This is a genomic window from Indolivaga capnocytophagoides DSM 22835, assembly GCF_000426485.1.
In the GTDB taxonomy this organism is placed as follows: Bacteria; Bacteroidota; Bacteroidia; order Bacteroidales; family Dysgonomonadaceae; genus Dysgonomonas_A; species Dysgonomonas_A capnocytophagoides.
Window position 1 is genome coordinate 288,357 of record NZ_AUFL01000005.1, and the last position, 57,671, is coordinate 346,027.

Here is a 57,671-nt window from a genome sequence, read left to right on the forward strand (position 1 = left end):
GTACTGATCATTTTTGGATAAAAGCTTGTTTAGACAAAAAAGTTTTTCGATATTCCGATTACTTTATAGGTACAACGGCTACAAATATACAGATGGCCGGAATGCTGGCTGAAGAATGGAAAAGAAAAGAAAAAATATATCTAAATCAATATATTGCGGAAACATGCGATGGAATTATATCATGCTTGTATGAATATTATGAATCATACCGTCCTTTTTATTCTGAAAAATTATCCTATATACCTATCCCTATAGACACTGCATCACTAACATTCAAACAAAAAGGGACGAAAGATGACAAAGTTCGTTTCTTTATCGGTATCCAATCAGACAGAGACCAATTGAAAGGCACCGACGTCTTATTGAAAAGTGCTAAACTTATTGAGAAGAAGTATTCGGATAAAGTAGAAATTAACAAAGCAGAGAATATTCCAAACACCGAATATCTAAAACTTATGGCTCAATCGGATGTATTGTTGGATCAGATATATTCGTACACGCCGGGAATGAACGCTTTAACAGCTATGGCTCAGGGATTGATTGCTGTTAGCGGTGCAGAACCTGAGATGTACTCACTTCTGGAGGAAGAGGAACTTAAACCAATTGTAAATATACTTCCTGATGAAACAGATATTTCTCAAAAACTCGAAAATATTGTTCGGAAAAGGGTGGAACTTCCTATATTATCCAATATGAGCCGTAAATTTGTAGAGAAATACCATAATACAGATATCGTAGCGCAACGTTATATAGATTTTTGGACAAAAAGATAAATTTCTATTATTTTGTAAACAATGGCACAGCATAACAAACTAGGCAAGCAAGGAGAAGACCTTGCATCCGATTTCCTTTCCGATAATGGGTACACTATTATCGAACGTAATTGGATAGGGGAAAGGCACGAGATTGACATTGTGGCATCGTGTGAGGATTTTCTTCTTTTTGTCGAAGTGAAGACCCGTTCTTCGGAACGTTGGGGAAATCCCGAAACTGCTGTTTCGGAAGCCAAGATCAAGCGAATGGTAGCTGCTGCCGATCATTACCTGAAAACCAAAGAAACAAACCTGCAAATAAGATTTGATGTTATATCAATCATTTTCAACAAAAAGCAAACAGAGATTATTCACATCGAGGATGCGTTTTTTCCTCCGTTAAACGGATAAAATTATGGATATAGAAGAAGTTCGGGAGTTTTGCCTGTCGGTCAAAGGAGCGGAAGAGTGCTTTCCTTTTGATGATACGGTATTAGTGTTCAAAGTAATGGATAAAATGTTCGCTTTTATGGCTCTTGATCGCAAAGAGCGGGGATTTATGATAAACCTGAAGTGCGACTCCGAATATGCCATAGAATTGAGAGAACACCATGAATGCGTAATCCCCGGATACCATAGTAATAAGAAATACTGGAACTCGGTCTATATTGAAGAAGTCAAAAAAGACACTGACCTGAAAGGCTGGATATTGCACTCGGTTGATGAAGTAATAAAAAAACTTCCAAAAAAGAAACAAACAGAATACAACGATCTCAGAAACGAATAACAGATGTTCGAATCACCCATCATATATATAGAAGAATTGGATTCGACTAGTTCCTATTTAAGAAATATAGGTACCGATACCCTATCCGACGGAACGACCGTTTATACAGGATTCCAAACAGCAGGGAGAGGCCAGCGAGGCAATTCATGGGAGTCTGAAAAAGGAGAAAATCTGACATTCAGTACGGTGCTTTTCCCTAAAAACATTAAACCGGAGGATCAGTTTTTAATCTCCCAGATCACATCATTGGCTATAAGAGATGTGTTAAGCGAATATACTGACCATATTACAATAAAATGGCCTAACGACATCTATTGGAAAGATAAAAAAATTACAGGAATGCTTATCGAAAATGACATTATGGGTTATAATATCACTCAATCCATTTTAGGCATCGGAATCAATATCAACCAAACCAAGTTTAAAAGCAATGCCCCTAATCCGGTTTCATTGAAACAAATAACCGGGATCAATTACGATATAGCCGCCATACTCAAAAAAATCTTGCAAAACCTGTATGATTATTATACCGGGCTAAACACCCCGATCAATAGAGAAGAAATCAAAACTCGATATAAAAAATCCCTCTACCGAAGAGAGGGATTCTATAATTTTGCTGATAAAGACGGTACTTTCTCTGCCTGTATAGCCGATATCGAAGAAACAGGGATTCTTGTACTGAAAACAAAATGGGGTGACATCCGAAAATATGGATTCAAAGAAATCAAATACCTATTCGATTAACCCTGATAAAAAAATTCGAACTCAAACGCTATACTGTCATATATCTCACGGAGAAAATCATCTTCGGAATCTTTGTACTTAGACAGATTTCTCATTATCTCTTCGGCAATAGCAGCCGATTGTTTGCCTGCATTTTTAGCAAAAAGCAAAGCTGCATTTCTCAGGGACACCTGTGGAGACACTACATCATCCCAAAGATATACGAAAGCACTTATATCTATATTTTGAGTCAATTGTTTTGTCAATATCCGCCGGACATATAACCAATATCCGGTTGTACGAACTTCATAATCATTGTCAACAACCCATTCCGATGCCAATTGATCAGCATATGTCAAAGATTGGAAAAGGTTAATACAAACCTGTTCTCTTATCTCCTGATTAGGAATTTGCCTTACCCACTCACAAGCAGACTCTTTAGTGCAAGCATCGTGAGGACAAAGCATCGTAGCCAGAATTTTTAATTCACGGGTTCCATCCTGCCATAGCAACTCTGACAATTGCAGATCAGACTCATAACGAGCGGCAATCTCTTTTATTTTCTTTATATCAACTCCAAAATTGAGTTTATAATTTAATCCATGACTTCTCATACTTGCCGAAGCGATGCCATTCATCGCCATACGGCATCGACGACGTATATCGCGGATAATATCTTCGTGTTGCATTTCTTTTTAATATAGGCCTACGAACTTAACAACTGTTTTCTATTACATCTTCGCTTACCAAGGTAATAAGAAGGTCTGAGACCTTTAAATCTCATAATCAACGGCAATACGACCCGACACCACTTCTCTCACAAAAGGAAGAACCGCCTGATGCAGAGGGTGATTTTGATAAAAATCCAATGCTTCTTTCGATGCTACTTCTGAATACAAAGCAACATCGTAATTTGCCGGAGAATCAAGAAAATTGATCCCGACCTCTACCTTTACCAGGCCTTCTATCTTTCCGTTCAGATCTTCGAGTTTTTCTTTAATCAATTGGGCATTAGCAACCTTGTTATTACCATTAGCCTCGTCTTTGAGTTTCCAAAAAACAATATGTTTTACCATGATACTTTAATTTTAAATGAATCTATCACAAATATAATGAAAAAGAGCTATAGGGCAGTCCTTCCGACTCGGATATAGCAACTTTTATAAACCAAAATACACATAGTCAAGTATATTATATATATTTTTGTAAAATAAAAGTAAGTAATAGTAAGAATTTAATATCGTGTTTCAAAGTTATAACGCCCTATTGTTCTTATCTTGAATAGACAAATAAAAAGGTCTGAGACCTTAACAGTTAGTATTTATGAGATTATTATTATTAAGTAATTCAACCAACCCCGGAGAATCATATCTGGGATATCCTAAACAAACCATCAAGTCATTTTTAGGTGATAAACCTTTAAATATAGTATTCGTGCCTTATGCTGCTGTAACATTCTCTTACGATGAATATGCAGCCAAAGTAAACGGAAGCCTGAACGAAGTAGGCTTAACAGTTAAAGGCATACACACATTCGATAATCCGCAAGATGCCATCCGCAATGCAGATGCCATCATGGTAGGCGGAGGAAATACATGGAAATTGACTCGTACTTTACAGGATAACGGACTGATAGATCTAATCCGCGAGAAAGTACAAAAGGGAACACCTTACATAGGATGGAGTGCCGGCTCAAATGTTGCCTGTCCTACCCTGCGCACCACTAACGATATGCCGATAATAGCTCCTTTAAGTTTTGAAACGTTCAATCTCGTACCGTTTCAGATAAATCCTCATTATCTTGATGACAACCCTTCCAATCACGGCGGAGAAACCAGAGAGATGAGAATAGCTGAGTTTATGATACAAAACCCTGATATTTATGTAGTAGGATTAAGAGAATCTACAATACTGCATTTCGAAGACGGCAAATTATCTCTGATAGGAGAACGTTCTGCCCGCATTTTCAAACAGGGAACAGAAACTGTGGAGCTGACCTCTAAAGACGACTTTAACTTTTTATTAAAAAGCTGATAAACCAATCCGACTACGATATATGGAAATCCTGAAAAGAAAAGTAAATATACCAACCCCTGTTTTATTTGTATTTGCAATAATACTGATAGCTTATTTTGCCCCACGCGAATCGAAGGTCAGTTATGACGAAAGCGAAGGCAAACCATGGCGGTATGGTTTAGTTACTGCCCCTTTCGATTTCCCTATCTATAAACCGGAGGCTCAGCTAGAACACGAACGGGATAGTATCATGCGTGAATATGTAGGATATTATTCTCAGGATAAAAAAAGGGCCGAACAATCGATCTCTATATTTACAAACGATGCGAAGGCTGCTAACGTTGGTACTGAATATATATCGTACGTACAACGAAAAATGAGTGAGATATATTCAACCGGACTTATTTCCGCTACGGAATATGAAAAGATAGAAAACAGCAGTCTAAAGCAGCTATATCTGGTTAGTAATGACAATATCGCCGACCTCAGAGCGATAAATTCATTCTATACATCGAAGCTTGCTTACGAAAAGCTGATCAACGATGCACCTTCAACATTGAGTGTTCAGACACTGCAATCGCTCAATCTCAACAACTATCTGTTTGACAACATCATACAAGACACTGAACTTTCGAAGAAAGCCAAGGACGAACTAATGATGAGAATACCTTTTGCAGAAGGGAATGTACTGGCGGGACAAAAAATCATCGACCGAGGAGAGATTGTTACGGCTAAAACCGTACACATGCTCAACTCTTTGCAAAAAATGACCGAGGAAAAAGAAGGTTCAGGCACACGCCGCAACTGGATGATTCTGGGTGATATCATTCTTATTTCGGCTCTTATCATGGCATTCATGACCTATCTGCGTTTTTTCAGGATACGGGAATACCTCGACCGGAGAAATGTGCTGTTTATGCTACTCATGATTGTCTTGTTCTGTATACTCACGAGTCTGTTTCTTAAGGCAGGCATAAATGTATACGTCATACCTTTTGCTATAGCAACAATCATGGTGCGTACCTTTATAGACTCTCGTACAGCCATGATCACTCACCTTGTCACCTCACTCATAAGTTCGCTGATGGTTCCTTTTCCGCACGAATTTCTGATGTTGCAAGTACCTATCGGATTTGTCTGTATTTTCAGTCTGAAAGACTTGTCTGAAAGATCTCAGCTGATCAAAGCATCATTCTTTATACTTCTGGCATATGCGTCTCTTTATGTAGGAGTTACACTTGCCTTAAAAGGAGATTTCAAGCAAATAGATCCATTGATGTTTTTATATTTCGGCATCAACTTTATGTTTGTTATGTTCGCATACTTACTGGTATACATGTGCGAAAAAGCTTTCGGATTTATATCGGGTGTGAGTATGATAGAACTATCGAATATCAATAAACCGCTTCTGCAAAAGCTATCGGAAGTAGCTCCGGGAACATTCCAACATTCGATGCAGGTATCTAACTTAGCGGCAGCGGTAGCATCGCGTATCGGAGCTAATGCTCAGCTTGTCAGAACAGGAGCTCTGTATCACGATATTGGTAAGATGACAAATCCTGCATATTTTACCGAAAACCAGATTCCGGGAATGAACCCGCATACTGCATTAGGATATAAAGAAAGTGCTCAAATTATTATAGGACATGTTGCGGAGGGAATTAAAATTGCCAAGAAGTATAATTTACCTCAACAAATTATCGACTTTATTGCAACACACCACGGAACCGGAAAAGTTAAATATTTCTATAATTCATATCGAAACGAACATCCCGATGAAGACGTAGACGAAGCTGACTTTTCGTATCCCGGGCCTAATCCTTTCAGCAAAGAAACAGCCATCCTGATGATGGCTGACACAATAGAAGCCGCATCACGCAGTCTTCCCGAATATACAGAAGAATCTATCTCAAATCTGGTAGAAAGGCTGATAGACTCTCAATTGGCTGATAAACTATTGAGAAATGCCCCGATAACCTTTTCTGATATAGAGGTGGCCAAATCAATCTTTAAAGACAAGCTGATGACTATATACCACTCCCGTGTGGCTTACCCCGAGCTATCAAAAGAAGCAAAGGAACATGATAAAGAGGTGGAAACTAAGTGATCTTAGTCGATTCCTTCCCACAAATTATCATGCACGTGAAGTCTCTTTCGTAGAATGTAGAGTTCCTTCTCCATATTCTCCATCTTCTTCAGCAGGTTATGAATAATATCTATACCCTCGACATTAACCGAGAGATCATAGTATAGGTTAGCAAACCGATCGAGCTCAGCAAGCTGCGATTCGTACAGATACATCTGTCCGTTTGCTACCTGAACATCTATCAGCCCTTCATTTATCAGCAAACTGACGAAAGAAGACTCTATTCTTGAGTTTTTGCAATATTCTTCTATTATAATTAGTCCTGTTTCCATAGTTATGATTTTTTAGATTCTGCCAACTTCCGAAAGAATGATTTCTGCTCATCGGTCAGATCGGTCGGTATCTGTATCGAATAAGTTATATATAAATCACCGAAGTGTCCGTCCTGTTTATAAACAGGAAAACCTTTTCCCTTCAGGCGAACTTTGGTTCCATTCTGAGTTTCGGGTTTTACTTTTAATTTTACTTTTCCCGAAATCGTATCTATGGTTGTTTCACCACCCAAAACCGCAGTATATAAGTCGAGTGAAGCAGTATGATACAGATCATCGCCTACCCTGTTAAAATCAGGATCATTTTCTATAACGAATGTGATATACAAATCGCCGTCGGGGCCTCCGTTAGTACCTTTTCCGCCTTGCTTAGGCAGCTTGATGACTTGCCCGTCTGCAATTCCGGCAGGAACGGTTATCCGTATGTTTTTTCCGTTTACGGTGAGTGTCTGTTTATGGGTTTGAGCAGCATCCCTCAACGACAGATGTAATTCTGCCTTAAAGTCTTGCCCTTTAAATCCACGGCTGCTTCCGGTTCTGCTCCCTCCTCTGTTTCCAAAAAGAGATTCGAAGAAATCAGAAAATTCACCATCCTCACCCGAAAAACTGTAACTATACCCACTGCCGCCATCTCCAAAACCGGAGAATCCTCCTTGCTGCGATTGTTGTTGACGGGCTTTTTCATATTCTTCGGCATGTTTCCAGTTTTCGCCGTATTCGTCGTATTTCTTTCTTTTTTCAGGATCACTCAGCACTTCATTTGCTTCATTTATCTGCTGAAACTTTTGATGTGCTTCGTCATTATTGGGATTTACATCCGGATGATATTTACGAGCCAATTTCCGGTAAGCCTTCTTTATATCATCCGCAGTAGCTGTTTTCGACAGCCCGAGTACGCTATAATAATCAATAAAAGCCATATAATTAATGTTTTTCTATTTAACGTTTATAATTTCAGTTTGTTTAAGGTCGCAGTCTGTTTGCTGATTATTCCGATACTGGATTAAAGTCTCAGACCGATTTAACGTTCTATTACTTAATCGTGTTCATCGCAGGGACATATTGTCGCCTATTTGTTGTTTTTATTTATTTCGGGCGTATGCAATACACCCCTGCGAAAGCGGAACAATCGGTTATTTGACTGATTGTCATAAACACTTATCAACAAACCATTAAATTCTTATTGTATGATAATATACAAATACCTTGCCTTGATTTTTATTGTCATACAAATTTTATTAGTTTTGCATCAGTAATTTCTATTTTTAAGGTCGCAGGCCGAAAATATTTTCTGTTACTTATTTTTATATATCTGATTAATGGCACAGTACAAAAGGGTTTTACTTAAACTTAGCGGAGAGTCTTTGATGGGTGATAAGCAGCACGGTATTGACGAAAAACGTCTTAACGAGTATGCGGCACAGATCAAACAGATAGTCGATTTAGGAGTTCAGGTGAGTATTGTTATCGGAGGAGGAAATATCTTCCGTGGATTAAGCGGTGCTTCTAAAGGATACGACAGGGTCAAAGGCGACCAGATGGGAATGCTTGCAACTGTTATAAACAGTTTAGGTCTAAGTTCGGCTCTGGTGGCCATCGGACAAAAAGCCAGAGTGCTTACAGCGATCCGGATGGAACCTATCGGCGAATTTTACTCAAAATGGAAAGCAATAGAAGCAATGGAAAACGGAGAAGTAGCGATTATATCCTGCGGAACTGGTAATCCGTTCTTCACTACAGATACAGGCTCGGCACTCCGGGGTATAGAAATAGAAGCGGATGCAATGCTGAAAGGCACACGGGTTGACGGTGTTTACACAGCTGATCCCGAAAAAGAACCGACTGCAACTAAATACGACCGGATTTCGTACGACGATGTATATAACAAAGGTTTGAAAGTAATGGATCTGACAGCAACCACCATGTGCAAGGAAAACAATCTTCCGATTGTTGTTTTTGATATGGATACTGTAGGGAACCTCGTTAAGGTTATAAAAGGCGAAAACATAGGAACTTATGTTCATGCCTAAGGTTATATACCTATTTTAAGGATAGTAATAAACATTATTTTATTGTAAATTTTTTACAACAAATGGCAGATATAAAAGAGTTAGAACAAAAAGCGGAAGCAAAAATGTTAAGTTCAGTTGAATTCCTTGAAGAATCACTGGCTCATATCCGCGCGGGAAAAGCAAATCCGAGAATATTGGACGGTATCAAAATTGATTATTACGGAAGCATTACTCCTCTGACAGGTGTAGCTTCGGTAAACACTCCTGATGCACGTACTATTATAATCCAGCCTTGGGAAAAAAATATGTTGAGAGAAATCGAAACAGCAATCATTAATTCTGATTTGGGACTAAATCCCGATAACAACGGAGAACTTATACGTTTGTCTATTCCTCCGCTGACCGAAGAACGCCGTAAGCTTCTGGTTAAACAATCGAAACAAGAAGCCGAAGATGCAAAGATTAGTGTACGGAATGCCCGCCGTGATGTAATTGACGCTGTAAAAAAATCGGTGAAAGATGGAACTCCCGAAGACGTGGCTAAAGACGCAGAAGCATCTATCCAGAAAATCCATGACAAATACATCAAAATGATTGAAGACTTATTTGCTGCAAAAGAAAAAGAAATACTTACAGTATAAAGGTCTCAGGACTTTTTATATTGTAACAAAACCATAAACAGAGTGAAGGGCTTAGAGGAGACCTCTTGGTTCTTTGCTCTGTTTTCTTCTATTAAGTAAATGAAAGTATTTAAATATATATTTTCAATATTATAACAAGCTTGGGGCATTATACCTGCCAAAGCACTAAATAGGTCTGTGACCTTAAAAAAAACAATGATAATATACAGATGACAGGTCTGGTTATAAAAAACACAGGAAGCTGGTATCTTGTCCGCTCCGAGGAAGGAAAAGATATAGAATGTAAACTGAAAGGCAATTTCCGCCTCAAAGAGATCAAGAGTACAAATCCTATTTCGGTTGGCGATAAAGTATCTTTTCTTGCCAATGAAGACGGGACAGGGCTCATTACGGAAATTTTTGACCGCAAGAATTATATCATTCGCAGGTCATCAAATTTATCCAAGCATTCGCATATCATCGGGGCAAACCTCGATTTATGTTTCCTTATCGTAACAGTAACCAAACCTATTACATCAACTGTATTTATAGATCGTTTTCTGGCATCTGCGGAAGCTTATCGGGTTCCTGTCAACCTGCTGTTCAATAAGGTGGATTTATACGACGAAGACGAAACCGAATACATGAATGCCCTCATAGACCTATACAGCTACATCGGCTATCCATGCCATAAAATATCTGCACTGAACAATATAGGATTAGATGAACTGAAAAGCAATCTGAAAGATAAGATCACATTATTTTCAGGGCATTCGGGCGTAGGAAAATCAACACTGATCAATGCTCTGGTTCCAGAATCGAAGCTTAAAACCGGAGCCATATCCGACTATCACGGTAAGGGAATGCACACAACTACATTTTCCGAAATGATGGAACTGGCTCAAGGAGGATTTATCATAGATACTCCCGGAATAAAAGGATTCGGTACGGTAGATATGGTTCCCGAAGAAATCGGACACTATTTCCCTGAAATATTCAAATTTTCGCACGACTGCCGATTCAATAACTGCATACATATCAACGAGCCCGGATGTGCAGTACGTGAAGCTGTGGAAAATCATTACATCAGCGAAAGCAGGTACAAATCGTACCTAAATATACTTGAAGACGAAACAAATGGCAAATACAGAAAATAACACTCTTTTCAAATTCAGATTTCATCTAACATCCTTTTTAATTTTTTTACTTATATTTGCTATAGAAGTAATTATTGCCATCTTTATAAAAGACAATATTATCCGCCCCTATGGTGGAGACATATTAGTGGTAATCATGATTTATTATCTCGCAAAGGCATTTATTTACACCAATCCTCTTTATATCGGTATCGGCACTCTGTTATTTGCTTATGCCATAGAAATAGGACAATATTTTAATCTGGTCGAAATATTGCATTTGCAAGACAACAAAATAATGCGGATAGTCATTGGCTCATCTTTCAGTTGGGGAGATATGATATGCTATACAGTCGGAATATTTATTTGTTTGTTTATTGATCGGAAAAGGATTAATCTTATGAAATAAGTGTCGATCCCTTAACTTCCCTAAGGGGGACTTTAAAGCAGGGATAGTTCCCTTTAGGGGATAGGTTTTATTAATCATCACTTAATTAGAATGATTCAGCAACGCAAAAAAGATTATTTAATAAAGTTGATTGAAGAGTTTTTCGCAAAACTTCAACAACTTAAACAGGCTCAGGAAGGAGAGAACCCTACTGAGGAAAAAGAAATAATCAATGATTGTATGGCCTTTTTTCAATCAAACTTCAACACAACACAATCTGATACGGCCAGTGAACTAACAGACAAAATAAAAGATCCTGACCTATTGGAACAATACGCCAAACTTCTTTTAAACAAGTACAATATTTCCGATATTAAATACATATACCAACTGCACGTTGCCCTCGACATTGTTACATATATAGAAGCTAGCGACAACACATACTCTTGGGATAGAAATATATTGAGGGAAGATTTACTGAGATTACTCGATCAGCAGGGTTAAGACATCAGACCTGTTTACTGCATTGGCAAGTATAATAACCTGAGTCTGTTATAACTTAATATATATTTAAATACTTTCATTTACTTAATTATTTACTACTGCATTGAATGAATTTTTATTAAAAATCGATTTAAAGCCTTTGTTAGAAGTATTTTCGGCTAACAATTTCATTCTTGTATTCCAGCTACTGTATATTTTTACGGCACTGGGGGTGGTGATCGTGGTAATTTCGGAAAACCGTAATCCTTTGAAAACCATATCATGGGTACTGGTACTTCTTCTTTTACCTTTAGTCGGACTTATTTTCTATTACTTTTTCGGGGAAGATCACAGAAAACAACGGCTTATATCACGAAAGATGCATAAAAAGCTGAATAGAAAGACTCTGGAGCGTATCGAATTGAAAGAAACTCTAAATACTCCGGTTGAATACAAAGGATTAATAAACCTTCTCAATAAATTAAACGACTGTCCGCTTTACGGAGGAAGCAATATTACTTTCTACAGCGACGGGGCGACTAAATTCGATTCACTTTTCACCGAAATAAAAAAAGCAACCAAGCACATACACATTCAATATTATATATTTATGGACGATGAGATCGGTCATAAATTAAGAAATCTCCTGATAGAAAAGGTACAAGAAGGGGTAGAGGTAAGAGTACTGTATGATGCGATGGGGGCATGGAAAGCCAAGAAAACATTTTATAAAGAAATGGCTGCTGCCGGAATACAGGTTACACCTTTCCTTAAAGTCGCATTCCCGATACTTACCAGCCGTGTTAATTACCGCAATCACCGGAAAGTTGTTATTATAGACGGAGAGATAGGTTTTATGGGTGGGATGAATGTCGCAGACCGATATATCAAAGGAAATGGTACTGGAATATGGAGAGACAGCCACTTCAAGCTCGAGGGCAAAGCCGTTCACGGGCTCCAAATATCTTTTGTGATAGACTGGTATGCTTCTCAAAACGAATTTCTGGTATCAAACAAGTATTTCCCGCTGCTAGAAACCAAGGGAGACAATCTGATGCAGATTGCGACAAGCGGACCTACCGGAGAGTTTAAAGAAATACATCAGGGGATGTTTCAGGCAATAACCAATGCCAAAGAGTATGTTTATATACAAACTCCGTATCTTATTCCAACAGATGCTTTGATGCTGGCATTGCAAACCGCAGCCATGTCGGGTGTTGATGTACGGATAATGATTCCCGAGAAGTCCGACACGACTTTTGTACAGATAGCATCAATGTCATTCATCAAAGATTTTCTGGAGTCGAAGGTCAAGATATATTTCTTCACCGAAGGATTTTTACATTCTAAACTGATGGTCATAGATGACTCCCTCACTATCACGGGATCAGCGAATATGGATGTACGGAGTTTTGAGCATAATTTTGAAATTGATGCCTTTATATATAATAGAGATACAACGCTGACTGCTAAAGATATTTTTCTGAAAGATATGCAGTCTTCGGTACCAATCGATTTAGAGACATGGAATAAGAGACCCCGCTATAAACGATTTGCGGAATCGTTTCTACGGTTATTTACACCTTTGTTATAAAATGAACTACCAGGAAACCGTACAATATCTGTACAACCAATTGCCTGTTTACCAAAACATAGGAGGCAGCGCATACAAAGAAGGGCTGGACAACAGCCTTGCATTAGATAAATATTTCGACCACCCACATAGCCGATATAAAACCATACACGTAGCCGGTACTAACGGAAAGGGTTCCACGTCTCACTTATTAGCAGCAATATTGCAGCAGTCGGGTTATAAAGTCGGCTTGTACACGTCTCCTCATCTGGTCGATTTCAGAGAACGGATCAGAGTAAACGGTCAAAAAATATCGGAACAATATGTTATTGATTTCGTAGCAAAACATAAGGATAGTTACGAGAGCATCCATCCTTCATTTTTCGAACTGACAATGATGATGGCTTTTTGCTATTTTGCCAATCAGGAGATAGATATAGCAGTTATCGAAGTAGGGTTAGGAGGAAGGCTGGACAGCACGAATATTATTACGCCAATAGTATCTGTTATCACTAACATTAGTCTCGACCATACCCAGTTTCTGGGTGATACGTTACCTAAAATAGCATATGAAAAAGCAGGAATCATAAAGCCTCACATACCGGTAGTGATAGGTGAAGCGGAAGGCGAAGTTCGGAAAGTATTTCAGGATAAGGCAGACTCGGAAGATGCACCTATTATCTTTGCCGAAGACCAGCATCTTATTCATGCTGCAGATAAGCTAGACAACGGCTCGTGGCTATTTCAAACAGATGCTTTCCCTAATCTGAAAGGAGAACTGGGAGGATTACCCCAGATAAAGAATGCGGCAACGGTTTTGTGTACCGTAGATGTTCTCCGCAAGCAAGGTATACACACAACCATACAGTCCGTATACTCCGGATTCGGCATGGTAAACGAACTCACCGGACTGATGGGTAGATGGCAGATCGTAAAACAAGCAAACCCGAAAATTATCTGTGATACCGGACACAACGTCGGAGGCATTAAATATGTGGCTGAACAACTTTCATCAGAACCCTCTGATCATCTGAGAATAGTCATCGGTATGGTAAGCGACAAAGACATCAGCCATGTTCTCGACCTTCTGCCCAAATCTGCTATCTATTATTTTACAAGAGCTAATATTGCGCGTGCCATGGGAGAAACGGAATTAGCGAAACTAGGCGAAAATCACGGACTGTCGGGTAAAACTTTTCATTCTGTCAAAGAAGCTGTAGAAACTGCTATTGCAGATTCTTCAGAAAAAGATGTCCTATTTATCGGCGGCAGTAATTTTGTTGTAGCAGAGGCTCTTGAAGTATTATCGACTCAATTTTAATGTTAACTGTTTCGTAACACCAAAGTAGCTTAAAAGAGATTATATTATTGTTTCTTTGCAATAAATCAAATATTATTGAATAAATGCGAAGACTTAATTTATTTCTGGTTGCTGTAATGCTGCTGGCATTCGCAACTCAAAGTTTTTCACAAGAAAAAGACACCACTACTTTTAAACCATCAGGGCGTATTATAGCCCGCAGTTTCTTTGATTACAGCAAAGGATTCGGTTCGGTCAATAACGAATCAGGATTCGATATCACCCGTGCATTTCTAGGATACAGTTATCAGATCACCCCTACCCTTCAGGCTCAGGTTATAATAGATGGAGCATCAGGAAAAAACGATAAAGGAAGTTACGAAGTTTATCTTCGCAATGCGTTTATCCGTTGGCAAGACAGAGGCTTCGATATCAGTGTAGGGGAAATAGGTCTCCTTCAATTCAGCATGCAGGAAAGCTACTGGAAACACCGGTATGTTCTGAAATCATTTCAAGACCTGAATAAAATGGCTCCCAGTGTCGATCTGGGTGTAACTGCACAATACAAATTCAACGACTTTCTCTCCGCCGATATCAGCCTGACAAATGGCGAAGGTTACAAGAAAATAGAACAAAACAATAGTACCCGATATGCGGCAGGCCTAAGCATAAAACCCCTCAAAAATACGATATTCCGGATATATGCAGACATCTATAATGACGGAGAAGATATGCGAGACGCATTACCCTCGAATGTTACAGAAGGCAAGTATTCTGATCAGAAATCAATAGCTCTTTTCGCAGGATACCAAAATTCTGTTATTTCGGCAGGAGCAGAGTACAACAGGGTCTTCAACAAAGGCTTTATACAAGACAAGGACTATTACGGATACTCGCTGTACGCATCCGGAAAGATTGCCGACAAGTGGAGATTATACGGACGTTACGATCTTATGGACTCAAAGACTCCTGAGAACTTCACATCGCCATGGAACAGTCTAGACGGGCAATTAATGATTATCGGAGTTGAATACCAACCGGTAAAACAACTGAAAATTTCGCCGAATTTCCGAAACATCAATCCCGATAGGAACAAGTCGGAACAATATCTATTTGTAAGCGTGGAATTTAATTTATAAGAACTATTCTTAACAGAAACGTAACTAAATCGTCGTTAACTTGTTATATTTCTACAATAACATTGCATCAGAAAAAAGCATGAGACTTTTTTATTACTCTGATTACATAAAACAGACAAAATAGATCATTAAATATTGTTATCAAGTTAGAAACAAAAATTATGAAAAACTTATTATTTATAGCAATAGCAGCAGTAATAGCTCTTACAAGCTGTAATTCGTCTCCAAAACTTTCAGGAGCCGGAGCAACTTTCCCTGCACCGTATTACAATCTGGTGTTCAAAAAGTTTACCGAAACATCGGGTAGCAATGTTACTTACGGAGCTGTAGGCAGCGGAGGTGGAATAAGAAGCCTTAAAGACAAGACAGTTGATTTCGGAGCAACAGATGTATTCTTATCCGACAAAGAATTGCAGGAAATGGGGTCAGATGTATTGCATATCCCTACAGCATTGGGTGCAGTAGTTGTATCTTATAACTTGCCCGAGATTAAAGATCTGAAACTTAACTCAGCTCTTATCTCTAAAATATACAGAGGCGAGATCACAAACTGGAACGATGAACAAATCAAAGCTCTGAATCCGGGACTGAACTTACCTAATCAGGCTATCACTCCCGTTTACCGTTCGGATGGCAGCGGCACAACATCGGTATTCTCTGAATACATGTCTAAAACTGATTCTCTATGGAATAAAGATCTGGGCACAGGAAAATCGATCAAATTTAAATTTGGTGTTGCAGCAAAAGGTAATCCCGGCGTTGCAGGCATCGTTAAAGAAACAGTAGGCTCTATCGGCTACATCGGTTCTGAATATGCTTTAGCACTGAATATACCTTCTGCACTATTGCAAAACAGTTCAGGTAACTTTGTTGCGGCAAACGACAAGAGTATATCGGCTTCTGCAGAAACTGAAATTCCTGATGACACCCGTCTGATCATAACAAACTCAAACAATCCCGAAGCTTATCCGATCAGCACATTTACATGGATCATCGTGTATAAAGAGCAAAACTATAACAAACGTACTGTAGAACAAGCTAAAACACTAGCATCACTACTTCAATTCATTATCAGCAAAGATGGTCAGGATCTGGCAATAAAAACACATTATGCCCCGCTATCTGCTAAAGCTGTAGAAAAAACAGACGCGATAATCAAGTCAATGACTTTTGACGGACAACCCATTAAATAAGTTTGTCAAGCAAAATTGTTGAAATGAAAGACAAAATATTTAAAGCCATACTATTTACAGCATCCAGCCTGATACTCTTGTTGACGGCGGGTGTTGTTTATGCTTTGGTTTCACAAAGTATCAATACATTCTCGGCATTTGGGTTCTTTAACTTTATAACCTCTACCCATTGGGATTCGGTTAATAATGATTTCGGAGCATTGCCTTTCATTACAGGAACTCTCATAACGTCACTTCTTGCATTGTTCTTTTGTATACCTTTTTCTCTGTCCATCGCATTGTTCAACGGCGAATATTTCAAAGGCAGCAGGGTTGCATCAGTTGTTAGTGCCATTGTAGATCTACTTGCCGGAATACCATCTATCGTATACGGATTGTGGGGATTTTATGTACTACGTCCTATTATGATAGATATGGGAGTCAGTGCACAGGGATTCGGTGTATTATTGGCATCAATAATACTGGCGATAATGATAATCCCTTACGCTTCATCATTAAGTACGGAGTTTATATCGATGGTTCCGAATGAATTAAAAGAGGCTGCTTATAGCCTGGGAGCAACCAAGCTCGAAGTAATCCGCACTGTTAATATTCCGGTATCCATTTCGGGAATTACGGCAGCTTATGTTCTTGCATTAGGACGTGCACTGGGTGAGACAATGGCGGTAACGATGCTTATCGGTAATACAAACAATATACCAATGGCTCTGGGAGATACAGGCAACACTATGGCCAGTATCATTGCGAACCAATTCGGGGAGGCCGATGGGCTGAAACTTAGCTCTCTGATGGCTATCGGGTTATTACTGTTCTTAATCACAGCCAGTATAAACTTTGTAGCTAAGTATATCATGAAACTTGTAAACAAATGAAAAAGACAATCTTTTCATCATCAAAATACAGGCAATACAAAAGCAAGCTATTCTTTTACACAGTTTGCGGGCTGAGCGGTATTACTATGATACCTTTGTTCCTCATCATTTGGGAATTACTGAAAAGAGGATATAAACAATTCAACATCAGCTTATTTACGGAAGTATCCCCCACTTCGATGGATGCAATGCTTGCGAAGATAAGCAATGATCCTATTCCGGGCGGTATTCTTAACGGAATAACAGGCACACTGCTTATATTAGCTATTTCTATTATATTGGCTATACCTGTCGGAATCTGCACTGGCATATATCTAGCCGAAAATCCAAAAGGGACATTCAGTAAACTTATACGGAGTCTGTCTGACTTATTGCAGGGCATTCCGTCAATAGTAATCGGTATAATCGTTTATGCCTGGGTTGTAAAGCCGATGTACAGCTATTCGGCTCTGGCAGGAGGTATTTCTCTCGCGATAATGATGCTTCCGATGATTATCCGCTCAACAGAAGAAAGCCTTAAGATGCTGCCTACATCATTAAAAGAAGCAGGACTTGCATTAGGCGGCTCATACAGTTCAGTTATTATCAGAATATTATTACCTTCGGCTTTCAGCGGATTATTTACAGGATCACTGCTTGCCATATCCCGTGTAATGGGAGAAACAGCTCCCCTGTTGGTAACAGTATTGGGTGCTTCGGTTGTAAACTGGAACATAACCCAACCGACGAGTGCTATATCGCTGCTGATCTGGGAATTTTACAACGATCCCAATCTGGCTCCGTTAGTCTGGACATCGTCACTATTATTGCTCTTCTTGGTTTTGAGCATCAATATATTAGCAAAACGCATTTCAAAAAGATGGAAAATACAGTAAATACGAATAACGACAAATATATCCTCGAACTGAAAAATGTATCAGTCTCTTATACGCCCGAAAAAAAAGCGGTAGAAGATGTCTGTGCCAATATCCGAGAAAATACCGTAACCGCTATCATGGGACCCTCAGGTTGCGGAAAGAGTACTTTGTTGCGGGCCATCAATCGGATGCATGACTTATATCCTGAAATCAAAACAACAGGGGAAATACTACTCAAAGGAGAAGATATTTTCAAAATGAACCCGATGAAAGTCCGCCGTCTGGCAGGAATGGTGTTTCAACGCCCCAATCCATTTCCGACGATGAGTATTTTCGACAATGTGCTGGCCGGTTATAAACTGAATAATATAAAGTTAAGCAAGTCTGAAAAAGACGAAGTTGTTGAAAACAGCTTGCGAAGTGTGGCTCTTTGGGACGAAGTAAAGGACTCAATCTCTAAGAAGGGTACTTTCTTATCGGGAGGTCAGCAACAAAGGCTTTGCATAGCACGTGCAATAGCACTGAAACCCGAAGTACTTCTGATGGATGAGCCCACATCAGCACTTGATCCAATCTCGACAAACCGTATCGAAGACCTGATTCTGGAACTGAAGGAGCATTATACAATTGTAATAGTAACTCACAATATGTCTCAGGCTGCTCGTATATCAGACAATTCGATGTTTATGTATCTTGGGCATTTGGTTGAATATGATACAACCAAACAGATGTTTACCAAGCCTAAGGATAAACGTACGGAGGATTATCTGACCGGGGTATTCGGATAAAAGAGATCTCTGAAAATTTATCTATACAAAAAGGTTCTGAAGAAATCAGATCATACAAAAACAGAGAAAAAGGAAACATACGAAAAAGTAATAATTTATATGTAACTTTTGTTACCTTTTTGACAAAATGACCCAAAAACCCTAAAGGGGCTTTTCGAAGACAATGAAATCCCCTTCAGGGGACAGAGGGATAAAAAGAAACAACCTAGAAAAGACAAATGCAGAGTTACTTTTGTAACCTTTTAGTATTAAAACACTGTAAAACAGACTCTAAAAAAAAGACGATATGACCACAAATATGAAGTCGAAACAACTCAAGGTATTGCTTAATGATTTTGAGCTGCTTTCGCAAACAGTATTACTGCAATTACAACTATCCGCCAAGTTGATGCTGGACAGAGGAATCGAGTCATTAGAAGAAGAAGCTGAATCCAATGAACTGATTATAGACCGTGTGGAAATTAAAATCAGGGAAGAGGTTGTATACTCTATATTTCAGTTTACACCAAAGGCAGCCGATCTGAGACGTATTGTCACTTATCAGGATATCACCACCAACCTCGAACGTGTGGGAGATATGCTTCTCAATATTATACACTACTCAAGAGAAACAAACCTCAACCTTGCCGAATTTACAGAAGAACGAAAACAGCTAAGCAAGATGTTTCAGTATGTAGATGAGATGTTACGCAATGCGATTATCTCATTTACAAATGAAGATACAGCTCTTGCTTATGAAGTTATAAAAGAAGATGACAAAGTGGATAAACTTTTTCACGATGTAAGCCGTTCTACTCAGACATCATTTTCGGGAAGAAGCCTGACCGAAGACGAGGTGCGAAATATCATCAATATAAACTCTATTGCCCACAATCTCGAAAGAATCGGAGATAGTGCGACTAATATTTGCGAATCAACCATTTACCTTACAGAAGGAAGGGATATAAGACATGGAAACAAAGACTAAAGAAATATCAATCCTCATAGTGGATGACGAAATAGATATCCGGGAAATACTCCAGTTTAATCTTGAAAACGAAGGATATCAGATCGATCTGGCAGATTCGGCAGAAGAAGCAATGAAGAAGCTTCGCCCCGATCATCAGCTTATCCTGCTTGATGTAATGATGGGGGGGGTATCAGGATTCAAAATGGCTGACCAATTGCGTAAAACAGGAAATGAAATTCCGATTATCTTTCTTACAGCCAGAGATACCGAAAATGATATGCTTACGGGTTTTTCCATCGGTGGAGACGATTATATAGCCAAGCCATTTTCGATTAAAGAAGTCATAGCACGTGTCAAATCGGTGTTGAAACGCAGCGAACTAAAGCATATTGCCGCAGCCGAAGACGGACTATCATTCGGCAGTCTGAAAATAGATATGAAATTAAAAACCGTTACGATAGACGGACAGCTTATCGACCTTACAAAAACCGAATTCAACATATTGGTATTACTGGCTAAGAATACCGAAAAGACATTCTCTCGTTCTGAGATTCTATCAAAAGCATGGGATGGAGACGGAGTTGTTCTCGACCGGACAGTAGATGTACATATAGCCCGGTTAAGAAAGAAAATAGGAAAATACGGCGAAAACATAGTAAACCGTACAGGGTACGGTTATAACTTCAATGCAAATATTTAAGGTTATATACCTATTGATTATTTTAATAACAGTTACTTAATGAAACTAACATATAAGCAAAGGCTGTTCGGATTTATATTTATCATATTTGCTGTATTCTCGGTATGTATTATCATATCCGAGCAACGGGAAGAACGCAAATATCGTACTGAGGCTCTCGAATCTCAGCTTGATGGCTATGTAGAAGTTATTCATCAATATATCGGGCAGAACCACCTTGTAGCGAACGATACGATTGCAATATCTCCGCTTATAAAGATACTGCCTTCTGATCTGCGCGTAACTCTTATAGATGCCGAAGGCAAAGTCTTTTATGAAAAAGACACTCACGATCTGAAAAGCCTGAACAACCACCTCGACAGGCCAGAGATAATGAAAGCTCTTTATCAGGATTATGGATCAAATATCCGCATGTCTGCATCGCTAAATCACGAATACCTTTATTATGCGAAGTTCTTCAACAATTATTTTATCCGTGTTGCCTTGCCATATGACGTACAGGTGCAAAACATCCTGAAACCTGATAACTTCTTTATATATATAGTTCTGACACTATTCGTTTTAGTATTTATTCTGTTAAACCTGGTTGCCGGCCGTTTCAACAAATCTATCAATAAACTGAGAAACATCATTTCCCGTTTAAGAAACGACCAACCTCTACCGGCAAATATCAACTTTCCGGATGACGAGTTAGGAGAAATGGGAAAAGAACTAGTGGATATTTTCAACTTCAGGGAAGAGAGTAAGCAGGCTGTTGAACTGGAAAGGGAAAAACTTATCCAGCATTTTCAGTATTCCGAAACAGGCTTATGTATCTTTACTCCTAAAAGAGAAAAAATATATGCTAATTCTCATTTTCTGCAAAATCTGAACCAGATAGTAGACAGACCGATATTCGATATCGACAATATATTTGAAGATAAGGCACTGCATCCTATCGAAGACTTTTTTGCAGCACGGCATACAGGAGAGAATCATTTTGCTTTTCAGATCGAAAGAAACGGCAAGACATTCAATCTGCAGGTAATCATATTCGATGACAAGAGTTTTGAAGTCACCATCCGTGACATAACCAAAGTAGAGAAAAACCGCTTGTTAAAGCAGGAAATGACCAACAATATAGCTCACGAACTGCGTACTCCGGTAACAAGTTTACGGGGATTTCTTGAAACTCTTACAGATCAGAAACTACCAGCAGAGCGTCAGGAACAATTCATCCAACGGGCTTATCTTCAGTCTATACGTTTATCAAACCTGATTGATGACATCAGCCTGCTGAGCAAGATAGAAGAAGCATCCGATAAATTCATCATGGAGAAAATCAATCTGGTACAGGTTATAAACGAAGTCCGCATTGACCTCACAGACAGATTAAGCAATAACAACATAACGCTATTTATAGATGTAAAACCGTATATAACAATACACGGAAACGAAACCCTGTTGTATTCGATATTCCGCAATCTGATGGATAACTCCATCAATTACGGAGGAAAAGACATTGAAATACATATCAAAGATTACATGCAGGATAACAAGTATGTATATCTTTCTTATTACGACACAGGAAAAAGTGTTGAAGAACAACATCTAGCCCGGCTTTTCGAACGTTTTTATCGTGTAAATGAAGGACGTACCCGCGAAACCGGAGGTTCGGGATTGGGTTTATCCATCGTAAAAAATGCTGTTCTGCTGCATAAAGGAGAAATACATGCCCGCAAGTTCTCGAAAGGAGGATTGGAGTTCTTGTTCACATTGGCAAAGTAAAAAAATCTGTTACTTTTATTACCTTTGTCACCTTTAACAATTGCATATATATAGAATGATAATAACCCTTTCTCCGGCTAAGGTGCTCGATTTTTCGCCAAAAGTTTCGACGACGGAATATTCCGAACCGACCTTCATCTCCGAAGCAATGGAGTTGAATGATATACTGAAAGATCTTCAGGTTACCGAAATCGGTCATTTAATGAAGATCAACCCGAAACAAGCTTTGGAAGTATATCAGTATATACATTCTTTCGATATGGATATTTCTCCCCGGAAGCAGGCGGCAGCGGCCTATAACGGAATTGCTTATACGGGACTCAATTCTGCGACTTTTGATGATAATGATTGGAAATTTGCTCAACAGCATCTTGTTATTCTGTCGGGATTATATGGAGCCTTACGGCCTTCGGATATGATAATGCCATATCGTTTGGAAATGCAGACCAAACTGGCAAATAGTAAAGGGAAAGATTTATATGATTACTGGAAACAGGATATTTCAGCATACTTTAACCAAAGGCTGAATGAAGACAATAAGGTATGGCTCAACCTGTCATCGAATGAGTACAGCAAAGTCATAGATAAAAAGCAACTTCCGAAAGACCTCAAGATAATTACTCCTGTATTTAAGGAACAAACATCACAAGGCTTCAAACAGGTTACTGTATATGCCAAAAAAGCTCGGGGAATGATGGCTCGTTATGTGATTCAAAAGCAAATCGAGAATCCGGAAGAAATACAATTGTTCGATAGTGAAGGATATACATTCGCAGCTTTCTTATCTACTGACAGCGAATGGGTGTTTATACGATAAACATCAACGCTTACCTTTGAAGAAGTCCTGCATCAACTGTGCACATTCCTGTTCCATGATTCCGCCTATGATTTGGGTCTTGGGGTGTAAGGCTTTAGGTGCAATGCCTGTATATCCTCTCTTTGCATCGGGAGCACCATAGACAATCTTCGGTATTTGTGACCAGCCTAATGCTCCGGCACACATAGGACAGGGTTCTACGGTTACATAAAGAATACAGTCTGTCAGGTATTTTCCACCTAAGACATTGGCTGCAGCGGTAATAGCCTGCATTTCGGCATGAGCCGTTACATCGTTTAATGTTTCGGTCAGATTGTGTGCCCGTGCTATAATACGATTCTGGCATACCACAACAGCTCCGATAGGTACTTCGTCCCGATCAAAAGCTTGTCTGGCCTCATTCAAGGCCTGGCGCATAAAGTATTCATCACCTAGTACCTGATTAATCATCGGCGCATTTCATTTTCTCCAAAGAGTGTAGGATAGTCCATTTCCAGATTCTTCAAGATATGGGTCATTATAGTCTCTCTCAGCCAACGAGATTTATTGGATATCTTGTATTTCTTCATATACTGGCACATCAAGCTATACTCTTCGTCACTTAACGAAAAATTAGCCTGCTTAGAGCGAATAACTGCAGATGTCTTCTGTTTCTGTTTCGGTTTCATTCACTTACAAAAGTAAACTGCTTTAGGCTAAAATAAAAGGATTTCGATAAATATTAATGAAATACCCGATCTGTACAAGCTAAATAATATACCTTAGCAATATGAAAAGAGGACATGCCGATCTGCCATTACACTATGGAACAGTTCCACCGTGGCTTGCTCAACGCATGATGCAGTTGGGTGGTGCTATCGTAGAATCCATCATTATGGAATATGGACGAACGGCTTTACTGCAAAGAATGAGTGACCCTTTCTGGTTTCAGTCGTTAGGCTGTGTGCTGGGTATGGATTGGCATTCATCGGGCATTACAACCTCTGTGATGAATGCCCTAAAGAAGGCAATCAATAAACGATCTCAGGACTTAGGTATTTATGTCTGCGGAGGGCGTGGTAATGCTTCACGGCAAACACCTGATGAATTACTGAATATCGCTGACAGAACCGGGCTAAATGGGAATGAACTGGTAAAAGCGAGCCGATTATCAGCCAAAGTCGATAATACCGCCATACAGGATGGATTTCAGCTATATCTGCATTCATTCATAGTGACCAAAGAAGGAGAATGGGCAGTTGTTCAGCAAGGAATGAATCAAAACGAACGCATGGCTCGCAGATATCATTGGATGTCTGCTGCCGTGAAATCATTTACAGAAGAACCTCATACTTCTATATACGGAAAGAATCAAGGTCTGATATTAAACCTGACTGATAAAAATGCCCAACCTCTAAAAAGAGGGATTCTTGATCTTACCAGAGAAAATCCGGATAAACTGATTAAGGAGATCTCACTGATAATGCCACGCCAACACGAAGTACAAGCAAAGGATGTCAAACTAAAACGATTAGGTGCAACTCTCGCTTTGGCTCATAATACAGACATAACCGATATTGAATCATTACTGCTCTTGCAAGGTGTCGGCCCCCGCACTATTCAGTCATTGACATTGGTAAGTGAAGTTATACACGGTACCCCCTCCCGATTTAGCGATCCGGCTCGTTTCAGTTTCGCTCACGGAGGAAAAGACGGACATCCGTTTCCGGTTCCTACCTCTGTTTATGATGAGACAATTGAAGTCTTCGATAAATCCATACATCTGGCTAAGCTAGGAGACAAGGAGAAATCCGAGGCTTTACGCAATCTGTCTAAAGTATCATTGGAAATGGAAAGAGGATTTACGCCTAATGATAACTTTGACAAAGTTATTCAGAAAGAGAGAGATGATTCATATTTGTATGGTGGACGTACTGTTTCCGGCGAAGCAAAAAAGCCGGATAAGCCTAAAGGAGGTATTCAATTAAACCTATTCGATTGGTAATATTTTCTTTTATCCATGCGATTTTTTCAGCAAAAGGTCTTGCATCGAATAATAAAATAACTATCTTTGCACCGCAATAGCAAGATGGTGATCGTAGCTCAGTTGGTTAGAGCGTCGGATTGTGGTTCCGAAGGTCGCGGGTTCGAGCCCCGTCTTTCACCCTGGTAGGAAGCATTTAAGAATAAATCTTAAATGCTTTTCTTTTTTCATCTTTTTTACATACGTTTGTGAAATAACACTAATGAAACCAAATATGAAGAAAAAACTATCTACAATAGGTAAAATTATTATTTTATTGTTATCGGCAACGACCTTATTCAGCGCATGTGGAGAGGATAAATATTACACCGATTACTACGATTCCACTGATATATATCAGTCATATCCCATAATCAATGCTGAACAGTGGATATGGAATGCTGACTTGAGTAGGTATGAGGCTACAGCAACTCTTAAGGATTTTGACCAAACTCTATACAATGATGCTGCGATTGTAGTATCCACATTTTGGAAAGAGGAAGGTTCTGAAATACAGACTAACTTACCTTATGTAAGAACCTGGGTTGATGAATCTAACATTCAATACATCGAAACTGTAGGCTACGAACTAGTTAAAGGAACCAATTCTATTATATTCTATATTCAAGATTCGGATTGGCAACCAAGACCCTCTTCAAAGATGAAATACGAGTTTAAATTTACTGCAATACTAAAGCATAATTAATATAAGAGATATACAAAACAAGAACAGCTATCCAAAATTGGATAGCTGTTCTTGTTTTGTATATCTCTCGGTTATAATATAAATAGGTCTTATTCAAATTTTACCCTTACATAAGCCCTATCATCAAAAGAGTCCTGTCCTTTTTGCACGCCTTTTGTTGACTTAAACAAACGAATCAACATAGGATCTTCATTAATAACCTTTTTAAGAAAGAATTCAGATTCTTTTAATGTATCAAAAAGATTAGGATATCCATCTGATGCTAATATAATCTCATCGGCCTCAATCGGAACAACAATCACTTGATTCATATCTATTTCAAAGCCATCCATAACAGGAAAGCCATAAGGGTGTCCATGATAATTCTGTAATACACCTTGTATCTTTAAAAAAGGAAGAATAAAATCACGTCCAGGATCTTTGATTCTTAAAGACTCCAAAGTTTCACCTTGTAATAAAGCTACCTCATCATAGGCAGCTCTGGCATCAGCCATAATATCATCAATATCCTTGTTATTATTGTAATGCTTACCTTTTATCAAAGCCTGACAATCTCCTATTTGCCACAACTCTTTACGAGCAATACTATAAATTACACCATTCGATGTTAATCGGGCTGCAGGATTGTTATTGACACTTTCTAAAAGATTATTCTTAACATAAAAATCATGTAATTTATTAGTTATAAGCCTTACAGCCTCTGATGCATCAATATCTTTCGGAAATTCGTTTATTGCCTCCAGAACAAGTTCCATAGACAATCTACCTGAGGTCTTTCCTTCCATCGAAAAAGCTGATTTACTTGTTGCCCCATCTATAACCGCAACAAAATAGGGAGTAAGTATAATCCCATCTTCATTTGCTGACGGAGACTTTTTCCCTTTCAGAAAAATGTCCTTGACTTTATATTCCAGATTTTCAAGAGAGCCGCTATACTCATTCTGAGTAGATAAATAACTAAAATCGATATTTTGAATATTCAACTGTTTCACCTGTTCCGGGTGATGGTAAGGATCTATCATTTCTTGTGAATTAGAGAGAAATACACTAAATAAAAATACGGATAATAATAAATATTTTTTCATAAATTTAGATATTAGGTTTAATTTATAATCATTTGTATACGGAGAGAAACAGCATTAAATCGTTCTTTTCCTATCAGCGAGCTATTATCCAAACCTACATTTGTATAATTTAATCTAAAGATTAAATACTTCGAATAATAATAGTTGACCGCTGCCGAAACATCATTTTGCTTACCTCCATATATTTCGCTTTTCGAATCATTCAAATCAACCCATGAATAGCGAACCAAAAACTCCCATGTACCTGGACCAGGTCTTAACATACGCCCCCAAGATTTATCATAGCGATACCCTCCTCCTGTAGCCAAAAAACCAACTTGCCCATAAGCACCTTCAGCATTATATGACTTCAAAGAAGATTCTTCCCTTCTCACATGAGCTTTATAATATTCCATTTGAGTATATAAAGGACCTACAGCTCCGATAAATTCAAAATTGTACTTAAACTGATCTTTTGCCTTATTAACCTTAGAATTGATAAACTTGCGGGTTTCTACAACCGTCTCAGAATTACTGGAAAAAGATATTGATCGAGGAAGTTCACCTATTACATTATCATTGTCATCATACTGAAAACCGGGGGCATCTGATTTTCTATATGTCCCTGCAGCAGCAATATGAAATAGCTTTCCTTCTTCTCTTAAAGGATTAAATACTACTCTTGAACTAAAGGCATATCCCTGATTACCCAAATTAGTTCCTGAAGCCATTTTAGAATCAGCAAAAATACCTCCCGCATACCAAAATTTATCACTCCATCCAACATATTCAAACCCTAAATTTCTTTTTCCAGCAAAAGTCTGAGAAACAGATGATGAAGTCACAAATTTATTTCCAGCAGAACTATCAACATATTCCAAACCAAAAGGCTCTGTATAATTCCCTAAACGGATATAGGAACTTTGCTCAAAATTATACCTAAGAAAAATATCCTTGTATGAAATCTTTGATTTGGCAAAGCCAAACTCTATTTTCCCACCCCACTTATCACCTAACGAAAATTTAGTACCAAGCCGAATATCGCCAAAAGCCGCTCCTGAACTCAAAGGGGTCTTATCTTTAAAATACTTGGCAACATCTACATAGATACGTCCAGTAGGCTCTAACTTAAATTTATCAACAACTATAGTAGTCTTCTCTTTTTCCTGAGAATGACTCTGCGGCAATATAATAGCCACAAATAATAAGATTAGCATTGTTTTTTTCATGATAATAAAAATAAAAGGTTAACACCCCATAAAAGAGGCTCCGAGCTTCAATAATTTTTAGACTTGCAAGTGTTTATTCATGACAAATCTATGATCATTATTTAAGATAAAAAAATATGTGTACGCACACACACTTATCCATAAAAAAAAGACAACAAGTAGTAAATCAGAAACTTATCAAAAAGGACAGGCCTGAATATATGTTAAAAAGCATATATTCAGGCCTGTCCTTTTTGAGTTTATTTTGAGTTTTTAAGGAGATTCTCAAATAACTCAATGCATTATCTTAAACAATAATTCCTTCAGCAATTCTCCATCAGGAGCCGATGGATTACCTACACCTTTACACTTCGCATCATACATACGCAGCAAAGACATAATCTCCATAGATTTAAAAGCATTATAACTCTTCAAAGCCAAGACATAATCTTTAGCCTGATATGAATTACGAAAACTCAATTCTGCTGCTATACCGTTCTCCGATTTATCTTTTGCCCAATAGCAAACCATCAGATTACTGAAAAAATTGAATAATACAACCAAAGTTACAATCAATGGATTATTCTTCGGATTCTTTTCGAAGTAGTCCGCTATACGATTCGCTTTCAAGATATCTTTTTCAACTATAGCCTTTAACAATTCATAGTTATTAAAATCTTTACTAATACCTATATTACGTTCTATCAACTCTGCCGTAATACGCTTGTCGGACTGTCCCATAGAAAGGAGCAGTTTATCCACTTCATTGACGACCTTACTTAAGTCATTACCCAGATAATCAGCCAGCATCTGAGCCGACTTGGTATCGATACCCAAACCTTTGGATGTAACAAAAGAAGTAATGAAAGCCGACATCTTATAATCAGGTATCTTCTTCGACTCGAAGACAGCACCTCGTTTTTCGACTTCAGCATATAGCTTCTTCCGTTTATCCAGTGTACCTCCTTTATAATTGAGAACCAGAATAGTGCTGGGCAAAGGGTTCTTAACATATACTTCCAGATCCTCAATCTTTTTCAGTCCCTGAGCCTCTTTCACTACAATAAGCTGATGATCCGACATCATCGGAAAACTGCGGGACAAAGTCACGACAGAAGCAACATCCGTATCAACACCATACAATATCGTTTGATTAAAGTCCCTTTCGGTTTCGGGAATAACTGTTTCCAGAAGATGGTTGGTTATATCATCTATATAATAAGGCTCATCCCCCATCAACAGATAAACAGGATGAAACTTACGAGCTGATATATCTTTCTTTATTTGCTCAAATGACATGGATAGTAGTATTGGCTATATACTTTAAAGGTTATTGTTTTCAAAAATCTTCAAAACGTAAGTGTTTCACTGTCGAACCGTTGTTAATCAAGGTAGTCAATGCTTTGATTCCAATCATAACATGTTCGGTTACAAAATTCTGAGTCACTACTGTATCGCTCTTTTCAGTCTTCACTCCATCTGAAATCATCGGCTGATCCGAAACCAGCAACAAAGCTCCCGTTGGTATCTGATTGGCAAATCCGCAGGTAAATAAAGTTGCGGTTTCCATATCAACAGCCATCGCACGTATGGAACGAAGATATTCTTTGAACTTATCATCGTGTTCCCAAACCCTGCGATTGGTGGTATAAACTGTACCTGTCCAATAGTCCTTATTAAAGTCACGGATATTTGACGAAAGTGAACGCAACAGGTTGAAAGCAGGCAAAGATGGAACTTCCGGCGGAAAGTAATCATTAGATGTACCTTCTCCTCTTATCGCTGCGATAGGCAAGATATAATCACCCAATTGGTTATGCTTCTTAATACCACCGCATTTTCCTAAAAACAATACCGCTTTAGGCTCAATGGCACTCAATAAGTCCATTATAGTAGCTGCATTAGCACTACCCATTCCGAAGTTGATAATAGTAATACCATTTGCCGAAGCATTGGGCATGTTACCATCCAAACCAAGAATAGGAACTTTGAAGTGCTCAGCGAAAATTTCTACATACTTCGAAAAGTTGGTCAGTAGGATGTGCTTTGTAAATTGTTCCAGTGGACGTTTGGTATATCTGGGCAACCAATTATCCACAATTTCTTGTTTTGTCTTCATAATAAATCTATTTTTGTTTCGAGGTTTCCGACCTCTCTTATTGTTGCAAAATACTTGTAGGTTTAGTCGACAACTATAATCTACTGAACAATAACAAACTCTATTTGTTCTCTGTTATACTTTGCCGGAAGAAGTAAGATTCCGATAGCACAGCATATAAAAAATTAATCGACAAAGATAGCAAAATGTTAGCACTTAATCTTCCCGAATACAATCCAAAAATCAAAAAAACGGACAAAATATGTATCTGGGATCAAATACGAAAGAAGTATGTCGCACTCACTCCGGAAGAATGGGTTCGGCAACATTTTGTCAACTATCTGATTACCGATAAAGGATACCCCCCTTCATTAATAGCGAATGAAATACAAATAACCCTGAATAACCGTATCAAAAGATGCGACTCTGTCGTGTACGATAATACTCCGTCACCATTGGTTATAGTTGAGTATAAAGCTCCGGATGTACCTATAACTCAGCAGGTATTTGATCAGATTGCCCGCTATAATATTGTACTGAAAGTACGTTATCTGATTGTATCGAATGGCTTAGAACATTACTGCTGCCGGATAGACTACGACTCTCTATCGTATCAGTATCTGCCTGAAATCCCCAATTATCACGTATTAGAAAAGTAATCCTTATTTCTGAAATTTCAGATTCAGAACCACAATCTCCGAAATAGTACCGATACGGTACTGCGGACCGGCAAGTCCCAATCCCGAGGTCACATACACATGGGTGTTGTCTTTCTTTTTATAGCCATGACCAACCTCATAGATCAAGTTTATAAGTATGTTATAAGGGAATAACTGTCCGTTGTGGGTATGCCCGTAAACAGCAACATCAGCTTTTTCGTTGGATTCTTCTGATAAATCTTTCGGCTCGTGATTCATCACAATAACAGGGTACGACTTATCTGCATTTGACATTACTTCTGATAACTTCTTTCGGTTTGGTGCATGGTCATCTTCCCTTCCTACCACATAAAATTTATCGTCTATTTTTACAGTCTTATCCCGAAGCAATGTCATTCCGGTCTGCTCTCCCAGCCATTTGATTTTTTCTTCGGCATTCAATCGGTATTCATGATTTCCGGTAGAAACATATACACCGTAAGGAGCCTTCAACCGTCTAAACTCTTCTTCCATATGCTGCTCTTGCAAAGGAGCCAGATCATAGTCTATAATATCACCGACCAGAAGTATAATATCGGGCTTTTGTTCCATAATTCGGTCTACGTACATATTCAGGATCTTCTTATCGATCAGGTATCCGGTATGCACATCAGCAACCATTACAACCCGCAGACTATCCAGATCTCCGGCTTTCTTATCTACCTGCAAAGTATATTCATTTATTATAGGATGATAAAACCGATAGTTGCCATAGCACATTGCGGATACAACCACTACAAGAGACAGTATAAAGTATGAACGTCTGAGAGAAAGCCTCTCCATCTGCCATTGTTTTATTTTACGGTTCCATCTCGCCAGCCATTTTACCCCGTCAAAGATAAGCAGCAGTGCTGTCAGATAGCCGATCAGCACCATCCACGATGTCCCGATCAGTAATATGGGTTTAAGTAGTTCGTGCGGCAGGTTTACATTACCTATAAGCCCTATCAGGTATATAAGTAGTTCCACTATAAAAAATGCCGTGTAAGGCATCCGATAAGATTTTTTGGGAGGCAATAACTGCCGTCCACGGATGTACACATATACATTCAGCACAAGATGTACTACCAGCGCATTAAAGAATACTTTCATTTATCTTTTCCTTTAAGTGTTATCACCACATATTCGGACTGTGTTCCGATTCTGAATTTACCACCCCAGATACCAATACCTGAACTCACATAAATATTAGTACCGCCTTTTTTCAAAGATCCGTAAGAGTCTTCATAGATAGCATCCGTTATCAGTGATATTGGCCAAACCTGCCCTCTGTGAGTATGACCGGAAAATTGAAAATCAACCCCGTTCTGCTCAGCTTCTTCGAGATTATAGGGCTGATGATCCAATAAGAACACAGGCTTTGTTTTGTCAACACCTGTCATTAGCTGATCCAGATTTTTTCGATGGGGATTTGTTTTATCATCACGTCCTACGATATAAAACAGGCTATCTATCAAAACTGTTTTATCACGTAACAATTTAATATTTGCATCAGCCATAAAACGGGTCGAATTATCAACCCCTGCCATATAGTCATGATTTCCCATAATAGCATAAACTCCGTAGCGGGATTTTATCGCCCGTAAATCTTCGGCTAGATTTTCATCCAGAACAGGTCTTATACTATTATCGACTAAATCACCCGCTATAAGAACGACATCCGGTTCTTCCCTGTTGATAAGCTTCACCCAATTCTGTAACTCTTTCTTCCCGATACTGTATCCCAAATGAAGATCACTTACAGCAACTATTTTTAATGAGTCATTCGCAGGAATATTCTTTTCTATAGACAGAGGAATATCGACTCTCTCCTTTATTCTGTATTTAAGATATCCGCAAAACATCAGCAATCCGATAAAACCAACCATAAGCGCAAAACTCAGCCAGTTGTCCTGTGTATAATGGCTCAATGTGTTTTTGGGAATCAAACGTGTTGCCCGGATTAAATCCATCAATAGATTAAATATGAGAAAATAAAGAAAGATAAATATCCATGATGTACCGATTTTATACAATACTGAAGTAAGAGATATTGGCAAATGTTCTCCTGCCGCAAACGTCAAAATAAGAGATCCAATCAGAATAACGGCCAGAACTATTAAACAAATACGGGCAATATTACTGGTAGGTATAATTGTCCATGTACGATAAAAGACATAATAGTTTCCTCCTAAAAACAGTAGCAATATAAATACAAAGAAAAGTATACGCATATAATAAATTATAATGAGTTGTTGTTATTTAAAACCTCAAATCTCTATATTGATTCAGGAAGCATAACAACCACAAAAGTTATCATTCCGAAATATGTAAAAAAACCTGCTGCGACTCGATCAGAAAAAGGTGACAAAAGTAACCCCAAAATTGTTTTTCCGAGGTTGTTTCTTTTTATCCCTCTGTCCCATGAAGAAGATTTCATCGTCTCCGAAAATCCCCTTCAGGGGCTTGTGTTATTTACTGAAAAGGTTACAAAAGTTACAGTAAAACTGTATATTTTTTATTGTTTCCTTTTCCCCTGTAATCTAATTCAAACAATATCAATAGCCGGCAAAAGTTAAAAGAACGTTTTCTAAACTATAGAGTCTTATTCTCTAAAGAATATTTTACAATATAGATAAAATCAATGCAAAATCTCAGGTCTTATCTTATAGATAAAATAATATGCAAATAAAGTATTCACATTATTATGGAAAAAAAGAGTAACGGAATGTTACTCTTTTTACATGATATGAAAAAGGTCTCAGACCTTATTATCTTCTGTTTAATGCTATAAAGATATAATAGATAAGTGTTGCCAATGAACCTAAAGCAGCTACAACATAAGTATAAGCAGCCCATTTCAAAGCATCTTTAGCTTTATCCTTATTACCTTCGCGCACAATACCTGCTGTGTCTAACCAAGCCAAAGCCCTGCTGCTGGCATCAATTTCGACGGGTAATGTTACAAAACTAAATACAGTAGTTAAAGCAAACAATGCAATACCAATCCAGATAAGAGCAGGAAAAACATTAATAGTAAAAATACCTGCCAACAGTACCCACATCACCCATTTAGAAGCAAAACTAACGGCAGGCACCAAAGCCGACCTCATTGTTAAAGGGCCGTATGCCTTGGCGTGCTGTACAGCGTGCCCACATTCATGAGCGGCAACTGCAGCAGCAGCGACACTGTTACTATGATAAACACCTTCGCTCAGATTCACAGTTTTATTTGCCGGATTATAATGATCGGTCAACATTCCTGATGTTGAAATTATCTGAACATCATATATTCCATTATCGTGTAACATTTTCAAAGCCACATCACGTCCTGTAAGTCCGCTATCTAAAGGGACTTTCGAATATTTCTTGAATTTACTTTGCAATACAGCCGAAATACCCCAGCTTAGTAAAGCAATTAAACCAAATAGAATCCAACCTATATACATCTTTTTATCTCTTTAATTAATAATCTCTTTAACCTTATAAATTATATATCAAAAGGTATGCCAAAGATATACATATTAAATGTTTGTAAATTTGAGAATTACTTAAAAATATCTAAACGGCTCATCCAAACAAATCACCGCGCATAACAGTCTGTTCACGATCGGGTCCTAAGGATATAATGGTAATGCCGACCCCTAGTTCCTTTTCGAGGAACTCGACATATTCATTAAACTCATTTGGAAATTCTTCTTCACTTTGCATCTTAGACATATCGAGTTTCCACCCTTTAAATTCCTTATATATTGGTGTAAGATCGTCATTTATTTCGAAGGGGAATTCCTTTGTTTCATTTCCATTTATACGATATGCAACACAAGCTTTTATTGTATCAAATGAATCGAGAACATCACTTTTCATCATAATCAATTGAGTTACGCCGTTAATCATAATAGCGTATCTGAGCGCAACCAAATCAATCCAACCGCAACGTCTGGGACGTCCGGTTACAGATCCGAACTCGAATCCCAACTCGCGCAGCTTATCTCCTGTCGAGTCAAATAGTTCGGTCGGGAAAGGTCCACTGCCTACACGGGTACAATATGCTTTAAAAATACCGTACACTTCTCCGATTCGTTTTGGCGCAATCCCCAAACCGATACATGCACCCGAAGACACTGTGTTCGATGAAGTGACAAATGGATATGATCCAAAGTCAATATCGAGCATAGTTCCCTGAGCTCCTTCAGCAAGAATACTTTTTTCTTCGGATAAAGCTTTATTTAAATAGTATTCACTGTCAACAAAAGTGAATTCTTTTAATTTTTCAACACCTTCGAACCATTCTTTTTCGATCTGGAATAACGATGTACAATTAAAGCGGTATTGTTTCAATATTTCAAGATGTCTTGCTTTCACTTCCTGATATTTAGCATCGAATCCATGCAGTAAGTCTCCGACTCTCAATCCGCCACGTCCTACCTTTTCGGTATATGTAGGGCCTATTCCTTTTCCGGTTGTTCCGATTTTAGATTCACCTTTAGCCGATTCGTAGCAAGCATCAAGTAAACGATGGGTTGGAAGTATTAAATGTGCTTTTTTCGATATCAGTAGCCGTTTTGTGAGATCGTGACCTGTTTTTTCCAGAGCTTCAACTTCCGCTTTAAACAAGGCCGGATCAAGCACAACTCCGTTACCTATAATATTGACTTTATCTCCTTGAAAAATCCCCGAAGGAATAGATCTCAGCACAAATTTTTCTCCTTCAAATTCTAGTGTATGTCCAGCATTAGGACCTCCCTGAAATCTTGCAATAACCTCGTATCCCGGAGTCAAAACATCAACTATTTTTCCTTTTCCTTCGTCTCCCCATTGCAACCCCAGCAACACATCTGCTTTCATTATTTTTTATCGGTATTTATTTGGTTTTTATTCGGTTTGTTCTTCGTCTCGGCCTGCTGCTTTTCTTTCAGGCACTTTGCACATGTTCCGTATATATACATACTGTAATAACTCACTTTGAATTTCTGTACCTTCTTCTGCTGAGCCTGAGTAAACAGATTACCGTTTTTATACTCTTTCACTTTTCCGCAGGAAGTGCAAATCAAATGATCGTGATTTTCATTGCCTATCGCCCTTTCATATTGAGAAATATTCTCTCCGAACTGATGTTTTATCAATAAACCACAATCAAGCAGCAACTCTATCGTATTATATAAAGTTGCACGACTTACCCTAAAATTACAGGAATTCATTGACTGAAAAAGAGATTCGACATTAAAATGGCCTTTTGTCGAATAGATGTGATCGAGTATAGCAAAACGTTCGGGTGTTTTACGATGTTTGTTTATACTAAGGTACTCAGTAAATTTAGACTTTACTTGTTCTTTTATTTTGTTCGCATCCATCTCTTAAAGTCAATATTAGCAAATATACGCTTTTTTGAGGAAAGAACAATTAGTTTAAGATAAAACAAGTCAGGCTATCCCTTTAAAAGGGATAGCCTGACTTGTTTTTAATATTAAGGCAAAATCTATTGAGGATTTTGCACTAGATCTGGATTATTAGACAATTCTCTTTGAGGTAAAGGGATAATTGTCTTATTATTTGTATAATCTACAACACCAACAGTAGAATTATCCACAGACTTCTTATTTCTCCAATAGTCCCAAGCGTTATGCCCTTCAGCAAAAAGCTCCAATCGACGCTCTGTCAGGACATCATCAATATTAACAGTTGCAACATTAGAATAACCTTCAATTCTATTGGATCTCAAGGCATTAATATATTTCAATGCTGTAGAAGAATTATCTCCATCTTTTTTAACTGCTGATTCAGCTGCAATCAAATAAACTTCTGATAATCTTATGATTTTAGGGCTATCAACATAAATATTTCCATCTCGACCAGGATATTTCTGAGGAAAAACTTCTGTATCTTCTTTTTTTACAAGTTCTGAACGTATGTCATTTGTTCTAGTAGATAAAAAACTTACAAATTCATCAGTTGCACCACATTCAGCATACCCCTCCTCATGAGTGTAAAAGCCTAAAGAATTACGTTGAGCATTGTATGTCTCTGTTACATTTATCTCAAACATCGACTCATTCGTATAAGCCTTACTCCAAACACCCAAATACTCATCTCTTGTATAAAGTTTATATGGAGATTTTTCAATTACTTCGACTGCACTTTTCAAAGCCTCATCATTATTGCCCAGATACAAATAGGCTCTGGCCTGTAATCCTTTTGTTGCCCAATAGTTTATATATCCATCATGTTTTGATTTTGAGAGTAAAGGCAGTGCCTTTTCAAAATCAGACAGAATAAAATCATAAGTTTGTCTTAATGTAGATCTAGATGATTTATAAGTATCGGGGAAAACTTGATCAGAAATAGGAATTCCAGAAGATGCCGCATCCAAATCCGAAACTGTAGTTGGCAATTTACAATATAAACGAGCTAAATCAAAATGGAACAAGCCTCTTAAAGCATACAATTGACCTACCAAATCATTATAAGTAGCTTTTTCTGCTTCAGTTTCAACTTTAATATTTTGAATCTGACTCAATGCAAAATTTATCTGAGAAATAGACTTATAAAACTTTCCATAGAACAATAATGTCAGTGAATGTGAAGGGTCTACAGAATATTTACCGATTGGAGCTAATTGATTATATGAATCTTTAGCTTCAAAGTCTCCTCCAAGCATGTCTGCATATAGTGTAAAATCAGAAGCATAAACTCCCTGAGGTGTACTGAAGGCCTCATCTGAATTATACCATGCTCCGGTTTGGATATAATGTATACCATTGACAGCTAATTGCAATTCTTGCAAATTGGTGATAGATTCACCTGCAGGCAAAGATGTCGATGAATTTTTATCCAAAAAATCTGAGCAAGAAGGCAATAAAATTGCACATGCGCATATAATTGTATAAAATATTTTTTTCATAAACTTAAGTATCAATTAAAAATTAACATTAAGACCAAACACGTAAGATTTAGTCACTGGTGTATCCACTTGTCTATAACCCTTTAAAGAAACGTCTGGATCAATACCATCTTCTTTAGCCCAAATCATAGCTAGGTTGTTTGCTGTAAAGTATAAACGTAGTCCCGATAATGCATTTCTCAAAAACGATATATTTTTAACAGGAACATTATAACCGACAGAAAGCTCTCTTAATCGAATATTTGTAGATAAAATGTGACGAGTAGACCACCGATCAGATCTATATCTACTAGAATACGAATAAATAGGTTTTGGATTATCCACCTTATCACCTGGATTTTTCCAATAATTGCCAGCAACGTCCTTTAAGATACCAAAAGATCCCATACGAAGACCATCTGAATTAGAGAAATATCCAGGATAGTCAAACAAGTCTCCACCAAACTGATATGATATTAATGCTGAGAAATCGAAATCTCTATATTTAAATGTATTTGTCATACCTCCCATTACATCAGGAGTAGGTTTTCCGACAATAGTTTTCCCTGCTTGAGAATAATAATTAGTAAGACCCTTTGAGTGATCATCTGGATCAATCCAGAACTGTCCAAGCCCAGTCTCAGAATCAACTCCAGCCCATACAGGCAAATAGAATGAGTTAATAGACTCACCCACTCTTTGGATATACATCTCGCCATCACCAAAAGGAATATCTCCTGTTGGCAAACTTGTTATTTTATTCTTCAAATAGGTCAAGTTAAAGTTTGTTGACCAAGAGAAGTCTTTTGATGCTATATTTTGAGAATTGATTTCAAACTCAAATCCCTTATTAGTCATTGCTCCGGCATTAGATAACATTGTTTGAAAGCCTGTCAACAGAGACACTGGCACATCAAGCAACAAGTCTGACGTCTTCTTTACAAAATATTCTGCAGAAAAGCCAACCCTTCCTAAGAAATTCACATCAAGACCAACATTATACGTAGTTGTTTTCTCCCAACCTAATTTAGCATTTCCAATACCAGACCAATAAGTTGCACCCTGAGCTCCATAACCTCCCGTAAAAGAATACAATGCTAGGTTTGCATAATATGTATCAGGTAAATTCCCTGTTGTTCCGATAGACGCTCTTAACTTCATATCATTAATAAGATCACTTTCTTTTAAGAAAGACTCTTCTTTCATTCTCCAAGCTAAAGATCCAGAATAAAAATTAGCCCATCTGTTATCCTTACCTAAGAAAGAAGAACCGTCTGAACGAAAGCTCGCTGTTGCATAATACTTTTCTTGGAAATTATAACTAGCCTGGCCTAAATATGACATCAAACTAGAACCATATTTAGCGCTACCAACCTTATAAGGTTGTCCTACAGATAACTCAGGAAGTTTTCCAGTAGCATAACCTTTAGCAGAACCTGTGAAAGATTGCAATTTCGATTCTGAAGTTTCAAATCCGGCTAATAATCCAATAGTATGATCTCCTAGCTTTTTATTATAATTAAGAGTAGAAGATGTTGTCAATGTCCTTTTTGTATAATCACCTCTATAACCTAAACCATTCAAAGACTGCCCATTAACACTAGAAGGACTCCAAAATTCTTGATGTTGAGAATTTAAATAATCAAAAGCAACTGAAGTTTTAAATGTCAACTCAGGAAGGATTTTCACAGAAAGATCTCCATTAGAAATACTTCTAAAAGTTTTTGATTTAACAAATTCATCATTACTTCCCAACATTAATAATGGATTAGAAACTTTTCCCCATCCAGCATTAGCATTAATAGATCCATCTTCATTATAAACTGTTGCGGTTGGATCCATGGCAAATATAATTCCCACAGGAGACGATGTCCCGATTCCTTGACCTTGATCTGATTGGTCTCTAAATCCGTTTTTATTAATATAAGATAGAGATTGACGTATAGAAACTGAGACAGCTTTACTTATCTCGTGATCAACATTTATACGACCGGCAACACGTTCAAAATCACTACCTTTTACAATCCCCTCTGTCTTATTATAGCCTAAACTACTAAAAACTTTAGTTTTATCACTCCCTGCAGTTAAAGACACCTGATGATCTTGTGTATTTCCATTTCTAAACACCTTATCCCACCAATTAGTACTGGTATTACCTGATGGATCAGCAAAGAAACTAGCCAAATCATTTTCTGAAGCAATTAAATCATAGGCAGCTTGCTTATCTGCAACTGTACCTCTTATTAAATAATAATTAGCAATACCTTCTCTATAATAATCAATAGTACTAGCTGCATCAGCCATCTCAAATTGCTTTACAGCCATTTTCGTAGTTCCATACTCACCTTTGTAAGAAATACTTGTTTTCCCTGCTCTCCCTTTTTTGGTAGTTATTATAACAACTCCATTCACAGCACGAGAACCATAAAGAGAAGCCGCAGCTGCATCTTTCAATACAGTCATAGATTCTATTTCATCAGGATTGATAGTTGACAAAGCACTCATACTATTTAAGCCAGAACTAACATCCGTTCCTGCATCAAAAGGAATTCCATCAATCACATATAGAGGAGTGGTAGACCCATTAATTGTACTGATACCACGAATATTGATTTCACCTGCAGCTCCAGGATCACCAGTATTTGATGAAACTCTAACTCCGGCAACCTTTCCGACCAAAGCCTTATCTAAAGACTCTTTACTACCCGAACTAATTTGATCAGCTGAAACTTTCGAAGCGGACCCGGTAAAAGAAGCTTTTGTAGTAGTACCATATGCAACAACCACAACCTCATCCATCAACTTAGAATCACTTTCTAAAACAATTCTAAGGTTTTGACCTGCGGCAACTTCTTTTGTTCTTAAACCGATCAAAGAAATAACCAAAGTCTTTTTATCAGACGGAATATTCAAAGAGAATTTACCGTCAACATCAGTTACTGTACCGACTGTGGTACCTTTAGCAACTACCGAAGCCCCAATAACAGTTTCGCCGGTATCATCAACGATAGTACCGGAAACTTTTGTTGTTGTCTGAGCCACTGATAACCCCACACTTGCTATAATGCAAGTCAAAATCATTATCAATTTTTTCATAAACACTACTTTAATTTTACTCAATTACTTAATTTATAATATTTTACTTAATTTTCACAAAACAATGTTCACAAAATTTCACAAAGCAGGGGACAAATATAATAGTTTTTCACAAAAGACGCAAAAAATAACATTGATAATGCAACTAGATATCCCATTTAACTAGATTTTCGTTAGCTAAATTAACATAGAAACACCGAAAACGACACAATAAGAACTCCAAGCAATATCATTTTGTAAAACAATACATTATTTATCCTTCATTTAACAATAAAAAAAACTGCAATATATCTATATTGCAGTTTTCAATTATCTTTTTGTTATTTTTTTGTTAATTCTAAAGTAACGGACCTACTGATAATCAATACTTCATATTTTTATATAATAATCTACAATCAAATGCTTCATATAACCTATTAAGTAAATAAGAACGTCTATCTTCCGGTATCTGCTCTACATCTTCATCTTGATAAAACAAGACGTAGAACGATTCAAGCTCTTCATCACTAAAAGAATCTAAGGTCATCCTGTAATTTTCTTTATCTCCTTTTTCAAGATAGAGAAGAGCAAGCCGTCTCAGCGCAAGTGCAGAAGAATCAATACCCAATATTCTTTTTTGCCAATCGATAGCTTTTACCAGATTACCTTGTTTCACATTCACAGAAACAAGTTTTTCCAAAACATCCTCGGTATCGGATTGATGTATAGACAATGCTTTCAGATAAAAAGTCTCGGCTTCGGACATATTATCCAGCCTGTAGTTTAGCTCACCGGCAATCATGTTAGCCTCAAAAGATTCCGGATTTGTAGATAATATCTGATCAATAAACATACGTGCCTGCTCAAGATCGCCTTTCAGTAAATAAGCGTATGCTTTCTTTGCCACTGATTCGGTATTCTCTCCTGCATATTTTTCGTACGCCTCAATATACACCAACATATCATCATACAACTCCAGCTCCATATACGAATCGGCCAAAGACAGATATATAGAATCGTCTTCTGGATATAGCTCCAGGCACTGCTTTAAAACCTCCACGGCATCTTCTGTCCGACCGGATAGAACAAGACAATGGGCTTTTAGTTTAAGGGCAGTCAGATCCCTTTCATCCAAGGTAAGAGCAAAATCAAAAGCATCAATAGCATTTTCATATCCCCCGTTCAATGAATGCAATTTCCCCAACATCAACCACCCCTCAAGGGAATATGGGTCGAGATCGAGTATTTTATTGCAGATACGTATGGCAGATTCAAAATCCCCCTTAGCCTCATATCCATATGCTAAATCATCCAAAACCTCCCGATTAGATGAGTCATACTCCAGACTCTTCTCTAAATACAGAATAGCTTCATCGTAATATTCAGCTTCAAGATAAAGAAAACCCAATTCTGACAATATAATATCCAGTTCGGTTTCATCATCATTCAAAACTTCGGATGTCAACTGATAAGCCTCTGCATACAATCCCATATTCAGCAGACATTCTATTTTCATCAGATACATTTCGAAATCATATGTTCCGAAATGGGCATTCAGGAAATACAAGGCTTCAGTATACTTTCCGTCGTATATCATAAATCGGGCAGATTTCAGCATCAACCGCTCATTTTCCGGATGAATACGTAAACCTTGAGCTACTATATCACGTGCAGAATCCAGATCATCTAATTTATCGTAATATTCTGCTAATTCATCATATTCATCAGCATCAAAATAAACAGACTTACCCGACACGAGCATTTGTTCGTACCGGGCTATCAAATCAGATATATCTCTTTCTGCCATATCAGCTACAGAATAATCATTTGTCTTTTATCTTACTCCAAGAATCTTTCAGAGTCACCGTCCGATTGAAAATCAGATGTCCATCCGTCGAATCGGGATCAACACTGAAATAACCAATACGTTGAAACTGGAAATGATCTAAAGCTTTTGCATCTTTCAGGAATGGCTCCGCTTTACATCCTGTTTTCACTATTAATGACTCCGGATTCAAAAAATCTCTAAAATCCTGATCTTTATCATCTCCCGGATTTTCAACAGTAAACAGACGGTCATACAAACGGATATCTACATCAATAGCATCACTTGTTGAGACCCAATGTATAGTACCTTTTACCTTACGATTACTTTCTGCCATACCACTTTTTGTCTGCGGATCATATTCAGCATATACTTCCAAGACATTACCATCAGCATCACGTTTACATCCGGTACACTTAATGATGTATGCATTTTTCAGACGCACTTCCTGCCCCGGAGTTAACCGGAAATATTTTTTCGGAGCATCTTCCATAAAATCGTCTCTTTCAATAAACAATTCTTTAGAAAATACCACATCATGCGATCCCGCTCCGGCATCTTCCGGATTGTTCTGAGCCGATAATGTTTCCGCTTCTCCCTCCGGATAATTAGTCAATACAAGCTTAACCGGATCCAATACAACAGAAGCTCGGGTTGCTCTCTTATTCAGGTCTTCTCTTACCGCATACTCCAATAAAGCAACATCTATCACTCCATCGTATTTAGTATATCCGATCTTATCTATAAAACTGCGAATCGATTCAGGAGTATATCCTCTTCTTCTGAATCCGCAAATAGTAGGCATACGAGGATCATCCCACCCGTTGACAAGATTTTCCTTTACCAGCTGCAACAGCTTACGCTTGCTCATCATGGTATATGTAAGGTTCAATCTGTTAAATTCATATTGATGCGGACGATAATCACTATCAGCCAACTGATCTATAAACCAATCATATAAAGGTCGATGTACAACAAATTCCAATGTACATATAGAATGAGTCACACCTTCGAAATAATCGCATTGCCCGTGAGCAAAGTCATACATCGGATAAGCATTCCATTTATTACCGGTACGGTGATGAGCCTGCTTAATTATACGATATATGATAGGATCTCGAAAATGCATATTCGATGCAGCCATATCTATCTTGGCACGCAGTACCATACTACCCTCCTCGAAAAACCCCTCATTCATTTTTGTAAATAAATCAAGATTTTCTTCAATCGGACGATTACGGAACGGACTCTCTGTTCCTGCTAAAGTAGGAGTCCCTTTTTGCTTAGCGATCTCCTCTGCAGACTGTTCGTCTACATATGCTTTCCCGTCTTTTATCAAACAGATTGCAAAATCCCACAATTGTTGAAAATAATCGGACGCATAATACACGTTAGCCCAATCGAATCCCAGCCATTGAATATCTTCCTGAATAGAATCAACATATTCAACATCCTCTTTTACAGGATTTGTATCATCAAAACGAAGATTACATATTCCGCCATACTGCTGTGCCAAGCCAAAATCTAAACATATCGCTTTTGCATGCCCAATATGCAAATAACCATTTGGCTCAGGAGGAAACCGGGTTTGTAAACGACCCCCATCTTTCCCTTCTTCTAAGTCTTTTACGACAATCGCCTCAATAAAATTCAGGCTTTTCTTCTCTTCAGTAGGCGTAATCTCTGACATTTTTCTATTAAATATTTAGATTTTTACTTTTTAAGGCCTCATACCCTATTATAACTTTCAAGCTTAACGGCTACAAACCATTATCACTCTACAATATATCATTAAATACTATCTTTCAATTTTTCTATTCTACCTGTTTCGAATCTGTTTCGGACGGAGCATTCCGCTGTTCCATTTTAGCGTCCTCAATCCTTGCACTCTCTTCTAAAAAAGAGCCATACAATTGATAGAATTCATCAAACTTATCTATTTTTTTGTATTTCTCCATTATTTCCTGAACTTCACTATATGCTTTTCCTGCACCGGCCATGTCATTTTCAATGGCACATTGATTTGATATACGGGACAGGTCGGCAGCAGCCCGCGCATCATCTTCCATAGAAGGCTCAGAGCATGCACAAAAAAAAGGGATGAATACCAACAATAATACTATTCTATGCAATCTCATTCGTATAATTCTTTTTTGCAAAGATAAATAAAACAAAACAAACATATCATATTAATATCAATTAGTCATTGAATAATCAGTCCATTAAGACTACACAGCTATTCTTTAGTTTACAAAACACGCCAATAACAGGCAGTTACCTATCTAAGGATAGCAAAAAACACTTATCAACACTTAGATATTAACGAAGATAGCCACAGTATAACAAACACTTAAATGTCCCCAAAAGAATAAATTATATATTAAAGATATAATTCGGCACACCTCCATAACTCACCTTTACGTCTCAAAAGAGAACGCCAATCAATCAAGAGTAAACAACAGATTCACGAGCTATCATATTAATAAAATAAAAAATGCGACATTCAAACTAATACTCCTCGTTTATATAGATCAACTTTTTCGACATAGTGCAATACCTACATTTTGTTATTTAGACTCTTTAATATACTTATTTATTGCGATTGTTCAACTAACAAAATTCAAAGATCTTTGCACCTAACTCATGGATTTAATATTTCTTAATAAAAATCCCTAATAAATAATAAGTAATTCAGACATGTGTAGAAAAATACTTTTTTCTCTTTGCCTTATTTTTGCATGTATATCATATACCTATGCTCAGAAAGTAAAAGGATATGTATACGACGAAAACGGCGATCCGCTAACATCAGCAACAGTAGTTATAGAAGGTTCTAATCTATCTGCTTTAACAGACAGTGACGGTTCATTTATATTTAAAGGCCTTCCTAAAAACGCTAAAAAAATCACAGTTAGTTTCATAGGCTACAAGCCAAATACTCAAGCTCTTGATTTAAGCAACGAAATGCAAAAATTAAGATTCGACATGCAAGTAAGTAACACTCTCGAAGAAATAGAAGTTTTCGGAGAACGTTACAAACAACCCGAAAAATTGGATGCAATTACTCGTATGCCGCTTCGCCCTAGTGAACAGATACAATCGATCTCTGTCATTTCAGAAAAAGTAATCAGCGAACAAGGAGCCTTAACTATCACTGACGCAGTGAGAAATGTTCCGGGCGTAACTCTTTTTGGATCATACGGAGGAGTAAAAGAAAGTATGTCGAGCCGTGGATTCCGAGGAATACCGGTATTAAAGAACGGCGTACGTATCGACTCTCAATTCCAGACTGCATCAGGTATCACCGACATGCAAGGTATCGAAAGCATACAAATGATAAAAGGATCAGCAGCAGTAACTCAAGGAGTAATCACAGACTTAGGTAATGCCGGTGGTGTAATAAATCTCGTAACAAAAACTCCTAAGTTTATCAATGCCGGACAAGTAGACCTTCGTGCCGGAAGTTGGGGACAATTCCGTCCGACCTTTGATGTGCAAACTGTTCTGGATAGCAAAAAAACAGTAGCATTCCGCCTGAACGGAGCATACGAACGTTCCGACAACTATCGCCCGATCGTATCCACTAACAAGGCATACATCAACCCTTCTTTGGAATGGAGACCCGATGATAAGACCACAATTAATTTAGAGATGGATTATTTGAACGCTGATATCACTCCGGCAACAAGCACCGTTAATCTGGGACCTATTTCAGAAGAAAAGCTTTACGATATGCCTCATAACAAATTTCTTGGTTTTAGAGGAGAAAATAACAATACTAAGATATTGACATATTCGGCACGAATTAATCGTCAATTTACTAAAAACTTAAGCGTTAGAGCTGCTTATTTTAATTCATCGTACAATGTGGATAACACATCAAGCGCGTTATCCGATCTTAGAAAAGTAACGAACTACGAAGATAAAGTACGTAAACTTTCTAGAAACCTGCGTGATGATAAAAACACAACATTCCAATTGGACTTCATAGGCAAAGATGTATATACAGGTTCTCTGAAGCATACATTCCAAGTTGGATTCGATTATAGAATCGCAGACGCAACAACAACTAACCTAGGCTCATTTACTGTAGACACAATAAATGTTATTTCAGGTAATATTAATCATACAATACCCACACATGCAGCAGACAGCTTGAAAAAATATGCTGGCGATCCTGTTCAGTCGAAATACACTACTTATGGGGTAATGGCACAAGAGGTCTTAACTATCAACAAATACATAAAAGCAATCCTTGGGTTAAGATACAGCTCTATAACAACCAATAAAGAAGTAGGTTCAGACACTCGTGACGCATGGGATCCAATGATTGGACTTATGATATCCCCTATCGAAAATGTAAATATATTTGCATCATATACTACAAGTACCAGCTTGAGATCCGCAGCAAACATCCTTACAGATAAAGTAACCGAAGTGGGTCCATCTAAAACCAAACAATTCGAAGCCGGCATTAAATCAGACTGGTTGGATAATCGACTGAGATTCAACTTCACATATTTCCATATTATCAGTGATAATCTATCGAATGCTGAATACGTTGAAGGAACCACAACTACAACAGGATATTACTATAAAGCAGGAGATTTGAAACGTGACGGTATCGAAGTTGAATTAAACGGACGTATACTTTCAAACCTGCAAGTTATGCTTGGATATGCTTACTTGGATGCAAGATACGACGACAGCCCATCATATGTAAATGGATCTGCACCAATGAATGCTCCTAAACATACGGCAAACGGATGGGTGAACTACACTGTAGACCGAGGTCCACTAAGAGGCTTATCTGCCGGTGTAGGTGTATACTACGTAGGAAAACGTCCGGTTAACGAATTTAGCAATGCATACGACGGACACACATACAATCCGGGGGTAAAACCTTTCGATATGCCTGCTTATACAACAGTAAATGCACAGCTTGCATATAAAGTTGGACATGTAACAACTCGTGTGTTCTTCAACAATGTATTTGATGCTTTAGGATACAACTCTTATTATAGAGGTGGTTATATTAACCAAATTGATCCTCGCAACTTTGCGGCACAAGTATCATACTCATTCTAAATATAAAAACATAAGATAAAAAAAAAGCTCCCTGAAATTATCAGGGAGCTTTTTTTATCACCATAAGTAATGAGTAGGACCTCGCAATATCATTATTTATTGCGATTGCACAGACTGTTCCTCATAACTATCTTTGTAATGTAAGAAATAATATATTTTGACTTTTAAAATACAACTTACTGACTTAATGACAAAATACGACCGATGTTTTGAATGATATTCACTACATCGGTTTTATTTTTATGTAATATCAGATTATGACGACCAGAAAATTCTTCAAAAAAGTACATCTTTGGCTCTCTATACCTATAGGGCTTATTATCACAATTATTTGTATAACCGGAGCGATATTGACATTCGAAACTGAGATTTTAGAATTAAAGTATCCAGATCGTTATTTTGTAAAAGAATCCAATAAAGAAAAGATACCTCTGCCCGAGCTCATACCTATTATAAGCGATCAGTTAAAAGAGAAAGACAATGCCATTGCCAGTATAAAAATAACATCTGATCCCCAAAGAACTTATACCATCGGATTACAAAAAGGAATGAGATCTTCCGCTTTCGTTGATCCGTACACCGGAAAAATTACAGGTACATATAATTTCAAGGACAGTTCTTTTTCGACAGTGATGTCTCTCCACCGATGGCTACTTGATGGAACTCGTACATGGGGCAAATATACCGTAGGTATTACCACTATTCTCTTTGTTTTCATTCTTATCAGCGGAATAGTATGGTGGGCTCCAACCGACAGAAAGAAATGGAAAAGCAGATTTACCATTAAAACGACAAGCGGAGCTAAAAGATTTTTCTACGACCTGCATCTTGTGTTAGGTATATACGCCGGCATATTCCTTTTGCTTTGCTCGTTAACAGGACTAATGTGGTCTTTCGAATGGTATAGAAACGGAGTAGGCACAATATTCGGTGCAGAAAAAGCTGAACAACGAGGTGGTGGTCACGGAAGAGGAGGTAATAGTGATGATAAAAAAACAGACATCAACCCTATGACATGGGCGACAGCTTTTGCCAATATAGAAAAAAGGGATGCAAATTACCAATATATAACGATAAACGACGGAGCTGCTACAGTATTACCAAAGTCCGCATCACACTCGAGAGCTACGGACAGATACAAATGGAACAAAAAGAACGGAGAAGTTACCGAAATCAGCAAATTCGGGGATAAAACAACATCGTCATCTATTATGTCTTGGGCTTATGCCTTGCACGTAGGAGCCTATGGAGGAATATTCACTCGCATATTGACTTGTATAGCATGTATAATAGGAGCATCTCTGCCTCTCACCGGATATTATATATTCTATCGCAAACACCTGAAAAAGAAACCAAAGAGAGCTTGAGAAGCCATTCCCTTTCTTAAGCTTTTATAAAACTAAAAGGATGATATGCGATATTTAAGCCTTTTTGTTTAATTTCGCAAGCTGGACAATAGTCATTTTGACTATTTTTATTCATGCTTTTTTAATCAATATGAGCAAAGACAAAAAAAAAGGGGGAAATCAAAAAAACTCTGATTCAAAACATAAAGTCATAATAAAACTACTATGGGGAGCATTTGCAGCTATAGTAGTTGTCATAAGTCTGGTATTCACACTTATCTCGGCTGGAGCCATTGGATATATGCCGCCCATTGAGGATCTTGAAAATCCGATTGACAAATATGCATCCCAGGTCTATTCTACCGACAATGAGCTTTTAGGCACATATTCGCAAAGTAAGGAAAATCGGATATATTCTAATTACGATCAATTATCTCCATATTTGGTACAAGCATTGGTCGCAACAGAAGATGCCCGTTTTTACGGACATTCCGGTATTGACCTCTATGCAGTATCCAGAGCCGTTGTTAAACGTGTAATATTTCAGCAGGAAAGCGGAGGTGGAGGTAGTACAATATCTCAGCAGCTGGCAAAGCAGTTGTATTCACCTCAGGCCGAAAATTTCTTCGACAGGGCTCTTCAAAAACCTATCGAATGGGTTATCGCTGTACAGCTCGAAAGATATTATACAAAAGAAGAGATTATCAATCTATACCTGAACAAGTTTGACTTTCTTAATAATGCTGTCGGGATACAAACAGCATCGAAAGTATATTTCAATAAAACCCCAAAAGAGTTAACTATAGAAGAAGCTGCCACATTGATAGGTATGTGTAAAAATCCGGCAGTTTTCAACCCTAAAAGAAGACCCGAAGCCACCAAAGGACGACGAAATGTGGTATTGGAACAAATGTATAAGTCTAATTACATTACAAAAGCTGAATTAGACTCTTTATGCCAGCTGCCTCTTACTCTTAACTATGTAAGAGTCGACCATAAAGACGGGCTTGCTCCTTATTTCCGTGAATACCTCCGCAAAATAATGACAGCAAAGAAACCTGATAAAGGTAATTATGCATCGTGGCAAATGGAACAGTATGCCGTTGATTCGACAGCCTGGGAAAATGATCCACTATACGGATGGTGTAACAAAAACAAGAAATCAGATGGGACTCCATACAACCTATATACAGACGGACTGAGAATTTATACAACTGTAGACTCTCGTATGCAAACATACGCTGAAGATGCTGTAAAAGAACATTTCAGCAAGGAGCTCCAACCTTTGTTCGACAAAGAAAAGAAAGGACGTTCTTATGCGCCGTTTTCATCTTCTGTTTCAAAACAGGTAGACACATTAATCTATCGGGCAATGAAGGTTACCGACAGATACCGAGGCTTGAAAAAAGAAGGTAAAAGCGATGCGGAGATCTTGAAAATATTCAAAAAGCCGACAGATATGAAAGTCTTCTCGTGGGGAGGAGAAATAGATACAACGATGACCCCTTGGGACTCTATACGTTATCATAAATCATTTCTGAGAGCAGGGTTCATGGCTATGAATCCTCACAATGGACAAGTAAAAGCATACGTGGGAGGTATTGATTTCAAGTATTTTCAATATGATATGGTCAATATCGGACGCAGACAGGTAGGTTCTACAATGAAACCATTCCTTTATTCGCTTTGTATGCAAGAAGGTATGACCCCCTGCGACCAAATGACATACGAAGACCGAACCTATATAACAGAAGCCGGCACTCCATGGAATCCCCGAGGTGTACGCAGCAATATGATCGGACAAACTGTTTCTGTAAAATGGGGACTTCAAAACTCAGACAACGTGGTTACCGCTTACCTGATGAGCAGAACTACACCATATGCTTTGGTCAGAATGTTACATACTTTTGGTATTACAGGAAAAATTGACCCGGTAATAGCACTGGCTCTTGGAACTCCGGATGTTTCGGTTGGAGAGATGGCAGGTGCTTATACTGCTTTTGCAAATAGCGGCATAAGGGTAAACCCATTATATGTGACACGCATAGAAGATGCTTATGGCAATACTATCGCAACATTTGACGCACGTGTGCAGGAAGTATTTAATGAGCAGACATCTGTAAAAATGTTAGATATGCTTCGTGCTGTGATGGATGGCGGAACAGGTAGTCGTATTAGATACAAATATGGACTGAGAGCTCCTATGGGAGGTAAAACAGGAACAACTCAGAATAACTCTGATGGTTGGTTTATGGCATTCACTCCTAGTTTGGTTACAGCAACCTGGGTAGGTGGCGAAGACAGATCAATCCACTTCGACAGAACGGCTCAAGGACAAGGAGCAGCAATGGCTCTTCCTATATATGGACTATTTATGCAAAAAGTATATGCCGACCCTAAACTCGGTTACAGCACAGACGAACAATTTCCGAAAAGTTCAATCAATCCATGTGCAGGCTCAGGAATAGATGAGAGTCTGCTCGATTCAGATGCTGTACATTCAAGTTCAAATTCCGGTAACGGAGGAATAGACGATATGTTCGACTCATATTAAAACCTGAAGATTAAATGAAAGAGGTGGCGATCTTAATCATGGCTCATAAAAATCAGGCTCAACTCGAGCTACTGATTGAGAACCTTCTGAATAATTTCGCTCTGTATATACATATTGACACAAAGTCTACCATAGACATTTCTCAGCTTAAGAGTATGTATCCGACAGTTAACTTCTATTCGGAGTATAACATAAACTGGAGCGGTTTCAATCAGATACAATGCCCTTTATACTTATTCAGGAAAGCTCATCAACAAAAGCATAGATACTATATACTTATAAGTGCACAGGATCTACCCATTGTTTCGAATGAAAAAATTATCGAATCTTTGAGTAATGGAGAGTGTAGTTATGTCGTATCGGATAAGCTTCCCCTCCCCCAATGGAAGTTTAACGGAGGATTTGACAGAGTACAGCTATATTGGGAATCTGATATTACAGGAAACTCGTTATATGCAAACCTAAGACGGAGAATCATAGGACATATCAGAAAACGTCAGAGAATGTATAATTGGAGAAGGCCTTTATATTCTAATATGGAGTATTACGGAGGGTCTAATTGGGTTATATTAAAAGCTGATGCTATGTCTTATCTGATTAATTTCATAGACAAACATCCTAGGTATATAAAATCATTGAGATATTCATATTGCGCAGACGAACTATGGGTACAGACTATTCTGGCAACATCAGATTGCAATATAAAGAATGAACATTTCACCTACCTCAATTGGCAGAAAGGGCCTGAATATCCAAGAACACTTCGTTCGGACGACTATATTGACATCATAAGCAGTCCTTGCTTATTTGCTCGTAAATTCGATATGGAAGTCGACTCCGAAATCATACGGAAAATATTGCAGCACCGCAACTCTTTATAAAAAAATAAGCAGACTATTCGTCTGCTTATCCTATCTTATATCAAATACAAATTAGAGTATCAACATAGCATCTCCGTAAGTTCCGAATTTGTATTTTTCCTTTACGGCTTCTTCATATAACTCCATAACCCTGTCATAGCCACCAAATGCAGCTGTCATCATTAATAATGTAGATTGAGGCAAGTGAAGGTTAGTCACCATTGCATCCGCAATATTAAAGTCATATGGAGGGAATATAAACTTATTAGTCCATCCCTTGCTTGATTTTAATTGATGATCTGTACTCACAATCGTTTCGATTCCACGCATTACAGATGTTCCGACTGCACAGATTTTAGAACCTCTCGATTTTGCCTTATTTACAATATCAGCAGCCTCATCGGTTATTTCCATCTGTTCTGAATCCATCTTATGCTTAGTAAGATCTTCCACATCTATTTCGCGGTAATTACCCAATCCTGAATGAAGCGTTACATAAGCAAATTCAAGCCCTTTAATTTCCATACGCTTCATTAACTCACGACTGAAGTGTAATCCGGCAGCAGGAGCCACAACAGCACCTTCATTCTTCGCAAAGATAGTCTGATAACGTTCTTTATCGTCAGCATCCTCATCTCTACCCAAATATCTTGGGATAGGAGTTTCACCTAATGAATAGAGAGCTGTCCTAAACTCTTCGGAAGGACCATCGTATAAGAATCTCAGAGTACGTCCTCTGGATGTAGTATTATCGATAACTTCGGCAACCATCGAATCATCGTCTCCGAAGTACAACTTGTTGCCAATCCTTATCTTACGGGCAGGATCAACAAGTACATCCCATAAGTGGAATTCTTCATTTAATTCTCTTAGCAAAAACACTTCGATCTTCGCTCCGGTCTTTTCTTTATTTCCATACAGACGAGCCGGAAATACTTTAGTATCATTGAAGATGAAAACATCTTTATCATCAAAGTATTCCAGAATATCTTTGAACTGCTTGTGTTCTACTTTATCAGTTTTCCGGTTATACACTAAAAGGCGCGACTCGTCTCTGTTTTTTGCAGGATGAGTAGCGATTAGTTCTTCCGGAAAATCGAATCTAAATTGAGACAGTTTCATATTAAACTTTATATATTTATATTATTTTTCTTCTTGTGATAATTGAGGAACAAGGTTATCCAAATCTTCAATATTCAGACATTTGTCTAAGGTTATATCACCAACCCTTGTTCTTTCCAAACCAATCAGATGTCCTCCCGAACCAAGAGCCAAACCGATATCCCTAGCCAATGCTCTTATATAGGTTCCTTTGCTGCAAACCACTCGTATTTTTATACATGAAGGCTCGTATCCCAGCAATTCTATCTCATCTATAACAAGCACTTTAGGCTTTAGTTCGACTTCCTCTCCGTTTCGAGCCAGATTATAGGCTCTTTCGCCATTAACTTTACATGCCGAATATGCCGGAGGGACTTGTTCTATACGGCCAATAAAGGCTCGCAGTTTTTCTTCAACCAATTCTCGTGAGATATGACCAGTCGGATATGTATTATCTACTTCTGTTTCAAGATCAAAAGAGGGAGTTGTTGCTCCTAAACGAACAGTAGCTATATATTCCTTTGTCTGCAACTGAAAACTCTCTATTAATTTAGTTTTCCTACCTGTACAGACAATCATTACCCCTGTAGCCAAAGGATCTAATGTGCCGGCATGTCCGACTTTTAACTTCTTGACTTTTAATCCGCGACATAATTTATACCGCAATTTTCGTACCAAATCAAACGAAGTCCAATTTAAAGGTTTGTTTATATATAATATTTCTCCCGAAATAAAATCCATTCTTATATTAAGTAAAAGGAAGTATTCAATGTATACTCTTAGTTTATAATAAGCCGCGGTATTTTCATAACCAAGCCCGAAAATAGGATTGAAACGTTATTACATGTGAGGGATATTCATTATCTGTTGTGATTCATAAAATACAACAAATCAGAAAGAATAATTCCGACTGTTATTACATCACTTTCAACTCGTGTCCGGTTAACAAAAAGATGAGAATAGCTAATCCCAGGATAATACGATACCAGCCAAATAGCTTGAATCCATACTTAGTTACATAACCAATAAAGAATTTAATGGCAAGCAAAGCAACAATAAAGGCTACAACATTCCCTAATATAAGGGTTCCCATATTATCTTGCAGAATCTGCACTCCATTTGGCTCCATAAAAAGTTTCAGAAGCTTGTACCCTGTTGCTGCAGCCATAGTCGGAACAGCTAAAAAGAAAGAGAACTCAGCAGCAGCTTTTCGTGTCAATTTCTGGGTCATCCCCCCTACGATTGTAGCCATAGAACGTGATACACCCGGTATCATAGCAATACATTGAAAACATCCGATAATAAAGGCTTTTTTGCGTGAAACTTCTTCTGTTGCTTTTGGTGAGTTAAACCACTTATCAACAAACAACATCAGTATACCTCCTATTAAAAGAGTAGTTGCAACCACATATACATTCTCCAGCATCTCGTCAATCGTATCACTGAACAGCAATCCCAAAACGGCTGCAGGTATAAACCCGATAAGTAATTTCAGATAAAAATCCCACGACTGAAAAAAACGCTTCCAATACAAAACGATTACAGATAATATTGCCCCGAACTGAATGATTACAGTAAATGCTTTGACAAACTCTGTGCTTTCTATTCCTAACAACTGTTGGGCAATAATCATATGACCAGTTGATGATATCGGTAAAAACTCGGTAAGCCCTTCAACGATGGCTATGATAATCGTCTGTAATGTATCCATATAGTTTGTTTGATATTTTTATATTTACGCTTAAACTGATGCGCTTGATTTATTCTTCAACCTTTTTTCCTTTGTACAATATACCTACTATCATCAGTAGAAATCCAAAGAAACAGGCCATCGGAGCCACAACGATACGGCGAGAACTGAAAATATCCGGTTCAAAACCACCTTCGATACTTGAAGCAGGTCCTGTCATCAAAAAGAACCCTATCAGAATAACAGCAAATGCCACTCCACAAATTATGTAGTTTATTTTTCCTAATGCAAAATCTTTTCTGTCCATGAACTTTAGATGTAATAAAGATTATTTGTATTCATTCTTAAATATCTGTTTACTGCCGAAGCAGTTGCGATACCCGGCAACAGTATGCCCAGCAATAAAACAATCGCATATAATATAACAAGGTATTGAATCCGTACAATAGTTATTATTTCGGGAAATTCTTTTGTCAAACTATATATAAGTGCTGTAATACCGATATTGGCGATAATAGCTGCAATTATTCCATAACCTATAGTTTTAAAGATAAACGGACGGCGGATAAAAGCATCGGTTGCTCCGACTAACTGCATTGTATTTATAAGAAAACGTTTCGAATAAATATTCAACCGTATAGTGTTCCGAATAAGGGTAAATGATATAACCATCAGAATCAAAGCCAATAACAGTAGACTAGTGCCAATCTTCGACAAGTTGGAGTTAATCATATTGAGAGTTTCTTCGCTATACAAGAAGCTTTTAACAATCTTCTGGCCTTTCAGCGATTTTTCGACAACCTTTATACTATCAACATTTGCATAAGCCGATTTCAGGTTCACGTCGAAATAATTTGATGCCGGAGTATAACCTAAAATTTCTTCGGGATCTCCACCCAACTCATCTATAAGTTCTTTCTTTATTTCGTCTTTGCTAATAAAGGTAACAGCTCTAACATAAGGGCTTTCGTTCAGTTCTTTTTGTAGTTTTGCGGCGGCGGCCTCTGATGTACCCGCTGACAATTCGATCGTAATACTCAGATTTTCTTTTATAAAAGAGGATATCTCACGCCCCATTACTGCGACAAAAATAGTCAGACCCAGTAAGAACAAAACCAAAGTAATACTGACTGTTGTTGTTACACCCGATCCAAACAAAGATGTAGAACGAAATTGGCGATTCTGTGACATGCTATAAAACTCTTCTTTTTACTGGCGGGTTACACACAGGAACCTATCCTATAGAACACACCCTAAATTGGTGCAAAGAAACAAAATATAATGCTCTTATCCAGCATTATTTACTTTTTTTAATCATAAAAGTTCAAAAAAGAAACCTTTGGGTATCCCAATTAAGAAAAACACCCAAGGGGGATGCAATCAAAAGGCTGTTTATGTTATATTTTTTTAATCCTGATTGATTTGTTTTTTCGAACCCTCATAAAAACAATAGATGAACAAAACCCGAATATCTTTTGTTCTAACGGTTGATTTAAAAAAGACAGAATCAAAGAAATATCCGGTAAATATTTCTTTCAGGCTTTCTTTTAGAATTATATTTGCAGAAGAAATAAGCTATAATTAACACTCATCAGATTTATTGATTGGATTTAGTTATCAGGTTTATTTATATTTGCAATGTGAATACATTAGAATTATAAAGTTTTTAGGTAAATGCAAGAAGATCAAGATAAAATTTTGGATGAAGTAACATCCGGTGAATATAAATACGGATTTGTTACGGATATAGAAGCCGAATCTATAGCCAAAGGTCTCAATGAAGATGTGATCCGCCTCATCTCCTCTAAAAAGAATGAGCCGGAATGGCTTCTCGAGTTCAGACTGAATGCATACAGACATTGGCTGACTATGAAAATGCCCGAATGGGCGCATCTGGACATCCCTGAAATCAATTATCAGGATGTAATATACTATTCAGCCCCAAAACAAAAGATAGCTCCTGAAAGTCTTGATGAAGTAGACCCCGAATTATTGAAAACATTCGATAAATTGGGTATTCCTCTTCAAGAACAGAAAATGTTAGCAGGAATGGCGGTTGATGCTGTTGTTGACAGTGTATCTGTCAAAACAACATTCAAAGAAACCCTTGCGGAAAAAGGCATCATCTTTTGCTCCTTCAGCGAAGCGGTGCAGGAACACCCCGAACTGGTGAAAAAATATCTGGGTTCGGTTGTTTCATACAGAGA

General features: G+C 37.9%; 55 protein-coding genes and 1 tRNA gene (2 of these 56 cut by a window edge). 31 read left to right on the forward strand and 25 right to left on the reverse strand.

All coding sequences use genetic code 11. From position 1 onward, the window contains the following. The 4 genes in view from K322_RS0102900 to K322_RS0102915 are tightly spaced (at most 21 nt apart) and all read left to right on the forward strand, a layout consistent with a single transcriptional unit that may run on beyond the window. On the forward strand, window positions 1-773 hold the 3' portion of the coding sequence (locus K322_RS0102900; RefSeq protein WP_026625527.1) for a glycosyltransferase family protein. Its footprint begins 328 nt before the window's first position; the window shows 773 of its 1,101 coding nt (coding positions 329-1,101); its start codon lies beyond the left edge, outside the window; it ends in the stop codon at window positions 771-773. A 21-nt stretch (window positions 774-794) separates the two neighbouring features. Next, window positions 795-1,163, forward strand: a complete 369-nt coding sequence (locus tag K322_RS0102905; protein ID WP_026625528.1) for a YraN family protein — start codon at window positions 795-797, stop codon at window positions 1,161-1,163. 4 nt (window positions 1,164-1,167) lie between these two features. After that, entirely contained in the window at window positions 1,168-1,539 is a 372-nt protein-coding gene (locus K322_RS0102910) for an MmcQ/YjbR family DNA-binding protein (protein ID WP_026625529.1), read from the forward strand. Window positions 1,540-1,542: 3 nt separating this feature from the next. Next, a complete protein-coding gene (locus K322_RS0102915; protein WP_026625530.1) occupies window positions 1,543-2,283 on the forward strand; it encodes a biotin--[acetyl-CoA-carboxylase] ligase in 741 nt (246 codons plus the stop codon). Here the strand turns inward: K322_RS0102915 and K322_RS0102920 are convergent. Next, a complete protein-coding gene (locus tag K322_RS0102920) occupies window positions 2,280-2,951 on the reverse strand; it encodes a DNA alkylation repair protein (RefSeq protein WP_026625531.1) in 672 nt (223 codons plus the stop codon). The genes K322_RS0102915 and K322_RS0102920 overlap by 4 nt on opposite strands. Before the next feature lie 84 nt (window positions 2,952-3,035). Beyond that, window positions 3,036-3,338 carry a Dabb family protein gene (locus tag K322_RS0102925; protein ID WP_026625532.1) on the reverse strand — a complete coding sequence of 101 codons (303 nt, stop codon included), beginning with the start codon at window positions 3,336-3,338 and terminating at the stop codon, window positions 3,036-3,038. Window positions 3,339-3,585: 247 nt separating this feature from the next. On the opposite strand from K322_RS0102925, the gene pepE reads away from it, so the two are divergent. Together pepE and K322_RS0102935 are read left to right on the forward strand one after the other, a co-directional pair. Next, window positions 3,586-4,296, forward strand: coding sequence for a dipeptidase PepE (pepE, locus tag K322_RS0102930; RefSeq protein WP_026625533.1), 711 nt, complete (start codon window positions 3,586-3,588; stop codon window positions 4,294-4,296). Window positions 4,297-4,318: 22 nt separating this feature from the next. Then, entirely contained in the window at window positions 4,319-6,385 is a 2,067-nt protein-coding gene (locus tag K322_RS0102935; protein ID WP_035331155.1) for an HD family phosphohydrolase, read from the forward strand. A 2-nt stretch (window positions 6,386-6,387) separates the two neighbouring features. Here the strand turns inward: K322_RS0102935 and K322_RS0102940 are convergent, their stop codons facing one another. Continuing rightward, the gene (locus tag K322_RS0102940) at window positions 6,388-6,696 is read right to left on the reverse strand and encodes a chaperone modulator CbpM (RefSeq protein WP_026625535.1); all 309 of its coding nucleotides are present in this window, start codon (window positions 6,694-6,696) and stop codon (window positions 6,388-6,390) included. 2 nt (window positions 6,697-6,698) lie between these two features. Then, a complete protein-coding gene (locus K322_RS0102945; protein WP_026625536.1) occupies window positions 6,699-7,616 on the reverse strand; it encodes a DnaJ C-terminal domain-containing protein in 918 nt (305 codons plus the stop codon). A 399-nt stretch (window positions 7,617-8,015) separates the two neighbouring features. Here K322_RS0102945 and pyrH point away from each other — a divergent pair, with 399 nt between their 5' ends. From pyrH to yaaA, 16 genes are all read left to right on the forward strand, one after another. Next, the gene (pyrH, locus tag K322_RS0102950; RefSeq protein ID WP_026625537.1) at window positions 8,016-8,726 is read left to right on the forward strand and encodes a UMP kinase; all 711 of its coding nucleotides are present in this window, start codon (window positions 8,016-8,018) and stop codon (window positions 8,724-8,726) included. Between the two features lie 62 nt (window positions 8,727-8,788). Further along, window positions 8,789-9,349 carry a ribosome recycling factor gene (gene frr, locus K322_RS0102955; RefSeq protein WP_026625538.1) on the forward strand — a complete coding sequence of 187 codons (561 nt, stop codon included), beginning with the start codon at window positions 8,789-8,791 and terminating at the stop codon, window positions 9,347-9,349. Between the two features lie 209 nt (window positions 9,350-9,558). Then, a complete protein-coding gene (gene rsgA / locus K322_RS0102960; protein ID WP_026625539.1) occupies window positions 9,559-10,485 on the forward strand; it encodes a ribosome small subunit-dependent GTPase A in 927 nt (308 codons plus the stop codon). Then, window positions 10,466-10,873: a ribosomal maturation YjgA family protein gene (locus tag K322_RS0102965; protein ID WP_035331156.1), complete on the forward strand. Its 408-nt coding sequence runs from the start codon at window positions 10,466-10,468 to the stop codon at window positions 10,871-10,873. Before rsgA ends, K322_RS0102965 begins: the two co-directional genes overlap by 20 nt. A gap of 90 nt (window positions 10,874-10,963) precedes the next feature. Continuing rightward, a complete protein-coding gene (locus K322_RS0102970) occupies window positions 10,964-11,356 on the forward strand; it encodes a hypothetical protein (protein WP_026625541.1) in 393 nt (130 codons plus the stop codon). A gap of 139 nt (window positions 11,357-11,495) precedes the next feature. Then, on the forward strand, window positions 11,496-12,929 hold the full coding sequence (cls, locus tag K322_RS0102975; RefSeq protein ID WP_026625542.1) for a cardiolipin synthase: 1,434 nt from the start codon (window positions 11,496-11,498) through the stop codon (window positions 12,927-12,929). A 1-nt stretch (window position 12,930) separates the two neighbouring features. Continuing rightward, on the forward strand, window positions 12,931-14,229 hold the full coding sequence (locus K322_RS0102980) for a bifunctional folylpolyglutamate synthase/dihydrofolate synthase (protein WP_026625543.1): 1,299 nt from the start codon (window positions 12,931-12,933) through the stop codon (window positions 14,227-14,229). Window positions 14,230-14,312: 83 nt separating this feature from the next. Beyond that, window positions 14,313-15,347 (forward strand): outer membrane beta-barrel protein, encoded by a 1,035-nt coding sequence (locus K322_RS0102985; protein ID WP_026625544.1) that lies wholly within the window; start codon window positions 14,313-14,315, stop codon window positions 15,345-15,347. Window positions 15,348-15,508: 161 nt separating this feature from the next. After that, on the forward strand, window positions 15,509-16,540 hold the full coding sequence (gene pstS / locus K322_RS0102990; RefSeq protein ID WP_026625545.1) for a phosphate ABC transporter substrate-binding protein PstS: 1,032 nt from the start codon (window positions 15,509-15,511) through the stop codon (window positions 16,538-16,540). A 23-nt stretch (window positions 16,541-16,563) separates the two neighbouring features. Continuing rightward, window positions 16,564-17,412 carry a phosphate ABC transporter permease subunit PstC gene (pstC, locus tag K322_RS0102995; protein WP_026625546.1) on the forward strand — a complete coding sequence of 283 codons (849 nt, stop codon included), beginning with the start codon at window positions 16,564-16,566 and terminating at the stop codon, window positions 17,410-17,412. Continuing rightward, the gene (pstA, locus tag K322_RS0103000) at window positions 17,409-18,287 is read left to right on the forward strand and encodes a phosphate ABC transporter permease PstA (protein WP_026625547.1); all 879 of its coding nucleotides are present in this window, start codon (window positions 17,409-17,411) and stop codon (window positions 18,285-18,287) included. The genes pstC and pstA overlap by 4 nt, the downstream gene beginning before the upstream one ends. After that, complete coding sequence (gene pstB, locus K322_RS0103005; RefSeq protein WP_026625548.1) at window positions 18,272-19,057, forward strand: phosphate ABC transporter ATP-binding protein PstB; 786 nt, start codon at window positions 18,272-18,274, stop codon at window positions 19,055-19,057. The genes pstA and pstB overlap by 16 nt, the downstream gene beginning before the upstream one ends. A 286-nt stretch (window positions 19,058-19,343) precedes the next feature. Then, complete coding sequence (gene phoU / locus K322_RS0103010) at window positions 19,344-20,024, forward strand: phosphate signaling complex protein PhoU (protein ID WP_026625549.1); 681 nt, start codon at window positions 19,344-19,346, stop codon at window positions 20,022-20,024. Then, on the forward strand, window positions 20,008-20,706 hold the full coding sequence (locus tag K322_RS0103015; RefSeq protein ID WP_026625550.1) for a response regulator transcription factor: 699 nt from the start codon (window positions 20,008-20,010) through the stop codon (window positions 20,704-20,706). The genes phoU and K322_RS0103015 overlap by 17 nt, the downstream gene beginning before the upstream one ends. A 39-nt stretch (window positions 20,707-20,745) precedes the next feature. Continuing rightward, window positions 20,746-22,473, forward strand: a complete 1,728-nt coding sequence (locus K322_RS0103020) for a sensor histidine kinase (protein WP_026625551.1) — start codon at window positions 20,746-20,748, stop codon at window positions 22,471-22,473. Between the two features lie 55 nt (window positions 22,474-22,528). Continuing rightward, window positions 22,529-23,290 carry a peroxide stress protein YaaA gene (gene yaaA / locus K322_RS0103025; protein WP_026625552.1) on the forward strand — a complete coding sequence of 254 codons (762 nt, stop codon included), beginning with the start codon at window positions 22,529-22,531 and terminating at the stop codon, window positions 23,288-23,290. A gap of 3 nt (window positions 23,291-23,293) precedes the next feature. Here yaaA and K322_RS0103030 read toward each other — a convergent pair whose 3' ends face one another. Together K322_RS0103030 and K322_RS0103035 are read right to left on the reverse strand one after the other, a co-directional pair. Next, window positions 23,294-23,740, reverse strand: a complete 447-nt coding sequence (locus K322_RS0103030; RefSeq protein ID WP_026625553.1) for a nucleoside deaminase — start codon at window positions 23,738-23,740, stop codon at window positions 23,294-23,296. Next, the gene (locus K322_RS0103035) at window positions 23,737-23,958 is read right to left on the reverse strand and encodes a hypothetical protein (RefSeq protein ID WP_026625554.1); all 222 of its coding nucleotides are present in this window, start codon (window positions 23,956-23,958) and stop codon (window positions 23,737-23,739) included. Before K322_RS0103035 ends, K322_RS0103030 begins: the two co-directional genes overlap by 4 nt. Before the next feature lie 101 nt (window positions 23,959-24,059). Here K322_RS0103035 and K322_RS0103040 point away from each other — a divergent pair, with 101 nt between their 5' ends. The 3 genes from K322_RS0103040 to K322_RS0103050 all read left to right on the forward strand — a co-directional run bounded on the left by K322_RS0103040 (window position 24,060) and on the right by K322_RS0103050 (window position 25,998). After that, on the forward strand, window positions 24,060-25,274 hold the full coding sequence (locus K322_RS0103040) for a DUF763 domain-containing protein (RefSeq protein ID WP_026625555.1): 1,215 nt from the start codon (window positions 24,060-24,062) through the stop codon (window positions 25,272-25,274). 86 nt (window positions 25,275-25,360) lie between these two features. Continuing rightward, window positions 25,361-25,436: transfer RNA gene (locus tag K322_RS0103045), tRNA-His, on the forward strand. 91 nt (window positions 25,437-25,527) lie between these two features. Further along, window positions 25,528-25,998: a hypothetical protein gene (locus K322_RS0103050; protein WP_134437175.1), complete on the forward strand. Its 471-nt coding sequence runs from the start codon at window positions 25,528-25,530 to the stop codon at window positions 25,996-25,998. An 89-nt stretch (window positions 25,999-26,087) separates the two neighbouring features. On the opposite strand, the gene K322_RS0103055 is transcribed toward K322_RS0103050, so the two are convergent. From K322_RS0103055 to K322_RS0103070, 4 genes are all read right to left on the reverse strand, one after another. Continuing rightward, entirely contained in the window at window positions 26,088-27,083 is a 996-nt protein-coding gene (locus K322_RS0103055) for a hypothetical protein (RefSeq protein WP_051290602.1), read from the reverse strand. A 17-nt stretch (window positions 27,084-27,100) separates the two neighbouring features. Further along, window positions 27,101-28,291, reverse strand: coding sequence for an OprO/OprP family phosphate-selective porin (locus K322_RS18395; RefSeq protein ID WP_084158492.1), 1,191 nt, complete (start codon window positions 28,289-28,291; stop codon window positions 27,101-27,103). A gap of 273 nt (window positions 28,292-28,564) precedes the next feature. Next, window positions 28,565-29,569, reverse strand: coding sequence for a DNA polymerase III subunit delta (gene holA / locus K322_RS0103065; RefSeq protein ID WP_026625558.1), 1,005 nt, complete (start codon window positions 29,567-29,569; stop codon window positions 28,565-28,567). A 40-nt stretch (window positions 29,570-29,609) separates the two neighbouring features. After that, window positions 29,610-30,389 (reverse strand): AMP nucleosidase, encoded by a 780-nt coding sequence (locus K322_RS0103070; RefSeq protein ID WP_026625559.1) that lies wholly within the window; start codon window positions 30,387-30,389, stop codon window positions 29,610-29,612. Between the two features lie 185 nt (window positions 30,390-30,574). Between K322_RS0103070 and K322_RS0103075 the strand changes: the two genes are divergently transcribed. Then, window positions 30,575-31,027 carry a type I restriction enzyme HsdR N-terminal domain-containing protein gene (locus tag K322_RS0103075; RefSeq protein ID WP_026625560.1) on the forward strand — a complete coding sequence of 151 codons (453 nt, stop codon included), beginning with the start codon at window positions 30,575-30,577 and terminating at the stop codon, window positions 31,025-31,027. A 3-nt stretch (window positions 31,028-31,030) separates the two neighbouring features. Here K322_RS0103075 and K322_RS0103080 read toward each other — a convergent pair whose 3' ends face one another. The 10 genes from K322_RS0103080 to K322_RS18400 all read right to left on the reverse strand — a co-directional run bounded on the left by K322_RS0103080 (window position 31,031) and on the right by K322_RS18400 (window position 44,963). After that, on the reverse strand, window positions 31,031-32,158 hold the full coding sequence (locus K322_RS0103080) for a metallophosphoesterase (protein WP_026625561.1): 1,128 nt from the start codon (window positions 32,156-32,158) through the stop codon (window positions 31,031-31,033). Then, a complete protein-coding gene (locus K322_RS0103085) occupies window positions 32,155-33,279 on the reverse strand; it encodes a metallophosphoesterase (RefSeq protein WP_026625562.1) in 1,125 nt (374 codons plus the stop codon). The genes K322_RS0103080 and K322_RS0103085 overlap by 4 nt, the downstream gene beginning before the upstream one ends. A gap of 537 nt (window positions 33,280-33,816) precedes the next feature. Beyond that, window positions 33,817-34,494 (reverse strand): zinc metallopeptidase, encoded by a 678-nt coding sequence (locus tag K322_RS0103095; protein ID WP_026625563.1) that lies wholly within the window; start codon window positions 34,492-34,494, stop codon window positions 33,817-33,819. 121 nt (window positions 34,495-34,615) lie between these two features. Next, complete coding sequence (locus K322_RS0103100; RefSeq protein WP_026625564.1) at window positions 34,616-35,893, reverse strand: adenylosuccinate synthase; 1,278 nt, start codon at window positions 35,891-35,893, stop codon at window positions 34,616-34,618. Further along, window positions 35,893-36,399 carry a Fur family transcriptional regulator gene (locus K322_RS0103105; RefSeq protein WP_026625565.1) on the reverse strand — a complete coding sequence of 169 codons (507 nt, stop codon included), beginning with the start codon at window positions 36,397-36,399 and terminating at the stop codon, window positions 35,893-35,895. The genes K322_RS0103100 and K322_RS0103105 overlap by 1 nt, the downstream gene beginning before the upstream one ends. A gap of 125 nt (window positions 36,400-36,524) precedes the next feature. Continuing rightward, on the reverse strand, window positions 36,525-37,946 hold the full coding sequence (locus K322_RS0103110) for a RagB/SusD family nutrient uptake outer membrane protein (protein ID WP_026625566.1): 1,422 nt from the start codon (window positions 37,944-37,946) through the stop codon (window positions 36,525-36,527). A 15-nt stretch (window positions 37,947-37,961) separates the two neighbouring features. Continuing rightward, window positions 37,962-41,021, reverse strand: coding sequence for a SusC/RagA family TonB-linked outer membrane protein (locus K322_RS0103115; RefSeq protein ID WP_035331157.1), 3,060 nt, complete (start codon window positions 41,019-41,021; stop codon window positions 37,962-37,964). 361 nt (window positions 41,022-41,382) lie between these two features. Then, complete coding sequence (locus K322_RS0103120) at window positions 41,383-42,807, reverse strand: tetratricopeptide repeat protein (RefSeq protein WP_026625568.1); 1,425 nt, start codon at window positions 42,805-42,807, stop codon at window positions 41,383-41,385. Between the two features lie 16 nt (window positions 42,808-42,823). Next, window positions 42,824-44,515, reverse strand: a complete 1,692-nt coding sequence (locus K322_RS0103125; RefSeq protein WP_026625569.1) for a glutamine--tRNA ligase/YqeY domain fusion protein — start codon at window positions 44,513-44,515, stop codon at window positions 42,824-42,826. A gap of 124 nt (window positions 44,516-44,639) precedes the next feature. Continuing rightward, window positions 44,640-44,963, reverse strand: a complete 324-nt coding sequence (locus K322_RS18400; protein ID WP_035331159.1) for a hypothetical protein — start codon at window positions 44,961-44,963, stop codon at window positions 44,640-44,642. 559 nt (window positions 44,964-45,522) lie between these two features. Here K322_RS18400 and K322_RS0103135 point away from each other — a divergent pair. The 4 genes from K322_RS0103135 (at window position 45,523) to K322_RS0103150 (ending at window position 52,694) form a co-directional block, all read left to right on the forward strand. Continuing rightward, entirely contained in the window at window positions 45,523-47,913 is a 2,391-nt protein-coding gene (locus K322_RS0103135) for a TonB-dependent receptor (protein ID WP_051290604.1), read from the forward strand. Window positions 47,914-48,170: 257 nt separating this feature from the next. Further along, on the forward strand, window positions 48,171-49,280 hold the full coding sequence (locus tag K322_RS0103140; protein WP_035331161.1) for a PepSY-associated TM helix domain-containing protein: 1,110 nt from the start codon (window positions 48,171-48,173) through the stop codon (window positions 49,278-49,280). A gap of 130 nt (window positions 49,281-49,410) precedes the next feature. Further along, window positions 49,411-51,813, forward strand: coding sequence for a transglycosylase domain-containing protein (locus K322_RS0103145; protein WP_051290605.1), 2,403 nt, complete (start codon window positions 49,411-49,413; stop codon window positions 51,811-51,813). Between the two features lie 14 nt (window positions 51,814-51,827). Further along, the gene (locus tag K322_RS0103150; RefSeq protein ID WP_035331163.1) at window positions 51,828-52,694 is read left to right on the forward strand and encodes a beta-1,6-N-acetylglucosaminyltransferase; all 867 of its coding nucleotides are present in this window, start codon (window positions 51,828-51,830) and stop codon (window positions 52,692-52,694) included. A 51-nt stretch (window positions 52,695-52,745) separates the two neighbouring features. On the opposite strand, the gene queA is transcribed toward K322_RS0103150, so the two are convergent. The 5 genes from queA to K322_RS0103175 form a co-directional block, all read right to left on the reverse strand. Beyond that, on the reverse strand, window positions 52,746-53,795 hold the full coding sequence (gene queA, locus K322_RS0103155; RefSeq protein WP_026625575.1) for a tRNA preQ1(34) S-adenosylmethionine ribosyltransferase-isomerase QueA: 1,050 nt from the start codon (window positions 53,793-53,795) through the stop codon (window positions 52,746-52,748). Window positions 53,796-53,816: 21 nt separating this feature from the next. Then, complete coding sequence (gene truB / locus K322_RS0103160) at window positions 53,817-54,515, reverse strand: tRNA pseudouridine(55) synthase TruB (protein WP_026625576.1); 699 nt, start codon at window positions 54,513-54,515, stop codon at window positions 53,817-53,819. A 175-nt stretch (window positions 54,516-54,690) separates the two neighbouring features. After that, window positions 54,691-55,485 carry an undecaprenyl-diphosphate phosphatase gene (locus K322_RS0103165; protein WP_026625577.1) on the reverse strand — a complete coding sequence of 265 codons (795 nt, stop codon included), beginning with the start codon at window positions 55,483-55,485 and terminating at the stop codon, window positions 54,691-54,693. Window positions 55,486-55,534: 49 nt separating this feature from the next. Continuing rightward, the gene (locus K322_RS0103170; RefSeq protein ID WP_026625578.1) at window positions 55,535-55,771 is read right to left on the reverse strand and encodes a DUF3098 domain-containing protein; all 237 of its coding nucleotides are present in this window, start codon (window positions 55,769-55,771) and stop codon (window positions 55,535-55,537) included. Window positions 55,772-55,776: 5 nt separating this feature from the next. Further along, entirely contained in the window at window positions 55,777-56,655 is an 879-nt protein-coding gene (locus K322_RS0103175; protein ID WP_026625579.1) for a cell division protein FtsX, read from the reverse strand. Window positions 56,656-57,138: 483 nt separating this feature from the next. Between K322_RS0103175 and sufB the strand changes: the two genes are divergently transcribed. Next, window positions 57,139-57,671, forward strand: partial view of a Fe-S cluster assembly protein SufB gene (gene sufB / locus K322_RS0103185; RefSeq protein ID WP_026625580.1) — the beginning only. It continues 916 nt past the right edge of the window; the window shows 533 of its 1,449 coding nt (coding positions 1-533); its start codon is at window positions 57,139-57,141; its stop codon lies beyond the right edge, outside the window.

Bases quoted from the DNA above. Each gene is read 5' to 3' on its own strand.
- K322_RS0102905 (WP_026625528.1), top strand. From the start codon at position 795: ATGGCACAGCATAACAAACTAGGCAAGCAAGGAGAAGACCTTGCATCC.
- K322_RS0102910 (WP_026625529.1), top strand. From the start codon at position 1,168: ATGGATATAGAAGAAGTTCGGGAGTTTTGCCTGTCGGTCAAAGGAGCG.
- K322_RS0102915 (WP_026625530.1), top strand. From the start codon at position 1,543: ATGTTCGAATCACCCATCATATATATAGAAGAATTGGATTCGACTAGT.
- K322_RS0102920 (WP_026625531.1), bottom strand. From the start codon at position 2,951: ATGCAACACGAAGATATTATCCGCGATATACGTCGTCGATGCCGTATG.
- K322_RS0102925 (WP_026625532.1), bottom strand. From the start codon at position 3,338: ATGGTAAAACATATTGTTTTTTGGAAACTCAAAGACGAGGCTAATGGT.
- pepE (WP_026625533.1), top strand. From the start codon at position 3,586: ATGAGATTATTATTATTAAGTAATTCAACCAACCCCGGAGAATCATAT.
- K322_RS0102935 (WP_035331155.1), top strand. From the start codon at position 4,319: ATGGAAATCCTGAAAAGAAAAGTAAATATACCAACCCCTGTTTTATTT.
- K322_RS0102940 (WP_026625535.1), bottom strand. From the start codon at position 6,696: ATGGAAACAGGACTAATTATAATAGAAGAATATTGCAAAAACTCAAGA.
- K322_RS0102945 (WP_026625536.1), bottom strand. From the start codon at position 7,616: ATGGCTTTTATTGATTATTATAGCGTACTCGGGCTGTCGAAAACAGCT.
- pyrH (WP_026625537.1), top strand. From the start codon at position 8,016: ATGGCACAGTACAAAAGGGTTTTACTTAAACTTAGCGGAGAGTCTTTG.
- frr (WP_026625538.1), top strand. From the start codon at position 8,789: ATGGCAGATATAAAAGAGTTAGAACAAAAAGCGGAAGCAAAAATGTTA.
- rsgA (WP_026625539.1), top strand. From the start codon at position 9,559: ATGACAGGTCTGGTTATAAAAAACACAGGAAGCTGGTATCTTGTCCGC.
- K322_RS0102965 (WP_035331156.1), top strand. From the start codon at position 10,466: ATGGCAAATACAGAAAATAACACTCTTTTCAAATTCAGATTTCATCTA.
- K322_RS0102970 (WP_026625541.1), top strand. From the start codon at position 10,964: ATGATTCAGCAACGCAAAAAAGATTATTTAATAAAGTTGATTGAAGAG.
- K322_RS0102980 (WP_026625543.1), top strand. From the start codon at position 12,931: ATGAACTACCAGGAAACCGTACAATATCTGTACAACCAATTGCCTGTT.
- K322_RS0102985 (WP_026625544.1), top strand. From the start codon at position 14,313: ATGCGAAGACTTAATTTATTTCTGGTTGCTGTAATGCTGCTGGCATTC.
- pstS (WP_026625545.1), top strand. From the start codon at position 15,509: ATGAAAAACTTATTATTTATAGCAATAGCAGCAGTAATAGCTCTTACA.
- pstC (WP_026625546.1), top strand. From the start codon at position 16,564: ATGAAAGACAAAATATTTAAAGCCATACTATTTACAGCATCCAGCCTG.
- pstA (WP_026625547.1), top strand. From the start codon at position 17,409: ATGAAAAAGACAATCTTTTCATCATCAAAATACAGGCAATACAAAAGC.
- pstB (WP_026625548.1), top strand. From the start codon at position 18,272: ATGGAAAATACAGTAAATACGAATAACGACAAATATATCCTCGAACTG.
- phoU (WP_026625549.1), top strand. From the start codon at position 19,344: ATGACCACAAATATGAAGTCGAAACAACTCAAGGTATTGCTTAATGAT.
- K322_RS0103015 (WP_026625550.1), top strand. From the start codon at position 20,008: ATGGAAACAAAGACTAAAGAAATATCAATCCTCATAGTGGATGACGAA.
- K322_RS0103020 (WP_026625551.1), top strand. From the start codon at position 20,746: ATGAAACTAACATATAAGCAAAGGCTGTTCGGATTTATATTTATCATA.
- yaaA (WP_026625552.1), top strand. From the start codon at position 22,529: ATGATAATAACCCTTTCTCCGGCTAAGGTGCTCGATTTTTCGCCAAAA.
- K322_RS0103030 (WP_026625553.1), bottom strand. From the start codon at position 23,740: ATGATTAATCAGGTACTAGGTGATGAATACTTTATGCGCCAGGCCTTG.
- K322_RS0103035 (WP_026625554.1), bottom strand. From the start codon at position 23,958: ATGAAACCGAAACAGAAACAGAAGACATCTGCAGTTATTCGCTCTAAG.
- K322_RS0103040 (WP_026625555.1), top strand. From the start codon at position 24,060: ATGAAAAGAGGACATGCCGATCTGCCATTACACTATGGAACAGTTCCA.
- K322_RS0103050 (WP_134437175.1), top strand. From the start codon at position 25,528: ATGAAGAAAAAACTATCTACAATAGGTAAAATTATTATTTTATTGTTA.
- K322_RS0103055 (WP_051290602.1), bottom strand. From the start codon at position 27,083: ATGAAAAAATATTTATTATTATCCGTATTTTTATTTAGTGTATTTCTC.
- K322_RS18395 (WP_084158492.1), bottom strand. From the start codon at position 28,291: ATGAAAAAAACAATGCTAATCTTATTATTTGTGGCTATTATATTGCCG.
- holA (WP_026625558.1), bottom strand. From the start codon at position 29,569: ATGTCATTTGAGCAAATAAAGAAAGATATATCAGCTCGTAAGTTTCAT.
- K322_RS0103070 (WP_026625559.1), bottom strand. From the start codon at position 30,389: ATGAAGACAAAACAAGAAATTGTGGATAATTGGTTGCCCAGATATACC.
- K322_RS0103075 (WP_026625560.1), top strand. From the start codon at position 30,575: ATGTTAGCACTTAATCTTCCCGAATACAATCCAAAAATCAAAAAAACG.
- K322_RS0103080 (WP_026625561.1), bottom strand. From the start codon at position 32,158: ATGAAAGTATTCTTTAATGCGCTGGTAGTACATCTTGTGCTGAATGTA.
- K322_RS0103085 (WP_026625562.1), bottom strand. From the start codon at position 33,279: ATGCGTATACTTTTCTTTGTATTTATATTGCTACTGTTTTTAGGAGGA.
- K322_RS0103095 (WP_026625563.1), bottom strand. From the start codon at position 34,494: ATGTATATAGGTTGGATTCTATTTGGTTTAATTGCTTTACTAAGCTGG.
- K322_RS0103100 (WP_026625564.1), bottom strand. From the start codon at position 35,893: ATGAAAGCAGATGTGTTGCTGGGGTTGCAATGGGGAGACGAAGGAAAA.
- K322_RS0103105 (WP_026625565.1), bottom strand. From the start codon at position 36,399: ATGGATGCGAACAAAATAAAAGAACAAGTAAAGTCTAAATTTACTGAG.
- K322_RS0103110 (WP_026625566.1), bottom strand. From the start codon at position 37,946: ATGAAAAAAATATTTTATACAATTATATGCGCATGTGCAATTTTATTG.
- K322_RS0103115 (WP_035331157.1), bottom strand. From the start codon at position 41,021: ATGAAAAAATTGATAATGATTTTGACTTGCATTATAGCAAGTGTGGGG.
- K322_RS0103120 (WP_026625568.1), bottom strand. From the start codon at position 42,807: ATGGCAGAAAGAGATATATCTGATTTGATAGCCCGGTACGAACAAATG.
- K322_RS0103125 (WP_026625569.1), bottom strand. From the start codon at position 44,515: ATGTCAGAGATTACGCCTACTGAAGAGAAGAAAAGCCTGAATTTTATT.
- K322_RS18400 (WP_035331159.1), bottom strand. From the start codon at position 44,963: ATGAGATTGCATAGAATAGTATTATTGTTGGTATTCATCCCTTTTTTT.
- K322_RS0103135 (WP_051290604.1), top strand. From the start codon at position 45,523: ATGTGTAGAAAAATACTTTTTTCTCTTTGCCTTATTTTTGCATGTATA.
- K322_RS0103140 (WP_035331161.1), top strand. From the start codon at position 48,171: ATGACGACCAGAAAATTCTTCAAAAAAGTACATCTTTGGCTCTCTATA.
- K322_RS0103145 (WP_051290605.1), top strand. From the start codon at position 49,411: ATGAGCAAAGACAAAAAAAAAGGGGGAAATCAAAAAAACTCTGATTCA.
- K322_RS0103150 (WP_035331163.1), top strand. From the start codon at position 51,828: ATGAAAGAGGTGGCGATCTTAATCATGGCTCATAAAAATCAGGCTCAA.
- queA (WP_026625575.1), bottom strand. From the start codon at position 53,795: ATGAAACTGTCTCAATTTAGATTCGATTTTCCGGAAGAACTAATCGCT.
- truB (WP_026625576.1), bottom strand. From the start codon at position 54,515: ATGGATTTTATTTCGGGAGAAATATTATATATAAACAAACCTTTAAAT.
- K322_RS0103165 (WP_026625577.1), bottom strand. From the start codon at position 55,485: ATGGATACATTACAGACGATTATCATAGCCATCGTTGAAGGGCTTACC.
- K322_RS0103170 (WP_026625578.1), bottom strand. From the start codon at position 55,771: ATGGACAGAAAAGATTTTGCATTAGGAAAAATAAACTACATAATTTGT.
- K322_RS0103175 (WP_026625579.1), bottom strand. From the start codon at position 56,655: ATGTCACAGAATCGCCAATTTCGTTCTACATCTTTGTTTGGATCGGGT.